A 56,637-nucleotide genomic window follows, 5' to 3' on the forward strand; every position below is an offset into this window, starting at 1 on the left:
GTTGTTCTGCTGCTGGTTCACGGTCGTCTCCTTGATGTCAGGCGGAATGCCTGCCGATCCAAGCTAAGGGCCTCGCGCTCCCGGCCACGTACAACTGCAGCGCGCAGGGGGGTAGGACGCGGCGCCGCGCGAACGCCGCGCCTCCACCGAGGAGTACAGTGGGCACGCAGCCTCCTTCGTGCCCTGGCTGTCGAGCCACCGTCGACGCACCCTCAGGAGTTGCGCGATGCAGTTCAAACCCCACCCCGCAGCGGCACCCAGTCATTGGGTGCATGCGCTGCTCGCCGCAGCGTGCATTCCCATCGTGCAGTCGCTCATGCGCTGGCGTCGCGCGCGCGCCGTACGACAGCAGCATTCCCGGGCCGATCTGGATAGTCCGCACATTGGCATCGCCTTGTCCGCAGCGCACACGGCGTTCTGGAGCAACAACCACGTGCAGCTGCCAGTCGCTCTGCAACACGGCGCCCCGGCTGCCGCCGGCCCGGCCGACGGGCGAGAGCCTGTGCAGCAAGCGATGGCACGGGCGGAGCACACGCCCTTGAAGTCGGTCTGATCCGGGGGCAGCAAGGCATGGCGGAATCGCTTCTTTTCACCACGGCCAGGGTCACCACCTTCGATGGGCCACGGCTGTTGACCGGCGCTACCGGTTTCTTCTTCACGCGCGCCGAGCGGCTCTTCCTCGTGACGAGCCGCCATGTCGTGCAGGACGCGCCCAGCGAGCACCGGCCCAACCGCATCGAAATCGAGTTCCATATCGATCCGGTCGACCTGCGGCGGACGGCGACACTGTCGGTCTGGCTGTTCAAGGATGGCGTCAGCCAATGGCGCCAGGGGGCCGATTCCGGAGGCGAGATCGACGTCGCCGTGCTCGAGATCGGCAAATCCAGCCTGCCGGCCGGCGCCCACTTCCGCTGCTTCACCACCGCCCATCTGCAGAGCGAACTGAGCGAGGTCGAGGTCGGCACGGGGCTCCTGGTGGTCGGCTTTCCGCTGGGCTTTCACGACACGATGTACCACCTGCCGGTGGTGCGGCACGCCATCATCGCCTCGGCCTTCGGCATCCGCTTCCAGGGCCAGGGCTACTTCCTCACAGATGCACGCACCCACCGGGGCACCAGCGGTGCCCCAGTGGTGCTGCGCGACCCGGCATCCGACGACCCGCTGCCATGGAAGCTGCTCGGTGTGCATTCGTCGCGCATCGACATGGGCACGCGCGACCGCCAACAGGACGAATCCCTGGGCCTGAACGCCGCCTGGTATGCGGCCATCCTGATGACGCTGACCACCTGAGGCCTGCGGACCCGCGGCCGCCTCACTCGGCGGCGCGCTGCTCCGCCGGAGCAAGCAGCTTCCCCCGCGCGTGTGCAGTCCGCGGCCCCAGCCGCTCGCCACCTGCGCGACAGCACGCGCCAGCGGCGCTGCCCAGAATGCGCCACTCCACCACCACGGTCTTCGCCATGCAAGCCCTGCGCGTCCACGCCTTCGACCAGCCACCGCGGCTGGACACCCTGCCCTCCCCCGAACCCGCGGCGGGCGAAGTCCGCGTGCGCGTGCAGGCCTGCGGCATCTCGTTCTTCGACCTGCTGATCGCGCGCGGCGCCTACCAGTGGAAGCCGCCGCTGCCGTTCACGGTGGGCAGCGAGTTCGCCGGCACCGTCGATGCGCTGGGGGCCGGCACCACGGGGTTCGCGATCGGCGAGCGCGTCTGCGGCTCGCTGTCGATCGGCGCCTGGGCCGACCAGATCTGCGTGCCGGCGGCCGGGCTGCAGCCGGTGGCGCCCGGTGCGGCGATCGACGAGGCCGCCGTGCTGCACACGCCTTACGGCACGGCGCTCTACGCGCTGCGCGAGCGCGGCGGCGTGCAGGCCGGCGAGACCGTGCTGGTGCTCGGCGCGACCGGCGGCATCGGCGATGCCGGCGTGCAGACCGCCAAGGCGCTGGGGGCGCGCGTGATCGCGGCCGTCTCCGGCCCGGCCAAGCAGACCGCGGCGACCCAGGCCGGCGCCGACGCGGTGGTCGACATGCAGTCCGCCAACTGGAAGGACGAGGTCAAGGCCCTGGCCGGCCCGCGCGGCGTGGACGTGGTGCTGGACCCGGTCGGCGGCGAGGCCATGGACACCGCCTTCCGCACGCTGGGCTGGGGCGGTCGGCACCTGGTGGTGGGCTTTGCCGGGGGCAGCATCGGCAGCCTCAAGGGCAACCTGTGCATCGTGAAGGGCGCCTCGCTGATCGGCGTGGACCTGCGCCAGTACCGCGAGCGCCAGCCCGAGGCCATGCACCGGCTGCTGGCCGACGTGACCGCGCTGCACGCCCAGGGACGCGTCCGCCCACGCATCGCGGCGCACTTCCCGCTGACGCAGGCCAGCGCGGCCTTTTCAATGGCCAGCGAGCGCGCCACCATGGGCCGGGTCATGCTCGATTTTTAGGCTGAGCGCCCCCCAGCGCAGCACAGCGCTGATGGGCAAGCGGCCACAGCCACGCCAAGACGCTCCAGGGGCGCTAAAGCCGCGCCAGGGAGGGCCGAGCATGGGCATTCGATACAACGCGCCGCACCAATGACCTGCAGCAAGCCATCCGGGCCTCGAACGCAGGCATCGGGATCGGCCTGGCCCAGCGTCATGCCTCGCCCTGCAATCGGTGCGCGCTGCGCAGGATCTCGGCCGCCCGCTCGGCGATCACCACGGTGGGCGCCATCGTGTTGCCCGTGGCGATGCTGGGCATGACGGACGCATCGGCCACGCGCAGGCCGTCGATGCCGAACACGCGCAGCTGGCCGTCGACCACGGCGTCGCGGTCGCTGGCGCGGCCCATCTTGGCGGTGCCGCTCTGGTGGAAGTACGTGCCGGCGGCGTTGCGCACGAAGTCCTGCAGCGCCGCACCTCGCAAGGGCCCGGGGAAGGCCTCGCGCCGGCGGAACGGCGTGCACACCGCGGCGTTGCCGATCTCGCGGCACAGCTCCACGCAGCGCACCATGGCCTGCAGGTCGCTCGGCTCGGCCAGGAAGTTGGCATGCACCAGCGGCGCGGCGAACGGGTCGGCGCTGGCCAGCAGCACCTGGCCGCGGCTGTCGGGCCGCGCCAGGCCGGGCGCCAGCGTCCAGGCCGAGGCGGCACCGCGCGGCACGTCGAACTGCTGCGCCACGGTCTCGCTGGCGAAGGGGGTTTCCTCCAGCACCGGCATCAGATCGGGCGTGCGCAGGCCGGCGCGGCTCTTGGCGTAGAACACGAACTCGGCCGCGTTGTTGCGCGGCGGCTCGGGCGTCACGTATTCCCAGCAGCAGCCGGCCAGCAGGATGTGGTCCTGGAAGTTGCGGCCCACGCCGGCCAGGTGCTGGCGCACGGCGATGCCGTGGCGCTGCAGCTGCGCCGCGTCGCCGATGCCCGACAGCATCAGCAGCTTGGGCGTGTTGATGGCGCCGAGCGAGAGCACCACCTCGCGGCCGGCCCGCACGGTGTGGTGCTTGCCGCGGCGCACGAAGGCGATGCCGCTGGCGCGCGTGCCCTCGAACAGGATTTCGGTGACCTCGGCGCACAGCAGCACGTCGAGGTTGGGCCGGCCCAGGTAGGGGTGAAGGTAGGTGGCGGACATCGAGACGCGCTGGTTGCCGTCCTGCACCAGCATGTTGGCCAGGCCGCAGCCGCCATCGCCCTCCATGGCCGCGCCGTTGATGTCGTCCACGGCCGGGATGCCCAGCGCGTCGGTGGCTTCGATCAGCGCCGGCACCAGCGGCACCGGGTCTTGTGGCTGCTGCACCGTGAGCAGGCCGCCGGTGCCGCGCCGGTGCGCATCGGCCGGGCCGCGCCAGTCCTCGATGCGGCGGTAGATGGCCAGCACCGATTCGTAGCCCCAGGCTGGGTCGCCGGCGGCCTCGGCCCAGTCTTCGTAGTCGTTGCGGTGGCCGCGCGCCCAGACCGAGCCGTTGATGCTGGAGCCGCCGCCCAGCACCTTGCCCATGGGCAGCAAGGGCGTGCGGCCGTTCAGCGCTGGGCTGGGCTGGGCCTTGTAGCCCCAGTCGCGCTCACTGCCGATGTTGGACATCCACAGCGTGGTGTCCAGCACGGCCGGCACGCGGTCGCTGCCGCCGGCCTCGACCAGCAGCACGCTGACCCGCGGGTCTTCGGCCAGCCGGCGCGCGATGACGCAGCCGGCCGCGCCGCCGCCGCAGACGATGAAGTCGTAGGCCGGGCGGACCTGCTCGGCCAGGTGTTCGTTGTCGCGCAGCATGGTCATGGGTTCACAGCTCCAGCGCGCCCAGGCGGCGTGCGATGTGGTCGGCCTGGCGCAGTGCCAGCGCCACGATGGTCAGCGTCGGGTTGGCGGCACCGCCGGAGGCGAACTGGCTGCCGTCGGCGATGTAGAGGTTGGGCAGCTCGTGCGCGCGGCCGAAGCCGTCGACGACCCCATCCTCCGGCCGCGCGCTCATGCGGTTGCTGCCCAGGTTGTGGGTGGCCGCGTAGGGCGGCGTCTCGATGCAGCGCGTGGCGCCGGCCGCGCGGTGGATCGCCGCCATGCACTGGTAGCCGTGGTTGCGCATGGCCTGGTCGTTCGGGTGCTCGTCGTAGTGCACGTTGGCCACGGGCACGCCGAAGCGGTCGGCCTCGTCGCTGCGCAGCGTGATGCGGTTGCCGCTCTGCGGCATGTCCTCGCCGCTCATGTACAGGCCAGCCATGTGGTCGTAGCGAGAGATCACCGAAGCGAAATCGCGCCCCCACCAACCCGGGTCGAGCAGCATCGCGGCGCTGGGCAGGCCCATGGCGTTGGTCTCGATGTAGTAGCCGCCCAGGAAGCCGCGCGCAGGGTCGTTCACGGCGAAGTCTTCCACCAGGCCGGCCATCACCTCGCCGCGGTGCATGTGCACGGGATGGTCGAACAGCGACCACAGCGTCTGCACCACATGGCGCAGGTAGTTGCGGCCGACCTGGCCCCAGCCGTTGGCCAGGCCCTGCGGGAAGCGGCCGCTGGCCGAGTGCAGCAACAGGCGCGAACTCTCCACGCTGTTGGCAGCCAGCACCACCACGCGCGCCGCCTGGCGCTGCCGCTGGCCGGCGGCGTCGGCATAGACCACGGCACAGGCGCGGCCAGCGGCGTCGTGCGCCACGTGCAGCGCGCGGCAGCCGCTGCGCAGGTCGAGCCGGCCGGTGGCCAGCGCGCGCGGGATCTCCACGGCCTGCGTGGACCAGCGCGACTGGTGCTTGTCGCCGGCGATCGTGAAGCCGTCCTGCACGGTGGCGGGCCGGCCGTCGTAGGGCTGGCTGTTGATGGCATGGCGGCCCGTGGACGCGCGCTTGAGGCCCAGCCGCGCCGCGCCGTGCAGCATCACCTTGCAGTTGTTGTTGGCCGGCAGCGGCGGCAGGCCGTTGGTGCCGGTCACGCCCATGCGGCGCTCGGCCGCGTCGTACCAGGGCGCCAGTTCGTCCAGGCCGAACGGCCAGTCGATCAGGCTGGTGCCGGGCACGGCGCCGAACGTGCTGCGCGCACGGAAGTCGTCGGCCAGCAGCCGGTAGGCGCAGCCGGACCAGTGCGCCGTGGTGCCGCCCACGGTCTCGCAGTGCCAGACCGGCGCCTCGGGATGGTCGCGCGCCACGCGCCAGTTGCCCGAGGCGGTGCGCTTGTCGAGCCACGACAGCATGTCGTAGGCCGCCCATTCGTCGTTGACGAAATCCTCGGCCGCGAACTGGCGGCCGGATTCGAGCAGCACCACCGGCACGCCGCGCTGGCACAGCGCGTTGGCCAGCGTGCCGCCGCCCGCGCCCGAGCCGATGACGACCACGGCGCTGTCGTCGTCCAGCGTCATGGCTTAGCTTGCGGCGCCACGGGCAGCTGCAGGTCGTCGAAGCCGCGCTGGACATAGCCGCCCAGGTGGTAGGCCGCACCCTCGTAGCCGAAGGCCTGCCACACCGCCAGGTCGTCGTACAGGAAGCGCACGGTCAGGCGCTGCAGCAGGCGAAAGCCCGGCAGGCCGGCCGCCTCGGCGTTGCGCAGGGCCGTGGTGCGGTAGCTCTCGCTGCAAGCCGCGAACGGGGCCGGCACCGCAGACGACAAGGCCGACAGCAGCGCCCGCAGGGGCGCGGCGAGCGCCGGCTGGCGCTGGCACAGCGCGTCGAGCGCGGCCACGGTGCGGCGGTAGACCGGGTCGGCCAACCCGTCGTGCGGGTACAGCGTGCGCATGGCGGCGAGCAGGTGCTGCGCTTCGCCCGCACCGAACACGCGCAGGCCCGCCACCCAAGCAACGGCGTCGTCGCACGACGCCGGCTGCGGCAGCCGCGGGTCCTTGTGGGCCTCGTGCATGGCGCCGCGGTCAGAAGGGATAAGCGCGCTGGCCCATCTGCAGCGTGATCCACTTCAGCTCGGTCATCTCCTCGATGGAGGCGCGCCCGCCCTCGCGCCCGAAGCCCGATTGCTTGACGCCACCGAAGGCGATGTGCGATTCGTCGGAGATGGTGGTGTCGTTGACGTGCACCATGCCCGACTCGGAACGCATGGCGAAATCCATGGCCTTCTGCAGGTCGTTGGTGACGATGGCCGACGACAGGCCATAGGCCGTGTCGTTGGCGATCTGCAACGCGTGCTCGGCGTCGCGCGCGCGGATCAGCGAGGTGACGGGGCCGAACGATTCCTCGTCGTAGATCGTCATCTCGGGCGTCACATCGGCCAGCACGGTGGGCTTGAAGAAGGCGCCCTCGTAGGTGCCGCCGGCCAGCAGCCGCGCGCCCTTGGCCACCGCGTCGTCGATCTGGCCGCGGATGAACTGGCACTGCTGCGGCCGGATCAGCGGGCCGACCACGGTGGCCGGATCGCGCGGATCGCCCACGCGGATGCCCTTGGCCTTCTCGGTGAAGGCCATGGCGAAGCGCTCGTACAGCGCGTCTTCCACGATGACCCGCGAACTGGCCATGCACACCTGGCCCTGGTGGAAGAAGATGCCGAACGCGGCCGAATCCACCGCGTACTGCAGGTCGGCGTCGGCCAGCACCACCAGCGGGTTCTTGCCGCCCAGTTCCAGCGTGTAGCGCTTCATCTGCGCGCCGCACTGCGCGGCCAGCAGCCGGCCCACGCGCGCCGAACCCGTGAAGGTGATCTTGCGCACGCGCAGGTCTGCCACCAGCGCCTTGCCCACCACCTCGGCCGGACCCGGCACCACGTTGAACACCCCGGGCGGCAGGCCGGCCTGCTCGAAGCATTCGGCCATGACCAGGCCCGACAGCGGTGTCATCTCCGAGGGCTTGAGCACGAAGGTGTTGCCCGCGGCCAGCGCGAAGGCCACCTTCTTCATGGTCAGCAGGAACGGCGAGTTGAACGGCGCGATGCCGCCGACCACGCCGAGCGGCTGGCGCACCGTCATCGACAGCTGGCCCGGCTGGCTGGCCGGGAAGGTGTCGCCACCCACGTGGTAGCACAGGCCGGCGGCCACGCGCAGGCATTCCACAGCGTAGCTCACCTCCCACGGCGCCTTGATGAAGACCGAGCCGTTCTCTTCGATGATGAGGTCGCGGATCGCGTCGGCGCGGCTGGCGATCACGTCGGCCGCCTTCAGCAGCAGCGTGGCGCGCTCGCCGGCCAGGAGCTTGCCCCAGCCCACGCGCGCGGCGTGGGCGCCGGCGATGGCGTCTTCCACATCGGCCGTGCTGGCCTGGGCCACGCGCGCGAACACCTGGCCCGTGGCCGGGTTCACATCCTCGGCCCAGGCGCCTTCGCTGCCCTGGCGCCATTGGCCGTTGATGTAGAGCGGGCGGATCGGCAGCGCTGCGGCCTCATGCGTTCCCATGTCGTCGGTTCCTGTCAAGAAGTGGAGAGAGAAGTAGAGAGCGAAGGCCGCTGCACCGCGGTCTTGGGCAGCATGCAGTGCACGCCCTTGTTGATGTCGACCATCTGCGTCACGCGCAGGTCGGCGGCGATGCTGCACAGCGTGTAGGCGTCGATGGCCGGCAGGCCGGACAGCTCGCCGATCCAGCGGATCATCTCGCGCAGGGCCTGGCGTGCGGCATCGTCCAGGTCTTCGTCGAAGCCCATCGCGATGTAGTGCGTGGCGGTCTCCGCGCGCGGCAGCGCCTGCTGCAGGTCCTTGCGCACAGTCAGGCGGAAGCTGCCGCGCAGGCTGGTCTCGATGGCGGTCAGGCAGACCTCGCCGTCGCCCTGCAGCGCATGGCCATCGCCGGCGGCGAACAGCGCGCCTGCGTTGAACACCGGGAAGTAGACGGTGCAGCCCTCGGTGAGCGCGCGGTTGTCCATGTTGCCGCCGTGCTCGCGCGGGATGATGGAGGTGATGCGCCCGTAGCCCGGCGGCGGGGCGACGCCGAAGTTGCCGAAGAAAGGGTCGAGCGGCAGCGTCAAGCCCCATGGCAGCTGCGCCGTGCGCGCGGCCATGTCGAGCGGGATGTGCAGCCGGCGCTCGACGGGGAAGTCCTCCGGCAGCGTGCCCAGCAGCGGCTTGATGATGTTCCAGCCCCAGGGCTGGCGCAGTTCGACCTTCAGCACCTCGACCTGCAGCACGTCGCCAGGCATGGCGCCTTCGACCCAGATCGGCCCCGTCAGCAGGTGCGGGCCCGAGCCGCGCGGGCCGGCGGCCAGCACGGCGCGGTGCTCGGGCAGCAGCAGGGCTTCGTCTTCGGGCAGGTCGTCGGGCTCGCCCGACAGCGTGTCGATGGTCACGGTGTCGCCGCTGGCGATGCGCAGCACGGGCGGGCGCGCTGCGTCCCAATAGCCCCAGGCGACGGTCTCGGAGGTGGCGTGCAGATGGTGGTGTGTCATCGATCAACCTTTCACGGCGCCCATCGTCAGGCCGCGCACGATCTGCTTTTGCAGCAGGCACACGGCCAGCAGCACGGGCAGCAGCGCCACCATGCCGACGACCGCCATCTCGCCCCAGCGCACGCCCTGCGCCGTGATCAGCAGCGGAATCGCCACCGGCAGTGTCTTGACGTTCTGCCCGCCCAGCATGAAGGCGAACAGGAACTCGTTCCACGCGAAGATGAAGCACAGCATGCCGGTGGAGACGATGCCCGAGCGCAGCAGCGGCAGCACCACGCGCAGGAACACGGCGAAGCGCGAATGGCCCTCGACCATCGCAGCCTCTTCGAGCTGCACCGGCAGGTCGCGGCAGAAGCTGCGCAGCACCCAGATGTAGAACGACAGGTTGAAGGTGAGGTAGGCCAGCGACAGCCCGACGAAGGAATCGAGCAGGCCGATCTGCGTGTAGATCAGGTAGAACGGGATGACCAGGCAGATCGGCGGCGCCATGCGCGTGGCCAGGATGAACAGGAACAGGTCGTCGCGCGCCTTGAGCTCGAAGCGCGCGAAGGCGTAGGCGGCCGGCGTGCCGACCAGCACCACCAGCGCGGTGCTGGCCAGGCCCAGCAGCACCGAGGTGCCCAGGTAGTTCAGGAAACCGGTCTCCAGCACATAGCGGAAGTGGTCCAGCGTGGGCGCGAAGGTCCAGGCCGTGGGCCGCGTGAACATCAGCGCATCGGGCTTGAAGGCCATCGCGGCCAGCCAGCCGACCGGGAACAGCAGCAGGCCGGCGAGCGCGATGGTCAAGAGGGTCCAGCCGATGGCGTAGCGGCGCGGGGTGTGCAGGGTGGTGGTGGTCATGTCAGAACGCCTTGAGCTTCTTCTTCGCCACCTGGTAGAAGATGTTGCAGACCACGAAGAAGCTCAGCCACACCAGCACGGCCAGCGCAGCCGATTCACCGATGCGCCACTGCTCGAAGGTCATCTTGTAGGCCAGCACGCTCGGCGATTCCGTCGACACGCCGGGGCCACCCGAGGTCAGGATGAAGATCGAATCGAAGATCTTGAACGCGTCGATGAAGCGCAGCATGCCGATCACCACCAGCAGCGGCGTCATGAGCGGCAGCGTGAGGTGGAAGAAGGTCTGGAACGCGTTGGCGCCATCCACCGCGGCGGCGCGGTACGGGCTCTCGGGCAGCGCCTGGCGGCCGGCGAAGAAGGCCAGCATCATGAACGGCGTCCACTGCCAGACATCGACCAGCGCCAGCGCGATCAGCGCATGGTCGACCGACGAGAACACCGAGGCGCCCTGCAGCCAGCCGAAGCGCTCGATCACGTTGTAAGACAGCAGGCCCCAGGAGCCGGCCAGCATGATCTTCCACAGCAGGCCGACCACGATGGGCGCCATCATGCTGGGGATGAACAGCAGCGGCAGCCAGACGCTGCGGCCCCAGATCTTCTGGTTCAGCACCAGCGCACCGCCCAGGCCCAGCACGAACTCCAGCGGCACGGCGATCGCCATGAAGATCGCCGCCACCTTGAGGCTGTTCCAGAACCGGTCGTTGCCCAGCAGCCGCGTGAAGTTGTCGAAGCCGTTCCAGTCGCCCACCTGGCCGTACTCCACCGCGTGCAGGCTCAGGTACACGGCATAGCAGAACGGCACCAGGCTCACGATCACGAGCACCAGCAGCGCCGGCGCCACCAGCGCATAGGGGTAGGCGGCGCCGTCGCTGAAGCGGCGCCGGTAGCTGCGCCCGGCGGCGGCCGGGGGCGCCGCGGGCAAGGTGCCCACGGCCGGGGGAATCGCGCTCACGGCTGCTGCCCCGGGTTCAGAGGAGACACTTCTTGCAGATGGCGAGCATCTTCTCCTGGCCCATCTTGGCGCCCTGCTCTGGCGTCAGGCGGCCCTGGCCGACCTGCTGCACGATGGGGCCCAGCGCGTCGTAGATCTCGAAGATCTTCGGCGCCTTGGGCTTGGCCAGCACGACCTCCATGTTGGTCTTCATGGCCGTGTAGAAGGGCGAATTGGCCAGCTCGGGCAGCGCGAAGCTCGACGTGCGCATCGGCACGCCGCCCTTGCCGGCCGTCATCAGCTTCTTCTGCGTGTCCTTCTCCACCACCCACTGCAGGAACAGGTAGGTGGCGGCCTTGTTCTTCGACGCCTTGTTGATGACGATGGTCGACGGCTCGCCGTCGGCGCTGCGCTTGACCTTGAGCTCGGGGTTGGTCGGGATCGGCGCATAGGTGAAGCGGCCGGCCATCGGCGAGGCGCCCGGCTTGTCGATGCCCAGCACGAAGTCGCTGAAGGCGATGGCCTGGGCCGCGATGCCGTTGCCCATCACGGTCGGCACGTCGACCAGCGAATACTCGGCCTGGCCGGGGGGCGCGTACTTCCACATGCGGGCCCAGGCCGCCAGCGCCGCCACCGACTGCGGCGTGTCGAAGGTGGGCGCGCCGTTGGCGTCGAACCAGTCGGCGCCGTAGTTCTTCATGACGTTGAACCAGACCGAGGGCAGCGTGGCGCCGCCCGTGATGCCCTCGTGCAGGATGCCGTAGAAGTCGGTCTTGAGCGGCTGGCCGGCCAGGGTGCTGCCGGCCTTGCGCGTGAAGAACTCGCCGATGTCCAAAAACTCCTTGAAGGTCTTGGCCGGGGCCAGCTCGTAGCCGTACTTGGCCTTGAACGCGGTCTTCTCGCCGGCGTCGGCCAGCAGGTCGCCGCGCAGCCAATAGATCATGTTGTAGTTCCAGTTCAGGAAGCCGTAGGTCTGGCCCTTGAACTTGGTCAGCGTGCTGGCGGCCGGCTCGATCATGTCGGCCGGATCCAGCGTGGGGCTCAGCAGCTTGGCGTCCTTCATGAAGCCGTCGATGGGCTCGATGGTGTTGGCCGCCAGCATCTGGCCCATCTGCACGCCGTGCAGCATCACGGCGTCGTAGTGCCCGCGGCGCGACAGCATGTCGGCCTGGCCCTTGTTGATCACCTCGAAGTGGTTCAGCAGCTCGTACTCGACCTTGATGCCGGTCTCGGCGGTGAACTGGCCGACCAGCGTCTTCATGGTCTCCTGCAGCGGCGTGATCTCGTCGAGCACGCGGATGCTGGTGCCCGCGAAGGGCTTGGCTGCCTCCTTGTAGGACCAGGCCTGGGCCAGCGCATGGCCGCCCAGGAGCGTCCCCGCGAGCAGGGGCAGCAGGGCGCGCACGGTGGCGCGCAGCACGGGGCGCACGGAAGAATGGTTCATGGCGATGCAGGTCCTCATGGGGTGGAACGGGAACGGGGATTCAGGTGCACAGCGCGCCGCTGTCGGCATCGAAGACCAGCAGGCGCTCACCGCGCAGCGCGATGCGCACGGGCTGCTGCGCACGCCAGTCGGCGCGGCCCGGTACCTTGACGCGCAGCCGCTGCGTGCCGACCTGCACGCTCACGATGCTGTGCTTGCCGAGCGGCTCGACGGCGTAGACGGTGGCGTCCAGGCAGTCCTCGCCGGCCAGCGGGCCGGTGCCTGGCGGGCGCAGTGCCAGCTCGGACGGACGCAGGCCCAGCAGCAGCCGGCCGCCGCGCGCATGCAGCGCCAGCCGCTCGCCCAGCGCCGTGGAGATGGGCTGCGGCAACGCGCCGTCGACCGTCAGCGCGCAAGGCTCGCCCAGCGACAGCGTGACCGGCAGCACGTTGGTGGCCGGGTCGCCGATCAGCCGCGCCACCTGCACGTTGGCGGGCCGCGCGAACACCTCGTCGGGCGTGCCGACCTGCTGGATGCGCCCGCCGATCAGCACCGCCATGCGGTCGGACACGGCCATGGCCTCCACGCCATCGGGCGTGAGCCACAGCGTGGGCTGGCGCAGCCGGTTCTGGCGGCGGCGGATCTCGCCGCGCAGCGTGTGGCGCAGCTTGGCGTCCAGGTGGCCGATGGGCTCGTCGAGCACGAAGACGGACGGGTCCTGCACCAGCGCGCGGCACAGCGCCACGCGCTGCTTCTGCCCGCCCGAGAGCTGCGAGGGCAGGCGCTCGCGCAGGTGCGCAATCTCGGCCAGTTCCAGCACCTCGTCGATGCGCTTTTTCTGCTGTGCGGCCGACCAGCGCCCGGCATGGCCCGGCGCCTCCAGCGGCGAGGCCACGTTGCGCGCCACACTCAGCGTGGGGTACAGCGCGTACGACTCGAACATGTGGGCCACGCGGCGCGCCTGCGGCGGCAGCGTGCCGAAGGGCCGGCCGCCGACCGTCAGCGTGCCGGAATCGGGCCGGTCGAGCCCGCTAATGAGCCGCGCGAGCGTGGACTTGCCCGCGCCCGAGGGGCCGGTGATGCCGAACACCTCGCCCTCCTGCACCGCCAGGTCCACGCCGTCGAGCGCCTGCAATGCGCCGAAGCGCTTGCCCAGCGCCTCGATGCGCAGCGCGCCAGCCTCGGCCATCTGTAGCGCGGGGCCGCGTTCGAGCAGCGCGCTCAGCATGCGGACCTCCGCGCGCCCAGCGACCGGCCCGAGGCCGTGTCGAAGGCATGCAGGCGCGACAGTGGCAGGCCGCAGGGCAGCACATCGCCGGGCCGTACCGCGCAGGGCGCGGGCTGCTCGATGTGGAAGACCACCTCGCCCGCGGCGACGCGCAGCACGTCGCGGTCGCCGCAGCATTCGCGGTCGAGCACGCGGACCTGCAGCGGCAAGGCGTCGGTGCCGGTGGCAGCGGCGCCGATCACGATGTCCTCGGGCCGAATGCCCAGCGTGATGTCCTGCGCGTGCGCCTGCAGGTCCAGCCGGTCGAGCGCCAGCGCGCAACCGGGCAGGTCGCGCAGCGCCAGCTGGCTGCCGGTGTGCACGGCGGCAAAGAAGTTCATGGGCGATTCGCCGATGAAGCCGGCCACGAACAGGTTGGCCGGCGCGTGGTACAGCGCCTCGGGCGAACCCACCTGCTGCAGCAGGCCCTGGCTCATGACGGCGATGCGGTCGGCCATGGCCATGGCCTCGGTCTGGTCGTGCGTGACCAGCACCGAGGTCAGGCCGGCGGTGGTCTGCAGGCGCCGGATCTCGGTGCGCAGCATCACCTTCTGGTCGGCGTCCAGGTGGCTCAGCGGCTCGTCGAACATCACCAGTGCCGGATCGCGCACCAGCGCCCGGCCGATCGACACGCGCTGCTGCGCCCCGCCGCTCAGCGAACGCACCGGCTCGGCCAGCAGATCGCCCAGGCCCAGCATGGCGACCACGCCGTCGACGCGCTTCTTCAGCTCATTATGTGGTGTACCACGTATGCGGAGCGGAAAAGCGATGTTGTCGTAGGTCGACATGTGGGGGTAGAGCGAGTAGTCCTCGAACACCATGGCCACATTGCGCGCCGCGCTGCCCTGCCGGCTGACATCCACCCCGTCGAACAGGATGGCGCCCGAGCTGATGGGCTCGATGCCGGCCACCATCTTGAGCGTGGACGACTTGCCGCAGCCCGACGGGCCCAGCAGCGCCAGCATCTCGCCCTGCGGGCAGTGCAGGTCGAGATCGCGCACGGCCATGGTCTTGCCGTCGTAGGACTTGCCGACCCGCTGGAGTTGAATTTCTGCCATCGCCCTCGACCGGTTGATCTGCAGCAATGTGTGCTGCGTTCGGTCGGTTGAGCAATTGACATGCCAGCCCTGAAGCCCCTCCGGGCGCCCGCTTCACCGCCGGAGCGCATCGATATGGCGCATTAGCAGGTACACCACCTAAGTGGGCGCACCAGAGGGATGCGGCGACCGGCCGCTCAGGTGCCGCCGACGTAGGGGTTGCTGCGCCGCTCGCGGCCGAAGCTGCTCTCCGGCCCGTGGCCGGGAATGAACACCGTCTCGTCGCCCATGGGCCACAGGCGCTGGACGATGCTGTCCAGCAGCTGCTGGTGGTTGCCCTGCGGGAAATCGGTGCGGCCGATGGAGCCGGCGAACAGCACGTCTCCAACGAAGGCGCGCTGGATCTGCGGCACGTGGAACACCACGTGGCCGGGCGTGTGGCCGGGACAGTGGCGCACGTTCAGGGTGTGCTCGCCCAGCGTGACGGTGTCGCCATCGTCCAGCCAGCGCGTGGGCGTGAAGGCCCGGGCCGGCGGGAAGCCGAACATCTGGCTCTGTTGCGGCAGGCCGTCGATCCAGAACTGGTCGCCCGGATGCGGGCCGACGATGGGCAGGGCCAGGCGTTCGGCCAGTTCGCCGGTGCCGCCGGCGTGGTCGATGTGGGCGTGGGTCAGCCAGATCTGCTGGAGCGCGAGGCCGCGCTCGGCCACGGCGGCGAGGATGCGGTCGAGATCACCGCCGGGGTCGATGACGGCGGCCTGCAAGCTCGCGTCGTCCCAGAGCAGGGAGCAGTTCTGCTGGAACGCGGTGACGGGAATGGTGAGGTAGCGGAGCATGCGTTGCGGCGGGCGAAGGGATCGGCCGATTGTCCTGGAGGCGCGCTCCCCGCCCACCGTGCCCGGCCATGCCGGCCCCGCGCGTGTGCCGCGCGCGTGCGCCCCGCGCGCGGGTGCGGGGCGGCATGCGCCGACGGCTTCAGCGCACGCGCACGAACTTCTGCGCCCGCTTGCCGGTGTCGACCTCGCCGGCGTACAGGTTGCCCTGGCTGTCGACCGCCAGGTCGTGCACCCAGTGCAGTTCTCCGGCATAGCGGCCTGGACGGCCGGTGCTGCCGACGACGGCGCCGGTCTCGCGCAGCAGGGTCAGGATCTGGTTGTTGCGGCCGTCGGCCATGTGAAGCCAGCGCTGCTGCGGATCGCGCGACAGCACCAGGTCCCACACCGAGCCGTTGCCCGCGGTGGCCGGCTCGACGTTGAACTCCTTGACGAAGCCGCCGTCCTTGCGGAAGACCTGCACACGGTTGTTCAGCCGGTCGCAGACATACACCAGTCCGTCGCGCGCCACGCGCACGCAGTGCACCGGGCTGCCGAAGGTCGCCAGCTGCGCGGCGGTGGGCGGCGCGGTGCGGCGGCCATCGGGCTGGGCGGGCACGGCAATGGGGGGCTTGCCGTAGGCGCCCCAATGGCGCTTGTAGGCGCCAGTGTCCGAATCGAACACGATCACGCGGTTGTTGTGGTAGCCATCGGCCACGTAGACCTCGCGGGCATCGATGTCGACCTCGACGCCCGCGGCCCGGCCCAGGCGCGTGGTGTCGGCGCTGCCGGTCTGCGGGCCGACCTTGCCGATCTGCAGCACGAATTTGCCGTCCGGCGTGAACTTGAGGATCTGCCCGTCGTTGTTGCCGTTGCCGGTGACCCAGACGAAGCCCTTGGCGTCCACGTACAGGCCGTGCTCGTTGCCGGGCCAGTCGTAGCCCGCCCCCGGGCCACCCCAGGAGCGCAGCAGGGTGCCGGCGGCATCGAATTCCAGCACTGGCGGCGCGGGCAGGCAACAGCTGGAGTGCGGCGGGTTCAGGGCGGCGCCGCGCTCGTCCTCGGTCAGGCTGCCTGGGCGCTGCAGAACCCAGACATGGTCTGCGCTGTCGGTGGCGATGCCGCTGACCTGCCCCAGGATCCAGCGGTTGGGCAGCGGCTTGGGCCAGTTGGCATCGACGCGAAAGGCCGGTGCCTCGGTGCCGCCGCCCGGGCCGGTGGCGCAGGCGCCCAGGGTGGCGAGCACGGCACCCGCCGCGAGCGCGTACAGCAGCCGGGCGAGCCGGCGTGGAATGGGATGCATGGGCGGTGTCTCCTGGTCTTGAATGGAGCCGCATCATCGGTGCCGCGCTGGCGACGCGCAAGCCGCAGCGGTGGCCGTCAAACCTCCGTCAGACTCCTGCCCGGCATGCCTCGCGCATCCGGGCCGCGCTGCCGGATGCGACCTGGGTGCGACCTGGGTGCGACCTGGGTGCGACCTGGGTGCGCCCGCATGTGCGCGAGATGGTGTCGCCGCCGGCCGATGGCCGGAGCATCAGACCGGGGTGTACATCCCGGCGCTGCAGCCCAAGGCCTGCACGGCCCGGTTGCGGCCCTGGGCCTTGGCCTGCAGCAAGGCCTGGTCGGCCCGGTCGAGCAACTGCTCCAGCGGCGGCGCCTTGTCCTCCATGCGGAAGATCACGAAGCCAACCGAGAAGCTGAACGGCAGGCTGCGGCCGTCGCGCAGGCTCAGCGGCTGCTCGGTCCGCAGCAGCACGCGCTGCAGGAAGCGCCCCGCGCGCTCGGCATCGCAGTCGTGCAGCAGCAGGCAGAACTCCTCGCCGCCGTAGCGGCCCGCCAGGTCGCCCAGCCGGACGCTGCCGTTCAGCAGCCGCGCCGCATGGGCGATGACCTTGTCGCCCACGAGATGGCCGTGGGTGTCGTTGATGCGCTTGAAGTGGTCCAGGTCGAGCATGACCACGGCGAAGACATCGCCCACGTTGGCCATCTGCAGTGCGGCCTGTGCCTTCTCGAAGAACACGCCGCGCGCGTACAGGCCGGTCAGGCTGTCGCGTTGGTAGGTCTGCTGGAGCGCGACGCGCTGGCGTTCGTGCAGCATGCAGAAGAAGGCCAGCGAGCAACTGCTCACGAACACCAGGCCCACCACGAGCATGGGGTGGGCGTACAAGGGTCCGTCCGGGCTCCAGACATCGGTGGCGGTGGACGCCGCGCGCACCACGAAGCTGGCGGCCGCCACCAGCAGCGAGGCCAGCACCCAGGCCTCCGGGCGCCCGCGCGGCCGCACGCGCAGCTGCGGCAGGAACAGCACCGCGCCGTGCAGCAGCAACAGGCCCAGGCCCAGGGCGCCGACCCCCGCCAGCACGGCATAGGGCGCGTGCCAGGCCTCGGCGCCCAGCAGCGCCGCCATGGTCAGCAGCACCAGGCACCAGCTCCAGCGCGCGCGGCGCAAGTGGCCGCCTTCCAGCACCGCAAAGCTGAGGCCCATGGTCGCCACGGCGCTCAGCATGGCCAGGTTGGGCACCACGTAGCTCAGCGGGCCTGGCAGCAGCGACCGTGCGAGGACGCCGGCCGCGGCCAGGGCGACGCAGAGCAGCGCCGCGGCCCACAGGCGCAGCGGGCGCTCGAATCCCGGCATGCCGCGCGATGCGTTGGCCGCGAACACGGCCGTGATCAGGGCGCACAGTCCCAGGCAGACGAACAGCGAACCCGGTGTCGGCCCGAAAGCGGGAAGAAGCGGCAAGGCAAGCCCCGTTCAAGAAATATTTGCTTGCATTCTCGGATGGACTGGCCGCCGGCCCGGTGAAAAGACCCGCCGGCTTTGCGCAGGGTCTCCATGCCGCAACGTTTGTGCGGCTTCAGCTGGCCCAGGGGGCCTGCGCGAAGGCGTGGGCGAGGTAGTCGGCGAGTGCCTGCACGCGCGCTGGCTTGGCGCGGCCCGGCGGCGTCACGATGTGCAGCGCGATGGGGTCGACCTGCCAGGCCGGCATGGCCTGTACGAGCCTGCCGGCCCGCAGGTCTTCCCAGGCCAGGAACTCGGGCTGCAGCGCCAGGCCCAGCCCCGCGCGCAAGGCCGGCACCAGCGCCTCGGCGTTGTTCACGCGCAGGGCCGAGGGCACGACCTGGGCGAACTCGCCGCTGCGCGCATGGCGGAAACGCCAGCCCTCGCCCACGCGCGAGTGCACATAGCGCAGCGCGCGGTGGCTGGCCAGCTCGCGCGGGTGGGCCGGCTGGCCGTGCTGCGCGAAATACGCCGGCGCGCCCACGAGCAGGATGCGCACCGCGCACAGGCGGCGCGCCAGCAGGCTGGAATCGGGCAGGCTGGAGATGCGCAGTGCAAGATCGAAGCCCTCGGCCACCACGTCGATCAGCGCGTCGCTGAAGTGCACGTCCAGCGTGACCTCCGGGTGCTGGGCCATGAAGCCCGGCAGCACCGGCCCCAGGTGCGTGACACCGAAGGACATGGGCGCTGCCACGCGGACCGTGCCGCGCAGGCTCTTGGACTGCTCGGTGACCTCGGCCTCCACGGCCTCGCCCTCGGCCAGGATGCGGGCGGCGCGCTCCAGCGCCAGTTCGCCGCTGGCGGTGAGCGACATCTTGCGCGAGGTGCGGTGGAACAGCACCACGCGCAGCCGCGCCTCCAGCCGCGTGATGGCCTTGGACACGGTGGGCTGCGAGACCACCAGGTCGGCCGCGGCACGCGCGAAGGAACCGGTCTCGGCCACCTTGGCGAAGATCGCCCAGGCTTCCAGATCAGGCAACCTGGACATGCAAGGATCGGAATAGATTGTTTTCCATCTTTTCTATTCTCTTATAGACCAGGGATTTCTACAGTCACTCCATCGCAACACGCACGGCACACGCCACAGGAGAAAACACCATGATCGAACGCCGCCCCTTCGCAGAACTCGGTGGAGAAAACCACGGCTGGCTCGACGCCAAGCACCACTTCTCGTTCGCCGGCTACCACGACCCGGCCCGCATGCACTGGGGTGCGCTGCGCGTGTGGAACGACGACACCATCGCCGCCAACACCGGCTTCCCACCGCACGGCCACGCCGACATGGAAATCATCACCTACGTGCGGGAAGGTGCCATCACCCACGAGGACAACCTGGGCAACAAGGGCCGCACCGAGGCCGGCGACGTGCAGGTGATGAGCGCAGGCAGCGGCATCCGCCATGCCGAGTACAACCGCGAGCCGGTCACCACGCGCATCTTCCAGATCTGGATCATGCCCAACGGCCGCGGCAAGCCGCCGGCCTGGGGCGCCAAGCCCTTCCCCAAGGCCGACCGCGCCGGCCAGTTCGTGGCCCTGGCCAGCGGCCTGCCGGGCGACGACGAGGCCCTGCCGATCCGCACCGATGCCCGCGTCTCCGGCGCCACGATCAAGGCCGGCCAAACCACGACCTACCAGCTGGGCGCGGGCCGCCGGGCCTACCTGGTGCCGGCCGAGGGCGCGGTCGAGGTGGACGGCGTGCGCATCGACACCCGCGATGGCGCGGCGATCAAGGACGTGGACAGCTTCAGCGTCACCGCGCTGTCCGACGCCGAGGTCGTGCTCGTCGATTCCGCGGCCTGAGCACAAGCGTTCCAGCCGCAGCACAACGCATCTAGTCCACCCCCGGGTCAGCACCTATGGTGCGCCCCATTCCCTGCCCTTCCCCCGTCCACAAGGAGTTCACCATGGCCATCACCGCAACCCCCACCCCCGGCGCCAAGCTGCTCACGCCCAACGACCACACGCTGGTCATGATCGACTTCCAGTCGCAGATGGCGTTCGCCACGCACTCGATCGATCCGGTGCAGCTGCGCTCCAACGCGGCGCTGGTGGCCAACGCGGCAGCCGGCTTCAAGGCCTCGACCATCCTGACCACGGTGGCGGAGAAGAGCTTCTCGGGCCCGATGTTCGAGGAAGTCACCGCGCCGTTCCCGGATCTGAAGCTGCTGGACCGCACTTCGATGAACACCTGGGAAGACGCCGCCGTCATCGACCGCATCAACGCCCTCGGCAAGAGCCGCATCGTGCTGGCCGGCCTGTGGACCAGCGTGTGCATCGTCGGCCCGGCCCTGTCGGCACTGGACCAGGGCTTCGAGGTCTACGTGATCGCCGACGCCTGCGGCGACATCTCCACCGAGGCCCACAACCGCGCCATGGACCGCATGGTGCAGGCCGGCGCGCAGCCCATCACGGCGTTGCAGTACCTGCTGGAAATGCAGCGCGACTGGGCCCGCACCGACACCTACGACATGACCACCGGCGTCGCGCGCAAGTTCGGCGGCGGCTACGGCATCGGCATCAACTACGCTCGCGCGATGTTCGGCGCCCACGAAGGCTAGGAACAGAACTACCCCTTTGCCTGGCTCACTGCGTGTAGCCAGTCCATCCCCCCCGAGGGGCGCACCCAGCGGCCTGGCAGAGCCAGTTCCGCGGGTGCCCCCCGCATGGCCTGCTCCGCGGCCTTCGGAGCAGCAGCATGCCAGCCTTGTTTTGTCCACCGGCGCGCAGCGCCACCATTGACCGGAGTCCACCATGAGCACCATCGTTACCGCAGACGGCACCGCGATCTTCTACAAGGATTGGGGCCCCAAGGACGCGCAGCCCATCATGTTCCACCACGGCTGGCCGCTGTCCTCGGACGACTGGGACACGCAGATGCTGTTCTTCGTGCAGCGCGGTTTCCGCGTCGTGGCGCACGACCGGCGCGGCCATGGCCGCTCGGCCCAGGTCAGCGAAGGCCATGACATGGACCACTACGCGGCCGACGCGTTCGCCGTGGCCGAGCACCTGGATCTGCGCAACGCGGTGCACGTGGGCCACTCCACGGGCGGTGGCGAGGTGGCGCGCTATGTCGCCAAGCACGGCCAGCCGGCCGGCCGCGTCGCCAAGGCGGTGCTGGTGTCTGCCGTGCCGCCGCTGATGCTCAAGACGGACAACAACCCCGAAGGCCTGCCGATGGAGGTGTTCGACGGCTTCCGCGCCGGTGTCGCCGGCAACCGCGCGCAGACCTTCCTGGGCGTGCCGACGGGCCCGTTCTACGGCTTCAACCGGCCCGGCGCGACCGTGCACGAAGGCGTGATCCGCAACTGGTGGCGCCAGGGCATGATGGGCAGCGCCAAGGCCCACTACGACGGCATCAAGGCCTTCTCGGAAACCGACCAGACGGACGATTTGAAGGCCATCACCGTGCCGACGCTGGTGCTGCACGGCGACGACGACCAGATCGTGCCCATCGCAGATGCGGCACTCAAGGCCATCAAGCTCTTGAAGAACGGCACGCTCAAGGTCTACCCGGGTTACTCGCACGGCATGCTGACGGTGAACGCCGACGTGCTGAACGCCGACATCCTGGCTTTCATCCAGGGCTGACCCCATGCGCGCCGGCCAAGACCTTGCCGATGTGGTGCTGCGCGGTGGCCGCTTCACCACGCTCAACCGCGCCAACCCCACGGCCACGGCCGTGGCCATCCGCGGTGGGCGCTTCGCCGCCGTGGGCAGCGACGCCGAGGCGATGGCGCTCGCCGGCCCGGCCACGCGGGTGATCGACCTGGCCGGCAAGAGCGTGCTGCCCGGCCTGATCGACAACCACCTGCACATCATCCGCGGCGGCCTCAACTTCAACCTGGAGTTGCGCTGGGACGGTGTGAAGAGCCTGGCCGACGCCATGGCCATGCTGCGCGCGCAGGTGGCGATCACGCCCGCGCCGCAGTGGGTGCGCGTGGTGGGCGGCTTCACCGAACACCAGTTCGCCGAGAAGCGCCTGCCCACCATCGCCGAGCTCAACGCCGTGGCGCCCGACACGCCCGTGTTCCTGCTGCACCTGTACGACCGCGCGCAGCTCAACGGCGCCGCGCTGCGCGCCGTGGGCTACACCCGCGACACGCCCGCGCCACCCGGCGGCGAGATCGTGCGCGACGCGGCCGGCAACCCCTCGGGCCTGCTGCTGGCCAAGCCCAACGCGAGCATCCTGTACGCCACGCTGGCCAAGGGCCCCAAGCTGCCCTACGACTACCAGCTCAACTCCACGCGGCACTTCATGCGCGAGCTGAACCGGCTGGGCGTGACGGGCGCCATCGACGCGGGTGGGGGCTTCCAGAACTACCCGGACGACTACCAGGTCATCCAGGAGCTGGCAGACAAGGACCAGCTGACCATCCGCCTGGCCTACAACCTCTTCACGCAAAAGCCCCAGCAGGAGAAGGCCGACTTCCTGAACTGGACCGCCACCTCGCAGTACAAGCAGGGCACGGACTACTTCCGCCACAACGGCGCGGGCGAGATGCTGGTGTTCTCGGCCGCCGATTTCGAGGACTTCCGCCAGCCGCGGCCCGACATGGCGCCCGAGATGGAAGGCGACCTCGAAGAAGTGGTGCGCATCCTGGCGCAGAACCGCTGGCCCTGGCGCATGCACGCCACCTACGACGAGACCATCAGCCGTTCGCTCGACGTGTTCGAGAAGGTCAACCGCGAGGTGCCGCTGGCGGGCCTGAACTGGTTCTTCGACCACTGCGAGACCATCTCGGAGAAGTCGATCGACCGCATCGCCGCGCTGGGCGGCGGCATCGCCGTGCAGCACCGCATGGCCTACCAGGGCGAGTACTTCGTCGAGCGCTACGGCGCCGGCGCGGCCGCGGCCACGCCGCCCGTCAAGCGCATGCTGGAGAAAGGTGCCAAGGTCTCGGCCGGCACCGACGCCACGCGCGTGGCCTCCTACAACCCGTGGGTGTCGCTGTCGTGGCTGGTCACGGGCAAGACGGTCGGCGGCCTGCAGCTGTACCCGCAGCGCAACTGCCTGGACCGCGAGACCGCGCTGCGCATGTGGACCGAGAACGTGACCTGGTTCAGCAACGAGGAAGGCAAGAAGGGCCGCATCGAAGTGGGCCAGCTCGCCGACCTGGTGGTACCCGACCGCGACTTCTTCGCCTGCCCCGAATCCGACATCGCCGACACCACGGCACTGCTGACCATGGTCGGCGGCAAGGTGGTCTACGCGGCCGGCCCCTTCGCCGCGATTGACGCGGGCGGGCCGCCGCCGGCCATGCCCGACTGGTCGCCCGTGCGCCGCTTCGGCGGCTATGGCAACTGGGGCGAACAGGGCGCGCCGCTGCAGGCGGGCATGCAAAGCCAGGCCATGCGCCAGGCCGCGGCCGCCTGTGCCTGCGCCAACGACTGCAACGTGCACGGCCACCAGCACGCCACGGCCTGGAGCAGCCAGCTGCCGATCAGCGACCTCAAGGGCTTCTGGGGCGCGCTGGGCTGCGCCTGCTGGGCGGTCTGATGGACATCGTGCGCAGCGCCTTCGCAGCGCCGTGGGTGCAGAGCCTGGCGCTGCTCTTGCTCTGCGGCGCCTACCTGCAAGGCGCGTTCGACAAGGCGCGCGACTTTCCTGCGGCGGTGGCCGAGATGCGGCAGTTCGGCCTGGCGCCGGCCGCGCCCCTGGCCGCGGCCACCATCGCGCTGGAGGCCATCGCCTCGGCCATGGTGGTCAGCGGCTGGGGCCGCTGGCTGGGCGCGCTGGCGCTGGCGGGCTTCACGCTGCTGGCCAACCTGCTGGCCGCGCGCTTCTGGACACTGCCCGCCGCCGAGCGCCGGCCCGTGGCCAACACCTTCTTCGAACACCTGGGCCTGGCGGGCGCGTTCCTGCTCGTCGCCTGGCATGACCTGGGCACCGCACCATGAGTACGCCACCCTCCTCCTCCGGCAGCTTTGCACCGCTGCGCCAACCCATCTTCGCGGTGCTGTGGGCCGCCACCGTGCTCGGCAACATCGGCAGCTTCATGCGCGACGTGGCCAGCGCCTGGATGGTGACCGAACTGTCGGCCAGCCCCACAGCTGTGGCGCTGATCCAGACCGCGGCCACGCTGCCGATCTTTTTGCTGGCGATCCCGGCGGGCGTGCTGTCCGACATCCTGGACCGGCGCCGCTTCCTGATCGGCATCCAGGTGCTGCTGGCGCTGGTCAGCGGCGGGCTGCTGGTGCTGGCCCACACCCAGACGCTGACCGTGGAATACCTCGTCGCGCTGACCTTCCTGGGCGGCGTGGGTGCGGCGCTGATGGGGCCGACCTGGCAATCCATCGTGCCCGAGCTGGTGCCGCGGCAGGACCTCAAGAACGCGGTGGCGCTGAACTCGCTGGGCATCAACATCGCCCGTGCGCTGGGCCCGGCCGTGGGCGGCCTGCTGCTGGCCAGCTTCGGCGCCGCGGCAGCCTACGGCGCCGACGTGTTGAGCTATGTGTTCGTCATCGCCGCACTGCTGTGGTGGAAGCGCCCACCGGCGGTGGACAGCGCGCTCTCGGAGCAGTTCTTCGGCGCCTTCCGGGCCGGGCTGCGCTACGCCCGCGCCAGCCGCGAACTGCACGTGGTGCTGCTGCGCGCCGCGGTGTTCTTCCTGTTCGCCAGCGCGGTGTGGGCACTGCTGCCGCTGGTCGCGCGCCAGATGCTGCAGGGCACGGCCGGCTTCTACGGCGTGATGCTGGGCGCCGTGGGCGCGGGCGCCATCGGCGGCGCGCTGCTGCTGCCGCGCCTGCGCCAGCGGCTGGACGCCGACGGCCTGGTGCTGCTGGCCGCGCTGCTGGCCGCCGCGGTGATGGCCGCGCTGTCCTTCGCGCCGCCCCAGTGGGTGGCCGTGCTGCTGATGCTGGTGCTGGGCCTGGGCTGGATCATCGCGCTGACCACGCTCAACGGCGTGGCCCAGGCGGTGCTGCCCAACTGGGTGCGCGGGCGTGGCCTGGCGATCTACCTGATGGTCTTCAACGGCGCCATGGCGGCCGGCAGCCTGGCCTGGGGCCTGGCCGCGCAGCAGATCGGCGTGCCCATGGCGCTGCTGGTGGGCGCGGTGGGCCTGGTCGTCATCGGCTTCGTGTTCCACCGCGTCAAGCTGCCCACCGGCGAGGCCGATTTGCAGCCCGCCAACCACTGGCCCGAGCCCATGCTGACGGCGCCCGTCGCGCACGACCGTGGCCCGGTCGTGGTGCAGGTGGAGTACCGCGTGCGCCGTGCCGACCGGCCCGGCTTCCTGCGCGCCATGCAGGCGGTGGAACGCGAGCGCCGGCGCGATGGCGCCTACGCCTGGGGCGTGGCCGAGCACACGGGCGAGCCCGAACGGGTGATCGAGTGGTTCATGGTGGAGTCCTGGGCCGAGCACCTGCGCCAGCACCACCGCGTGTCCAAGGCCGATGCCGACCTGCAGGCCCAGGCGCTGCGCTTCCACATCGGGCCGGAGCAACCGGTCGTGCACCACTTCCTGGCGCTGGACCCGCGCCAGCCCGACGCGGCGCCGGCCGACGCCGACGCCGCAGCCCACGGCCACGCGCACTGATGCGCCGGTAATGCGCCGGCCGCCGGCGCGCTGCCCCGCGGATTCGGGCGGCCGGCCGGCCGCTGCCACCACAATGGCGGCGTGTCCGCCGCCACCAGCCCCCTGCCCGCTCCTTCCGCCGACGCGCTCGGCTGCACCGCCGCCAAGCTGCATGCCAGCCAGGATCTGCATGCCGAGGGCCTGCAGATCTACCGGCGCCGATCGACGGACCGGCACATGGGCCAGGTGGTGACAGCCGCGAGCGGCCGGGGCCACCTGGTCGGCATCGCGCTGACAGGCGGCCATGCCAGGCGCCTGCTGCACGGCCGCCAGGGCGAGACCCACCACTTCGGCCCCGGTTCGGTCTACATCCGCAGCTTTGCCGACGACTACCGCGCCGACCTGCACTCGCCCTTCGACTTCGTGCTGCTGGAACTGCCGCCCACGCTGTTCGACCGCTCCAGCGCCGGCCACTGCGGCCGGCGCGTGGCCGGCCTGCGCACCAGCACCGCGGCGGACGATCCGGTGCTGGCGGCGCTGGGCCGGGCGCTGCTGCCGGCGCTGGCCCGGCCGCAGGAGGCTTCGCCCCTGTTTCTGGGCCAGATGGCCACGGTGATCCAGACCCACCTAATCGAACGCCACGGCGACGGCCTGGCCGACGCGCCGGCCATCGGCGGCCTGGCCCGGCGGCAGGAGCGCCTGGCCAAGGAGATGCTGGCCAGCCGGCTGGACGGTGGCCTGTCCATGGGCGAGATCGCGGAGGCCTGCGGCCTGTCGCGCAGCCACTTCGCGCGGGCCTTCCGTACCAGCACCGGGCATTCGCCGACACAGTGGCTGCAGTCGCAGCGCGTGGACGCGGCCTGCGCGCTGATGGCGCAGTCCAGCCGCACGCTGGCCGAGATCGCCGCGGCCTGCGGCTTTGCCGACCAAAGCCATTTCACGCGGGTGTTCCGCCAGTTGAAGGGGATGGCGCCGAACCGCTGGCGCCAGATGCGCTAGGCGCCGGGCTTCAGGCGGTGCCCAGGCCCTGGGCGTCGTCGTCCACCTCGGCGCCGTGCCGGTGCCACCAGCGCCAGGCGAAGAAGCCCGCCAGGCCCAGCGCAGCCAGGGCGGCCAGCGCCATGCCGGCCGCGGCCAGGCCGTCCAGCAGCGTGCCGAGCTGGCGGCTGAAGACGGCGCCCAGCGTGAGGTACAGCGCCGACCAGAGCGCGCTGGCCAGCGTGTCGTTGAGCAGGAAGCGGCGCGAAGACATGCCCGCCGCACCGGCCATGGGGGCGGCGACGACCGACACGCCCGGCACGAACTTCGCGGCCAGCAATGCGCCGCCGCCATGGCGTGCCATCAACGAGGCACCGCCCACCACGCAGGAGTCCGGCGACAGCGAGAAGCGGCACAGCAGGCCCATGATGCGCTGGCCGTAGCGCCGGCCCGCGAGGTACCAGAGCCCGTCTCCCAGCACGTTGGCCAGCGTGGCCACGGCCAGCGCCGGCAGCCACAGCGCCAGCAGGCCGCCCGGCGTGGCCATGGCCACGCCACCCGCCACCACCAGCAGCGGTGCGGCCGGCAGCGGCACCCCCGCCCGCGCCGCCAGCGTCACGGCGAAGACGAGCGTCAGCCCGTACTCGACCATCAGTGACGACAAGGCTTGCATGGCGGAAGACTCCTCGAAGGAAAAAGGAAAAAACGGGTATCAGGCGACCGGGCTGCCGGGCACGCAGGCGCATTCCAGCGGCGGATGGGCCGGCGGCGCGGGAATGGACGGCTGGCTGCCGGCCCAGGCGATGTTGGCGGCGGTTCCGAGGATGGCGAAGGTGAGGACGAGGGCGTTTTTCATGATGGAACGACTGTAGGCCGCCAAGGCCCGCAGATAAATCCCACGCAGAGCAACGCGCTGTTTCCAAAACAGCAAACAAGCCATTGCCTATCGGGATCGACCCGAATGCCCTGGCGCGCCGCTTGCAATATGGTTGCACCTTCCGATTTGACAAGGTGCAACCCGCGTTTCTGACGCGCATGCAGACGAAAGATGAGTTTGACGACATTGGGCATCAAGGTGGATGAACTGTTCCGCAGCCGGCTGAAAGCCGCGGCGGAGGCCGTGGGCCGCAGCCCGCACTGGTTCATCAAGCAGGCCGTTCTGAGCGCGATCGAGAAGGTCGAAGGCGGCGTCGTGCCCGGTCGGCTCGTCGGCGCGGGTGAACTGGGCACTGCCATGGACGGCCTCGCGCACCTCGAAGGTGCAACCGAAGTATTCAACCCCGCCACGATGGTGCAACCCTTTCTCGCTTTCGCCCAGGGGGTTGCACCGCAATCGGTGCGGCGCGCCGCCATCACCGCCGCCTACCGCCGCCCGGAAGCCGAATGCGTGCCCCTGCTGCTGGGCCAGGCCCGGCAGTCCGCCGCAGCCACTGCCAAGGCAGAGGCGCTGGCGCGCAAGCTCGTGACCGCCCTGCGCGCACGCGGCAGCGGCGGTGGTGTCGAGGGCCTGCTGCAGGAGTTTTCGCTGTCCAGCCAGGAGGGCGTGGCCCTTATGTGCATGGCCGAGGCACTGCTGCGCATCCCCGACCGCGCCACGCGGGACGCGCTGATCCGCGACAAGATCAGCCAGGGCGACTGGCATTCGCACGTGGGCCATTCGCCCTCGCTGTTCGTCAACGCCGCCACCTGGGGGCTGCTGCTGACCGGCAAGCTGGTCGCCACCAGCAGCGAGAAGTCGCTCTCCTCGGCGCTGTCGCGGCTGATCGGCAAGGGCGGCGAGCCGCTGATCCGCAAGGGCGTGGACACCGCCATGCGCGTGATGGGCGAGCAGTTCGTCACCGGCGAATCGATCTCCTCGGCCCTGGCCAATGCCCGCAAGCACGAGGCCAAGGGCTTTCGCTACTCCTACGACATGCTGGGGGAGGCCGCCACCACGGCAGAGGATGCAGCGCGCTACCTGGGGCTGTACGAGCAGGCCATCCATGCCATCGGCCGCGCCAGCGCCGGGCGCGGCATCTACGAAGGCCCGGGCATCTCGATCAAGCTGTCGGCGCTGCACCCGCGCTATGCCCGCGCCCAGCACGAGCGCGTGGTCGCCGAGCTGCTGCCGCGCGTGCGCGCGCTGGCGCTGCTGGCGCGCCGCTACGACATCGGCATGAACATCGACGCCGAGGAGGCCGACCGGCTCGAACTCTCGCTCGACCTGCTCGAGGCGCTGTGCTTCGACCCCGCGCTGCAGGGCTGGGACGGCATCGGCTTCGTGGTGCAGGCCTACCAGAAGCGCTGCCCCTTCGTGATCGACCACCTGGTCGAGCTGGCCCAGCGCAGCAGCCGGCGCCTGATGGTGCGGCTGGTCAAGGGCGCCTACTGGGACAGCGAGATCAAGCGCGCCCAGGTCGACGGGCTGGAGGACTACCCGGTGTTCACGCGCAAGCTGCACACCGACATCTCCTACCTGGCCTGCGCACGCAAGCTGCTGGCGCAGCCGCAGGCCATCTACCCCCAGTTCGCCACGCACAACGCCTACACGCTGGCCGCCATCTACCAGATGGCAGGCGCCAACTACTACCCTGGCCAGTACGAGTTCCAGTGCCTGCACGGCATGGGCGAGCCGCTGTACGAGGAGGTCGTGGGCACCGTGGCCGACGGCAAGCTCGCGCGGCCCTGCCGCATCTACGCGCCGGTCGGCACGCACGAGACGCTGCTGGCCTACCTGGTGCGCCGCCTGCTGGAGAACGGCGCCAACACCTCGTTCGTGAACCAGATCGCCGACCCGCGCGTGCCTGTCGATGCGCTGGTCGCCGACCCGATCGACGCGGCCGAACGCGCGCAGCCGCTGGGCGCGCCGCACGAGCGCATCCCGCTGCCGCGCGACCTGTACCGCGACGCCGACGGCGGCGGCCGCGACAACTCCGCCGGGCTGGACCTGTCCAACGAGCAACGACTGGCCTCGCTGGCCACCGCCTTGCTGGGCAGCACCGCGCGCCCGGGACCAGGTTGGCAGGCCGGCCCCACCGGCAGCGACTGGGATGCCGGCCGCGCCCAGCCCGTGCGCAACCCGGCCGACCGGCGCGACGTGGTGGGCCAGGTGGTCGAGGCCAGCGAAGCGCAGGTCGATGCCGCGCTGGCCGCCGCGGCCGACGCGGCGCCGATCTGGCAGTCCACCCCGCCGCCCGAGCGCGCGCGCTGCCTGGAGCGCGCCGCCGACGCACTGGAGGCGCAGATGCAGGCGCTGCTGGGCCTGATCGTGCGCGAGGCCGGCAAGACCCTGCCCAATGCCATTGCCGAGGTGCGCGAGGCGGTCGACTTCCTGCGCTACTACGCGGCCCAGGCCCGCACCGAGCTGGCCGCCGGCACGGAGTTGCCGCTGGGCCCGGTGCTGTGCATCAGCCCCTGGAACTTCCCGCTGGCGATCTTCACGGGCCAGCTGGCCGCGGCATTGGCCGCCGGCAACGTGGTGCTGGCCAAGCCGGCAGAGCAGACCCCGCTGATCGCCGCCTGCGCCGTGGACATCCTGCATGCCGCGGGCGTGCCGCACGGCGCGCTGCAGCTGCTGCCCGGCGCCGGCGAGACCGTGGGCGCACGCCTGGTGTCCGACGCCCGCGTGCGCGGCGTGATGTTCACCGGCTCCACCGACGTGGCGCGGCTGATCGCCCGCCAGCTGGCCGAGCGGCTGGACGACCAGGGCCGCACCATCCCGCTGATCGCCGAGACCGGCGGCCAGAACGCCATGGTGGTCGATTCCTCCGCGCTGCCCGAGCAGGTGGTGCTGGACGTGCTGCAGTCCGCCTATGACTCGGCCGGCCAGCGCTGCTCGGCGCTGCGCCTCCTGTGCCTGCAGGAAGACGTGGCCGACCGCATGCTGGCCATGCTGCGCGGCGCGCTGCACGAGCTGGCCGTGGGCAACCCCGACCGGCTGGAGACCGACGTGGGCCCGGTCATCGACGAGGCCGCGCGCGAGGCCATCGAGAAGCACGTGGCCGCCATGGCCGCAGCGGGCTGCAAGGTCGAACGGCTCCCCTTGCCACCGGCCTGCGCGGCCGGCAGCTTCGTCGCGCCCGCCTTGATCGAGATCGACAGCCCGGCGCAGCTCGAACGCGAGGTGTTCGGCCCCGTGCTGCACGTGCTGCGCTGGCGGCGCGAAGGCCTGCCCGCGCTGATCGACGCCATCAACGCAACCGGCTACGGCCTGACCTTCGGCCTGCACACGCGCATCGACGAGACCATCGCGCAGGTGACGGCGCGCATCCACGCCGGCAACGTGTACGTGAACCGCAACGTGGTCGGCGCCGTGGTCGGCGTGCAGCCCTTCGGCGGCGAAGGCCTGTCGGGCACCGGCCCCAAGGCCGGCGGCCCGCTCTACCTGCACCGCTTGCTGAGCGCAGGGCCGCGCCCCGCGCTGCGCCTGGGCGAGCCCACCGTGCTGCCCGGCCCGACGGGCGAGCGCAACCTCTACAGCCTGGCGCCGCGCGGCACCGTGCTGTGTGTGGCGGCCACGGCGGCCGGTGCCCGGGCCCAATGGGAAGCCGTGCGCGCCACCGGCAACCGCGCGCTGTGGACCGACACGCCGGCCGCCCAGGCCCACGTGGCGCAGCTGTCCGAGGCCGACCGCGGCCTGGCACGCGTGGCCGGCGAAGCGCAGGCCCTGGCCGGCGAAGTCCACGCCGCCCTGTTCGAAGGCGACCCCGACGCGCTGCGTGCGCTGAACCGTGAGCTGGCCGCGCGCAACGGCCCCATCGTCTCGGTGCAGGGCCTGGCCAGCGACGAGATCGCCAGCGGCCGCGGCCGCTACGCGCTGGAGCGCCTGGTCGTCGAGCGCGCCGTCAGCACCAACACCGCGGCGGCCGGCGGCAACGCCTCGCTCATGGCCATCGGCTGACCGCGCACGCGTTCAACCGCCCAGGTAGGCCGCCCGCACGCCCTCGTTGGCCAGCATCTCCGCGCCCGTGCCCTGGCTCACGATGCGGCCGTTGGTCAGCAGGTAGGCGCGGTTGCACATCTGCAGGGCCGCATAGGCGTTCTGCTCGACCATCAGCACCGTCGTGCCCTCGCGCCGCACCTCCTGCACCAGCGCGAAGATCATCTCGACGAAGTTGGGTGCCAGGCCCAGCGAGGGCTCGTCGAACATCACCAGGCGCGGGCGCGACATCAACGCGCGCGCGATGGCCAGCATCTGCTGCTCGCCGCCGGACAGCGTGCCGGCGGCCTGGCCGGCGCGTTCGCGCAGCCGCGGGAACTTGTCGAACATGCGCTCCATGTCCTGGCGCATGCGCTGGCGGTCGGTGCGGCGGTAGCCGCCCATCTCCAGGTTCTCGCGCACCGTCAACTGCGGGAACACACGGCGCCCCTCGGGGCAGTGGGCGATGCCGCGGTCGATGATCTGGGCCGGCATGGCGCCCGATATCCTGTGGCCGTCGAAGTGGATGCTGCCGCCGGCGAGCGGCTCCAGCCCGCTGATCGCGCGCAGCGTGGTCGACTTGCCGGCGCCGTTGGCGCCGATCAGCACCACCAGTTCGCCCTCCTGCACCTCCAGCGTGATGCGGTCCACACCCAGGGTGGCGCCGTAGCGCACGGAGACTTGTTCAAGCCTGAGCATGCTGCAGCCCCGATCCGAGGTAGGCGCGAATGACTTCCGGGTCCTGCTGGATGGCCTTGGGGCCGCCCGTGGCGATGAGCTTGCCGTGGTTCAGCACCACGATGTGGTCGGAGATCGACATCACCATGTGCATGTCGTGCTCCACCAGCAGCACGGTGACACCGCTGTCGCAGATGCGCCGCACCATCTGCTTGAAGGCTTCCGTCTCCGACGGGTTCAGGCCAGCGGCGGGCTCGTCCAGCAGCAGCACGCGCGGCTGCGCGGCCAATGCCAGGCCCACGCCCAGCAGCCGCTGGTCGCCGTACGAGAGGTTGCTGGCCAGCTCGTCGGCGCGCGGTTGCAGGCCGAGGAAGCCCAGCATGGCGTGCGCCTCTTCACGCAGCTTGGCCTCCTCGCGCTGGAAGCCCGCGCCGCGCAGCAGCGCCTGCAGCACGCCGCTCGATCCGCGCAGGTGCAGGCCGGTCAGGATGTTGTCGAACACCGTGCAGCCCGCAAACACGCTGGTGCGCTGGAAGCTGCGCACCAGCCCGCGCTGGGCGATGCGGTCGGGCGACTGGCCCGTGATGTCCTCGCCGAACAGGAAGACGCGGCCCGCGGCGGGCCGCATGTAGCCCGAGATGGCGTTGAAGGTGGTGGTCTTGCCGGCGCCGTTGGGGCCGATCAGGCTGACGATCTGGCCGGCCTCGACGGCGAAGCTGAGCTGGTCGACGGCGCGCAGGCCGGCGATCTGGATGGTGACGCCTTCCAGGCGCAGCACTTCGCTCACGTCGCCTCCCCTGCCACGGCCGCGCGCGGCGCCGTCGCCTTCGCCACCGGCCGCTTGCGCACCAGCGCGGCAAGCGACGGCACGATGCCGCGCGGCATGAAGATCAGGATCACCACCATCAGCGCGCCGTACAGCATCCACTGCACCTCGGGCCGCAGCGTGCCGCGCAGCAGTTCGGGCAGAAGACCGAACAGCAGCCCGCCCACCACCGGCCCGGCCAGCGTGCCCTTGCCGCCGACGATGACCATGATCACCATGGTGATGGTGAACATGAACATGAACACGTCGGGGTCGATGATGCGCACCGTGTGCGCGTACAGCCCCCCCGCGGCGCCGGCGATGGCAGCAGCGCCCACGGCCGCGATGCCCAGGTAGTGCGTGACCGGCACGCCGATGGAGCGCGCCAGCGTCTCGTTCTCGCGCAGCGCCACCATGGCACGGCCGGTGCGGCTGTGCACCAGCGCGGCCACGACCAGCCAGGCCAGCACGGCCACCGCCAGCACCAGCCAGTAGGTCTGCGCCTTGGTCACGAGATCCACCGTGCCGCCCGGCGTCCACAGCGTCAGCGGCGGGATGTTGTTGAGCGCCATCGGGCCCTCGGTCAGGTCGACCCAGTTGGTGGCGACCATGCGCATCACCTGCGCGAAGCTGATGGTCACGATCACGAAGTAGGCGCCGCGCACGCGGAAAGCCAGCTTGCCGACGAACCAGCCGAACAGGCCAGCGACCACGATGCCGGCCGTGAAGGCCAGCCACACCGGCTGGGGCGCCATGACCAGGGGATCGCTCAAGCCGGGCAGCGACACGTCGAAGCCCAGCGACAGCAGCGCGCTGGTGTACGCGCCGATGCCGAAGAAGGCCACGTGGCCCAGGCTCAGCTGGCCGGTGTAGCCCAACAACAGATTCAGGCTGATGGCCGCGACGATGAAGATGCCGGCCGAGCCGACGACCGACAGCACATAGGGATCGGGCCACCAGAGCGGCAGGCCGGCCAGCACCAGCACGCTGGCGAGGAACAGGATGGTGGAGGGTTTCATATCAACCCACTCTTTCTTTGAGGGTGAACAGGCCCTGCGGGCGGAACACCATCACCACCAGGATCACGAGGAAGCCGATCGCATCGCGGTAGGCGGTGGAGATGTAGCCGGCGCCGAACTCCTCGATCAGCGCCAGCGCGAAGCCGCCCAGCGCGGCGCCGGCCAGGTTGCCGAGGCCACCCAGGATCACGATGGCGAAGGCCTTCAGGCTGGCCAGGTCGCCCATGGTCGGGTTGACCACGAACACCGGCGCCAGCAGCGCACCGGCCACCGCCGCCAGGCACGAGCCCAGCGCGAAGGTCAGCGTGTAGATGCGCGAGACGTTGACGCCGACGATCTTGGCGGCGTCCTTGTCCTGGAAGGTGGCGCGCATCGACAGCCCCAGGCGCGAGCGTTCGATGAGCAGGTAGAACGACACCAGCAGCACCAGCGCCGTGGCCAGCACGAACAGGCGGATCGGCGAGACCGAGACCGCGCCGAACACCACCGGCTCCTGCGAGAACGGCGAGGGCACGGCCTTGGCCACGCCGCCCCAGGCCAGCAGCTCGGCGTTCTGCAGCACGATCATCACGCCGATCATGATCAGCATGACTTCGTCGATGGCGGCGAGGTTGCGCCGGCGCAGCAGCAGCCACTCGATGGCCGCGCCGGCCACCAGGCCGACCACGGCCGCCATCAGCACCGAGCCGAAGTAGTTCAGGCCCAGCAGCGAGACGAAACCGAAGGCCACGTAGGCGCCCAGCGTGTACAGCTCGCCGTGCGCCATGTTGACCACCTTCATGATGCCGAAGATCAGCGTCAGGCCGATCCCCAGCAGCGCATAGGTGGCCCCCAGCACGAGGCCGTTGAGCAAATGTTGGAGGAACTGGTCCACGGGGCGCCCTGTTGCTTACTTGACGGAGACCTGGCCGTCCTTGAGTTCCACCACGTAGATGGCGGGCTCGTTCTGGCCGCTCTCCTTGCCGGCCGGGCCTTCCTTGACGAAGCCGATGTCGCCGTTCACGCCCTTGGCCTTGACCTTCCACAGCGCATCGCGGATGGCGGTGGGTTCGGCCTTGCCGGCGATCTTGATGGCCTCGACGATGGTCAGGATGCCGTCATAGCCGCGAAAGCCTTCGGTCTGGCCGGCGAAGTCGAGCTTCTTGGCCTCCCAGGCATCGGCGAACTCCTTGGCCACCTCGGGGTACTGCGCGCGCTTGACTTCCCAGGGTGCGAAGAACAGCAGGTGCTGGCTGGCATAGCCCTTGGGGCCGGGCGTCTTGAGCAACGGTTCGGGGAAGGAGCCGCCCGTGGTGATGATGCGCTGCGGCAGGCGCTGCTCGCCGGCCTGGCGGATCGCCAGCGTGAGCTGCTCGATGCCGGAGGTGACGATCACCGTGTCAGAACCCGTGGCCTTCAGCGCGGCCAGCTGGGCCGACAGGTCGGTCGCGTCGGGCGCCATGGTCTCGGTGCGGCCCACGGCCACGCCCTTGGCCTCGAACATCTTCTTGAACTCGGCCGCGGCGCCCAGGCCCCAGTCGTTGTTGACGGAGAGGAAATCGACCTTCTTGATCGCTGGCGCGAACGAGTCGATCTTCTTGCCGAAGGCGCTGGCCTCCATCGCCGAGGTCGGGCTGATGCGGAAGATCCAGGGGTTGCCGGCCGTGGTGATCTTGCCCGACGAGGCGGTCTCCACCACCATGGGCACGCCGTACTCCATGAGCTTGGGCATCACCGCCAGCGTGAAGGTGGAGCTCCAGGCGCCCATGATCACGGGCACCTTGTCCTTGAGGATCAGCTTCTCGGCCGAGTTGACGGCTTCGCGCGGGTTGGACTTGTTGTCCTCGATGACGAGCTCGATGGGCTTGCCCAGCACGCCGCCCTTCTTGTTGATGACCTCGGCCGCGATGCGCGCGCCGTTGGTCACGTAGGTGCCGGAGGCCGCCACGGGGCCGGTCAGCGGCTGGGAGACGCCGATCTTGATGGTGTCCTGCGCCAGCGCAGGGACGGTGAGGGCCGCGAGGCTGGCCGCGGCCAGCGCGGTGCGCAAGATGTTGAGCGAGGTCATGGCGATGCTTCCTTGGGGACGTTGGGGAATCGGGGGAGATCAGCCGCGGCGTGCGAACAGACCACGGAACCAGAGCTTGAGCAGGCTCCAGAGGTCGATGGCGGCGTCCGGCGCCGGGGCGGCAGCACGCGGCTTGCTGGCGGGCGCGGCAGGCAGGGCGCCGGGGAAGACCGTGGGCGCGCAGCCCACCGAGGCCTCGGCCGCGAGCGACTCCGCGGTCTGCGGCGCGGCCTCCTGCGTCCCCGCCTGCGCCTGCGCCTGCTCCGGCACGTCTTGCGGCAGCCGCGCCTGCAGGTTGTCGGCGAACTGCTTGGTCAACTGCTCGGCCAGCGCACGCACGATGCCTTCGCGGCTGAACTGGGCGAGCGCGCCGGTGATCGCGAATTCCACGGTCAGCGTGACGCGCGTGCCGACCGGATCGGGCAGCAGCGCGAAGCGCGCCTGGCCCTTCACGCGGCTGTTGGTCTTGGCGTCGACGGCGCCACCGGCGAAGCTGCCGGCCTGGCTGCCTTCGTCCAGCGTCAGCTGCCCCTGGCCCGCGAAGCCGGCCGCGATCGGGCCGAGCTTGATCTTGAACAGCAGCGGGATTTCGGCACCTTCGGCGATCTCCGCACCGGGTTTGATCGACGCGCCGGGCAGGCACTCGACCAGCAGGCGCACGTCGTGGAAGGCCTGCCAGACGCGTGCGGGCGCGGCGGCCAGCGTGAAGGCTTGCTCAAGCTGCATGCGCAGTCTCCTCGGTGGTGGTGTCGGTGCGTTCGCGCAGCACGCGCTGGATCGCCTGCACGATGCCCTGGTAGCCCGTGCAGCGGCACAGGTTGCCGGCCAGCTCCTCGCGGATGCGCGCTTCGTCGGCCTGGGGCAGCCGCAGCACGATGTCGCGCGCCGTCATCAGCATGCCGGGCGTGCAGTAGCCGCACTGCAGCGCGTGCTCGGCCGAGAAGGCGGCGCGCAGCTGCGCCATCACGGCGTCGTCGTCGAAGGCCTCCAGCGTGCGGATCGGCCGGCCGACGAAGCGCACGGCCGACTGCAGGCAGCTGCGCTGCGGCGCGCCGTCCACCTCCACGGTGCAGGCGCCGCAGACGCCGTGCTCGCAGCCCAGGTGGGTGGCGGTCAGGCCGCAGTGCTCGCGCAACGCGTCGGCCAGGTGGGTGCGCGGCTCGAGTTCGAGCTGGTGCCGGCGGCCGTTCACGTCGAGCGCGAAGCGTTCGGTGGCCACCGGCGGGAAGTCGAGGAAGGGCGTGGTCATCGTGCGGTCTCCAGGTCACGCAGGGCCAGCCGCAGCATCTCGGCCAGCATGGATTGGCGGGTCTCGTCCAGGCCCAGGTCCTGCGCGGCGAGCCAGCGCGCGCGCTCGGTGTCGGTCGCCAGGCGCGCCAGCAGGCCCGCCTCTTCGACCACGTGCGGCGCGCCGTCCAGCGCGCCGAGCACCACGCGCTCGGTGCCGTCGGCGGGGTCGAGCAGGCAGGCGGCCAGCGCGTTGGCGAACTCGCCCGTCTTGCGGCAGAACTTGCGGTAGGCCCAGCGCGTGGCGGCCGAGCGGCGCGGCACCTGCACGGCGGTCAGCAATTCGCCCTCGCCCAGCGCGGTCTCGAAGGCCGAGGCCATGAAGCCGGCGGCGGGCACCTCGCGCGTGCCATCGGGGCCGGCGACAAGGCAGGTGGCGCCCAGCAGCGGCATGGCGTTGACCCAGTCGGCGGCCGGGTCGGCATGGCACAGGCTGCCGCCCAGCGTGCCGCGGTTGCGCACGGCACGGTAGGCGATGCCGCGCGCCACGAAGGGCATGAGGCCGCGCGTGGGGTCCGGCACGCGGCCGTCTTCGATCTGCGCGTGGGTGACCATGGCGCCGAAGCGCACTGCGTCAGCGGTTTCGTGCACTGCGCGCAGCTCGGCCAGTGCGTCAAGATCCAGCAAAGTCTCGGGCTGGGCCAGGCGCAGGTTCAGCATGGCGCCCAGCGACTGGCCGCCCGCGATGGGCTTGACGCCCCAGCCGCCATCGGCCAGGCGCGTGTTCAGGGCGGCCAGCGCGGCCGGCCGCTCCAGGGTGTAGGCCGCTGCTTTCATGCCTTCGCTCCCGCAGCGGCCAGCGCCGCCAGCACGCGCTCGGGGCTGGCCGGGCATTCGGTCAGCTCGGCACCCAGCGCGAACAGCGCGTCGTTGACCGCGTTGATGATCGCGGCCGGCGGCGCGATGGCCCCGCCCTCGCCGATGCCCTTCTGCCCGAACAGCGTGTGCGGGCTCGGCGTTTCCATGTGGCTGATCTTGAGCGGCGGCATCTCGCCGGCGCCGGGCAGGATGTAGTCGGCCAGCGTGGAAGCCAAGGGCTGGCCTTCGGCATCGAACGGCATCTCTTCATACAGCGCGGTGCCGATGCCCTGCGCCAGGCCGCCGATCAGCTGGCCCTCGACGATCAGCGGGTTCAGCAGCACGCCGCCGTCCTCGCAGATCGCGTAGTCGAGCAGGCGCACCTGGCCGGTGGCGGTGTCCACTTCCACCGCACAGGCGTGGCAGGCGTAGCTGAAGGTGCCGGTGTCGGGCTGGGTCTTGTAGCCCACCACGATCTCCAGGCCGCCGGGGTCGATGCCGGGCGGGATCTTCTGCGGCGCGCGGTACCAGGTGCGGGCGATCTCGGCCAGCGTCAACGCGCTGGCGCCGTCCGCGGTGTGGAAGCTGCCGCCCTCCAGGCGCAGCGTGTCTGCCGGCGCCTCCAGCAGCACTGCCGCCATGGCGCGCATGCGCTCGGCCAGCGCCTTGGCGGCCGTGCCCACGGCGCCGCCGGACATCACGGCGCAGCGCGAGCCCCAGGTGCCGGTGGAATACGGCGACTGCGCCGTGTCGCCATGCACGAGGCGCACCTGCGCGATGGGAATGCTCAGCACGGTGTGCGCGACCTGGGCCATCGAGGTCTCCATGCCCTGGCCGTGCGAGTGAGCGCCCAGGCGCAGTTCGAGCACGCCATCGGGCGTGAAGCGCGCGGCGCATTGCTCGTAGCCCGGCACCATGGGAATGCCCCAGCCGTGGTAGACCGAGGTGCCATGGGCGCCCTGCTCGCAGAACACCGCCAGGCCCAGACCGATGCGGCGGGTGGCAGGCCGGCCATCGGCCGTGCCGTGGGCGGCCTGCTGGCGCTGGCGCCAGCCGTCCCAGTCCAGCGCGGCCACGGCCCGGTCCATCGCCTGCTGGTAGTCGCCCGAATCGAACAGCTTGTTGGTGATGTTGGTGTACGGCATGGCCGCGGCGGGCACCAGGCTCCTGGCGCGCAGCGCATGCGGCTCGATGCCGAGGTCGCGCGCGGCGGCGTCGAGCATGAGTTCGAGCGCGAAGCACACGCCCGTGCGCGCCACGCCGCGGTACGGCAGGATCGGCGGCTTGTTGGTGGCGGCCGAACGCGTGCGGCAGCGGAACCAGTCCATCCGGTAGGGGCCGGGCAGGATGGAGCCGACCTGCGCGGCCTCCAGGCAGGCGCTGAAGGGGTAGGACGAATAGGCGCCGGAATCGACCACCGCGTCGCATTCGATGCCGACGAGCCGGCCATCCGCCTCGACGGTGACCGCGATGTCGTAGGCATGCTCGCGGCAGTTGGCGTTGGCGCTGAGCTGCTCGCGACGGTCTTCCAGCCAGCGCACCGGGCGGCCCAGGTGCCGAGCCAGCCAGGCGCAGCAGATCTCCTCGGGCAGCAGCAGGCCCTTGTAGCCGAAGCCTCCGCCCACGTCGGGCGAGATGACGCGCACCTGGCCCTGGTCCAGGCCCAGGCACTCCGCCAGGCCGGTGCGGTTGATGTGCGGCAGCTGCGCGGCCGAGTACATCACCAGCTGGTCCATGCGGTGGTCCCACCAGCACAGCACGGCGCGGCCTTCGAGCGGCATCATGCATTGGCGCGCCGTGCGCAGCTTGCGCCGCACGGTGTGGGTGGACTGGCTCGATTCGGCCACGCGCCGGTCCACGTTGGTTTCGGCGAACACGTTGTCGGCCCAGTCGTCGTGCAGGCGGGTCGGCGAGGCCATGGCGGCGTGCATGTCGGCCAGCACCGGCAGTTCGGCGTAGTCGACCTCGACCCCGGCGGCGATGTCTTCGGCGCGGGCACGCGTGGGCGCCACGCACGCGGCCACCAGTTCGCCCACGTGGCGCACCTTCTCATGCGCCAGCGGCCACTGCACCGAGCGCTTGAAGCCCGGCAGCGCCGAGGCCGCCAGGATCGGCTGCACGCCCACCAGGTCGGCCATGGTGTAGACCATGTTCTCGTAGCCGGCCGGCTTGGCGATGCCGTTGATGCGGGCATGCGCCAGCGGCGCGCGCACGAAGGCCACGTCCAGCATGTCGGGCATGCGGATGTCGCCGACGAACTGGCCGCGGCCGAGCAGCAGGCGCTGGTCTTCCTTGCGCTGCACGCGCTGGCCGACGCCTTGGCCGGCAGAGACAGCGGGCGGCTGCAGCAGATGGGGCGAAGTGGGTGCGTTCATCGTGTTAGGTGGTGTGCCACATATTTGGTCGTCAGACACGGGTCTGCTGGTACTTCTCGGTGCGGTAGTCGCCCGAGCGCACCGGCGGGTACTTGGCTTCGCCGGGCGGTGCCACGCACTCCACCAGCGCGTCGTAGTTCGGGTGGTGGAAGAACGCGATCGAGATGCGCTGCGCCGCAGGGCCCGCCTCGGCCGGCGGGTTGACGACGCGGTGCACGTTGGAAACCCAGCGGTCGTTGGTCCAGCGCATCAAGAGGTCGCCGATGTTGACGACGAAGGTGTCCGGCGCCGTCTCCACCGGCAGCCAGTCGCCCTGGCGCGTGCAGACCTGCAGGCCACCGGCGGTGTTCTCGCCGTTCAGGATGGTCAACAGGCCGTAGTCGGTGTGGGCCCCGGCGCGCAGCTGGCCCGGCTCGGGCGCCACGGTCTGCTCCGGGTAGAAGTTGATGCGCATCGCCGTGATGTGGCGGTCGATCTTGTCGTCGAAGAAGTCCTCGTCGATGCCCAGCGCCAGGGCGACCAGCGACATCATCTCGCCCGTCAGCCGCTCCATGTGCGCGTAGTAGGCGGCGGCGGCTTCGGCGAAGCCTGCAGGCGCGGCCGGCCAGCGGTTGGGGATGAAGTAGCGGCGGCCCTCCTCGCCCGTGAAGTAGGGCGCGTCGGGCCACTGCTCGCGGCCGAAGTGGTAGTACTCCTTGAGGTCGCCGGGCGCTGCGCCTGCCACGCCCACATTCGCGCGCGACAGCGCGTCGAAGCCCAGCGCACGGTAGCCCCGCGGCACGGCCGGGTCCGCCGGCGCGGCCTCGCGTTTGGTGGCCAGCGGCAGGTTGAAGAAGTGCCTGGCGTGGCTGCGCAGCGTGTCGATGGTCGCCAGCGGCACGCCGTGGCCGCGCACGGTGAAGAAGCCGATGTCGGTGCAGGCCGCTTCCATGGCGCGGGCGGCGCGCAGGCGCTCGTCGGCGCGGCCGTGCAGCGCGGCGGACAGGTCGATGACGGGGATGGCGCTGGTCGTCATGGCCGGCCTCAGTGGAAGTAGGCGCCGCCGTCCACCACCAGCGTCTGCCCGGTGATGAAGGCCGAGGGCGCGTCGGCGAAGAACTCGATGGCGCCGATCACGTCATCGGGCAGCATGTCGCGTGCCAGCACCCGGCCGCGCAGCGAGGGGCCCTTGACGCCCTCGACCAGCACCGGGTTGGCCAGCGCGCCGTCGCTGAGCGTGAAGCCCGGCGCCACGCTGTTGACCAGCACCTTGTGCACGCCCAGCTCGGTGGCCAGCGCCCGCGTGAGCGAGATCACCGCGCCCTTGCTGGCCACGTAGTGCGCCATGCCCGGGTTGCCCTTGAACGCCACGCCCGAGGAGATGTTGACGATGCGCCCGCCGCCCGCGCGCTGGAAGGCCGGCAGCACCGCCTTGCACGTGAGGAACACGCCAACCACGTTGACGTTCAGCACCTGCTGCCACTCCTGCACCGTGAGCTGCTCGAAGGGCTTGGGGGTCAGCGACGAATAGATGCCGGCGTTGTTGACCAGCACGTCGATGCGGCCGTACAGCGCCTCGGCCTGTGCGGCCATGGCCTCGACCTGCTCGGGGCTGGAGACGTCGACGGCGACACCCAGCGCATCGATGCCCTGGGCCTGCAGCTTCGCTGCGGCAGCCTCGGCGCCGTTGCGGTCGGCCACGACGACCTTGGCGCCGCGCGCACCGAAGCGCTGCGCGACGGCGTAGCCGATGCCCTGTGCTGCCCCTGTGACGATCGCCACCGACTGTTCGAGACCCATGTTCACCGTGCTCCTGTAGGTTGCACGACGACAGAGCAACTGCCATGCCACTAGTGCATCGGCGTCACACCGTCACTGATCCAGGTCATTGAAACAGAAGGGGAATTTCAGCCCATAACTACGTGGTGCACCACATATATAGGGGAAGACCAGCGCTGGATGCCGCACCATTGCGGAGCGCCGGCGGCGCGATCAAACCAAAACGGGGCACACCACCGGAGCGGCGGCGTCAGCGCAGTTTCCAGGGCACCACGCTGGTGTCGTTGTGCGACTCGACCAGCTGGATCAACTGCAGCATGAAGCGCTCGCGCTCGCTCTCGGGCAGGTAGGCGATGGTGCGGTCGTGCGCGCGCTGCGCCGCGCCGTCCATGCGCTTGGCGAGCGCACGGCCCTTGCGCGCGATGCGCACCAGCTTCACGCGCCGATCGGCATCCGATTGCCGGCGCTCGACCAGGCCACGCGCCTCCAGACGGGGCAGCACCTCGGCCACGCTGGTGCGCTCCAGGCCGACCTCATAGGCCAGCGTGTTCTGGTCCATCTCTCCGTGTTCGGCCAGCACCGTCAGCAGGCTGTACTGCACCGGCGTGACGTTGTACTGCTGGGTTTCCTCGGTGAACAGCCAGGTGTGGATCTGGTGCAGCCGCCGGATCAGGAATCCGGGCCGGGCAAACAGCGCAGAGCGCTCGCAGTAGTGGTCCAACTGCGCCCGCACGGGCTGGGGATGGTCTTCTTCTGTCATGCGCAAAGTCTAGCCGCGCCCGATCCCCAGGCTGCACCAGATCGGCGCCTTCCGGCTGGCACAAATTATGCGGTACACCACCTATCAGTTCTCACCACCGCACAGGAAGCAGGCAAGACAAATGACCAGCATGGTTCTGCAAGGGGGCCGGGTGATCGACCCCGGCGCCGGCCGCGACGGCCTATTCGACGTTCTCGTGACCGACGGCCGGATTGCCGCCATCGCCGACGACCTGGGCGCGGCCGTGCCGGCCGACGCCCAGCGCGTGGACTGCCGCGGCAAGCTGGTGCTGCCCGGCCTGATCGACACGCACGGCCATGTCTACCAGGGCGTGACCGGCCGCTTCGGCATGAACGCCGACCTGTGCGGCGTGCGCTCGGGCGTGACCACGCTGATCGACCAGGGCGGCCCCAGCTGCATCACGCTGCCGGGCTTTCGCCAGTACGTGGCCGAGCCCTCGCACACGCGCGTGCTGGCTTTCCTGTCGGCCTACCTGGCCGGCGGGCTGGAGGGCCACTACTACCCCGAGATGTACCGGCCCGATTGCCTGGACGTGGACGCCACCGTGAAATCCGCGCGCCAGAACCGCGACCTGGTGCGCGGCCTGAAGGCGCACGCCGAGATCGGCGGCTTCGCGCGCTGGGGCGTGGACGTGATGCGCCTGGCCTCGCGCATGGGCCGCGAGGCCGAGCTGCCGGTCTACATCCACTTCGGCCAGCTGTGGCCCAAGCCGGGCGACGGCGGCCTGCCCGTGAACCCCGATTCGATCTTCAACCAGGTAGTGGAGATGCTCAAGCCGGGCGACATCCTGGCGCACCCGTTCAGCCGCCACCCGGGCGGTTTCGTGGAAGAGAACGGCAAGCTGCACCCGCTGGTGCCCGAGGCGGTGGCGCGCGGGCTCAAGATCGACGTGGGCCACGGCTCGCACTTCAGCTACAAGACCGCGCGCATCGTGCTGGACGCCGGCATCGTGCCCGACACGCTGGGCGCCGACATGCACGGCTACAACACGGCCGTGCCCCAGCCGGCCGGCACCCCCGACAGCCACCCCGACGAAGAAGACCACATGTTCAAGGGCAAGACGCGCTTCGGCCTGGTGTCGGCCATGACCAGCATGCTGGCGCTGGGCCTGCCGCTCGCCCACGTGGTGGACATGGTCACGCGCAACGCGGCGCGCATGGCGCGCATGGAGGGCGAGCTGGGCACGCTGACCATCGGCGGCGTGGCCGACATCAGCGTGCTCAACGACGAGCGCGGGCGCTGGCGCATGACGGACAACGAGGGCACCGAGGTCTTCACCGAGCAGCTGCTGACGCCGGCGTTCTGCCTGCGCGCGGGCCGGCGCTTCGAGGCCGACGCGTCGATCCTGCCGGTGGCGCAGGAGGCCTGACGGTGTTGGCGCGCTGCTTGCTGCAGTCCGGCATCTCCGACTGAGGAACCCTTTCCCATGACACAGCCCGTACGAGGCCGCCGCGGCATGGCGGTCGCGCCCCACGCACTCGCCTCGCAATCGGCCCTGGCCGTGCTGCGCGAAGGCGGCAACGCGGTCGAGGCCATGGTGGCTGCGGCCGCCACCATCGCCGTGGCCTACCCGCACATGAACGGCATCGGCGGCGACAGCTTCTGGCTGGTCGGCATGCCGGGCGCCAGCGGCACCGAGGTGGTAGGCATCGACGCCTGCGGCGCCAGCGCCGCGGCCGTGCGCCGCGAGGACTACGCCGGCCGCCCCGCCATCCCGTTCCGCGGCGGCACGGCCGCGATCACCGTGGCCGGCACGCTGTCGGGCTGGGACCAGGCGCTGGCCCTGAGCCGCACGCGGCTGGGCGGCCGGATGCCGCTGGACCGGCTGCTGGCCGACGCCATCGATGGTGCGCGCCACGGCGTGCCCGTGACCGTGAGCCAGCACCGCAACAGCGCGGCCAAGCAGGCCGAGCTGCAGGCCATTCCCGGCTTTGCCGAGACCTTCCTGCCGGGCGGCGGGGCACCGGCGGTGGGCAGCCTGTTCCGCCAGCCGCGGCTGGCCGCCACCTTCGAGCACTTGGCCCGCGCCGGGCTCGACGACTTCTACCGCGGCGACCTGGCGCGCAGCCTGGCGCGCGACCTGCAGGCCGTGGGCAGCCCGCTGGCGCTGGACGACCTGGCCCAGCACCGCGCGCTGCTGCGCCAGCCGCTGCAGCTGGCGCACCGCGCCGGCACCGTCTACAACATGCCGCCGCCCACGCAGGGCCTGGTGTCGCTGATCATTTTGGGCCTGATGGACCGGCTGGGCGTGGAGCGCTTCGACCACCTGGGCGCCGACTACGTGCACGCAGCGGCCGAGTCGGTCAAGCAGGCCTTCAGCGTGCGCGACGGCCACATCACCGACCCCGGCTGCATGACGGTGGACCCGGCCAGCTTCCTGCAGCCGGCCGCGCTGGACGCCATGGCCGCGCGCATCGACATGGGCCGCGCGGCGGCCTGGGGGCAAGGCAAGGGCCCGGCCGACACCATCTGGATGGGCGTGGTCGACGGCCAGGGCAACGCGGTCTCGATGATCCAGAGCATCTACCACGAGTTCGGCTCGGGCGTGGTGCTGCAGGGCAGCGGCGTGAACTGGCAGAACCGCGGCGCGTCGTTCTCGCTCGACCCGGGCCACATCAACACGCTGGCACCGCGCAAGAAGCCCTTCCACACGCTGAACCCGGCGCTGGCGCTGCTGAACGACGGCCGCACCATGGTCTACGGCAACATGGGCGGCGACGGCCAGCCGCAAAGCCAGTCGGCCGTGTTCACGCGCTGCGTGGTGCACGGGCTCGATCCGCAGGCCGCCATCGCCGCGCCGCGCTGGCTGCTGGGCCGCACCTGGGGCCAGAGCAGCGACTCGCTGAAGCTCGAAAGCCGCTTTCCCGATGCCACGGTGCAGGAACTGCGCGCGCGTGGCCACGCCGTCGAAGTGCTGGGCGCCTTCGACGAGACCTTCGGCCATGCCGGCTGCATCCTGCGCGACGCGGCAGGCACCTGCACCGGCGGCTTCGACCCCCGCTCCGACGGCAGCGTTGCCGCGTATTGATGGACACACCGACCGACTTCTCCGCCTGGGCCGCGCCCTTCGCCGGCGCCGCCTGGCGCAACGTGGTGCGCCGCCGCGTGGCGCTGCCGCACCTGGGCCGCGACGTGCTGCTGCACGCCGGCCCGCCGTTCGACGGCCCGCCGCCCGCTCCGGTGCGCCAGGCGGCAGTCCAGGCCGTGCTGTTCGAGGGACTGGCCGACGACGTGGCCGGCGCCCAGGCGCTGCTGGCCACGGGCGCCGTGCGGTTGCTCCCCGCGCAGGACCATGGCGTGGCCACGCCGCTGGCGCAGGTGGTCTCGGCCGCGATGCCGCTGGCCGAGGTCGGCGATGGCGCCACGCAGGCCTGGGCGCCGCTGGTGGAGGGCCCGCCGCCCGCGCTGCGCTTCGGCACCAGCGACCCGGCCGCGCTGCCGCGCCTGCAGGCCATCACCGAGCTGGGTCTGCAGCGCCTGGCGCCGCTGCTGCAGGCCAGGCCGCTGGTGCTGGCACCCGTCATCGCCCAGGCGTTGGCCGAGGGCGACGAATGCCACGGGCGCACCGGCGCCGCCAACGCCGCGCTGCTGGCCCGGCTCGATGGCCTGGCGGACGACGACCGCGCGCTGCTGGCCGGCAGCCCCGGCTTCGTGCTGACCATCCTGATGGCCGCCGCTGCCTGGCGCCTGCGCCATGGCGGTGGGCGCATCGCGGCCGTGGGCGGCAACGGCCTGCGCTTCGGCCTGCGGCTGCGCGGCGATGCCGGCTGGCGCGCCATCGATGCCACACCGCCCACCGGCACGCGCTTTCCCCAGCATGCCGGCGCCACCGCGCTGGGGGCCATCGGCGACAGCGCCGTGCTCGATTTCTGCGGCCTGGGCGGCCAGGCCTTGCCGGCCGCGCCCGCGCTGTGCGATGAGTGGCAGGCCTCGCTGCCGACCGACCTGGCGCAGCGCCGCGCGCTGGTGAGCGACACCGTCTCGGGCCTGGTCGATCCCACGCGCGTGGCCGCCAGCGGCCTGCCGCCGCTGGTCAACCTGGCCGTGCTGGACGCCTCCGGCGAGGCCGGGCTCATCGGCCGCGGCTGGTATGCGCCCGACCCTGCCTTGTTCTTTCCCTCTGCATCCGAAAGGCCCACCCCATGAAGCTGCCTGCCCTCTCCCGCATCCGCACCGGCGCCCTGCTGGCATGGGCCGCGCTGGCCTGCGCCAGCCACGCCCAGCAGCCCACCAAGATCCGCTTCGCGCTCGATTGGGTGTTCCAGGGCCCGCAGGCGCCGTTCCTGGTGCCGCACGAGAACGGCTGCTACAAGAAGGCCGGCCTGGACGTGACGACGGACCGCGGCTTCGGCTCGGGCGACACGGTCATCAAGGTCGGCGCCGGCACCTACGACGTGGGCTTTGCCGACATCAACGCGATGGTTGAATACAACGCCAAGCAGGCCAAGCCCGAAGACCGGCTGATCGCCTTCTTCATGGTCTACGACGGCGCCTCGCTGTCCATCATCACGCGCAAGGACACCGGCGTGACCAAGCCCGCCGACCTGGTGGGCAAATCGATCGCCGCGCCGCCGGGCGACGCCTCGCGCCGGCTGTTCCCGATCCTGGCCAGGGCCAACGGCATCGACCCGGCCAGCGTGAACTGGATCAACGTGTCGCCCGAGATGCGCGAAACCATGCTGGCGCGCAAGCAGGCCGATGCGATCAGCGGCGCGGCCTTCACGGGCTACATGGGCGTGCGCGCGGTGGGCGTGCCGGCCGAGGACATCGTGGTCATGCGCTTTCCGCAGTACGGCGCCTCGCTGTACGGCAGCGCGCTGGTGGTCAAGCGCAGCTTCGCGCAGGCCCATGCCCAGGCCATCACGGCGCTCACGCAGTGCGTGGCCGACGGCATCGTCACCAGCATCCAGAAACCCGAGGTGGCCATCGAGGCACTCGCGCAGCGCGACGGCCTGGTCAACCGCAAAGTGGAGCAAGAGCGCATGCAGTTGTCGCTGGACTGGTCCATCGTGACGCCCTGGGTGCGCGAGAAGGGGCTGGGCCAGGTCGACCCCGCGCGCCTGCGCAAGTCGATGCAGGACGTGTCCGCGGCGCTGGGAATTGCGGCACCGGACATCGCCGATGTGTTCACGGCGCAGTATTTGCCGGCGGCTGACAGGCTGATGGTGCCGAAGTGAAGGGTTCCTGCTTCTGAAGTCGAAAGCGCCGCGCCGCAAGAAGAGCGGTGCGGCGCTTGGACTTCTTCCGCGAGGTGGACACCCGCGCGGACTTTGCCAATGTCTTGCGGCTGTGGGTTGTGTATTGGTTTGAACGGCAGCGACAAGAGTCGCTAGGGGCTGCCGGTCACGGGCTGCAGACGGCCATCAGCGGACTCACACGAATGTCCGGTTTGCGACGCCGAAAGTGCGCAACAGTGGGCGGCGAACGCCTCGGGAAAAATTCGCGTTGCCGTCACCGGCCGTAGCAATCGGCAGCCTCCTTCACCTTCACACCTGCGGCGACGCGAAGGCACTGTCGCGGACTGCCTTCATCGGGAGCGTCTCGCAGCACCATCGCACTGCGGTCATGCCGAGGGGAAGCATACGATGCCCCGGTGGGCAAAAGCTACGCCAACATTACGCACCAGGGCTGGATCCCGTCCCGCTTTTCGATTGCGCCAAACGGACCGCCTGTGGCGTCGATCCGGTCCACGTCTGGAAGGCTCGCACGAAGGAGTTGGGATCCTCGAAGCCGAGCAGAAACGAGATCTCCGTGCCGGACAACGAAGTGCTGTGCAGGTAATGGTGCGCCAGTGAATTGCGCACAGCGTCGAGCGTCTGCTGGAAGCTGCTCCCCTCTTCCTGCAGCCTGCGTTGCAGGGTGCGCGTGCTGACTCCGAGTCTTCTACACACCGCCGGCATCGACACTTCGCCAGCGGGCAGCGCCTCCACTAGCGCACTGCGCAAGCGTTCGACAGTGCTGGCGTTCTTCTCCAGATCGTCCAGGCGCTGACGCAAGGCCGGTTCGAAGACCTTCCACATGCCATGGTTCGCCGTGAGGAACGGGCGCTCAGCATCTTCGGCCGCGAAGACCACGGTGGGCAAAGGCATGTCTTCGACCGGAACGCCGAACCAGCTGGCGTAGGCGCGTGCATCGGAGGCCGAGAGGTCCGGCGAGGGCCAGCCGATGCGCAGTGGCTGCACCGGGCTGCGCGTGGCCAGGCGCGCGAGCTGCACGAAGAAGACCAGTTTGAACGCCATGAGCACCCGTGGGGGCGTCAGCGCGTCGTCAAGGAACTCCATGGCGGCCGTGGTGCCACGTGCACCGTGCTCGATCTTTAGCGCCATCGGCCCGCTCTTGTATTTGGCGAGGCGGGCCAGCGCACTGTTCATGTCTTCGCTGCACAAGGCGACGAACAGTTCCAGATTGAACCAGTCGACCGACATCTTCTTCGCAAAGCGCAACGGCGCGGGCCCTCCCGCTTTCCCGGCCTCCTCGTCGATGGCCTCCCAGAGCCGGAAGTAGGTCGCGGCATCGAGCCGCACACTGTCACGTGCGAACAGGTCGCCTGGCAGTTTCGCGCGGCGCAGCACGTTGGCGCGGTCCACCCCGGCGTCTTGCATCAGCACCTGCCAACCGGGCCAGACCCACAGGGAGCGGGAGTGGCTAGGGCGGTTGTCGGGAGCAGTCAGGTCGTCGATACGCTCATAAGGCATCCGCCAAGTCTAGTGCGCGCATCGCGCCAGCGCATCGGCGGATCGCGCCAACGAGGCAGAACCATGTTGGCGCGTTAGGCCGCCATTCTGGCGTCATCGGCTAGTGCGCGCAGCTTGCTCCGTCGAAACAATGACCCGGGGCATCGACAGCACAAGCGACATGGAGTCGGCCGTTGACAGAACGTCCGACACGATCGACGTCGAGCCTGAAACGCCTCTCCTCGAACGAGCGCAGCCTGTTTGCGGAGCTTCGTACCAACTCATCAAGATGGAGAAAAGCGAATGAAGACACATGTGCTTTCGCTCACTGTGAACGGGGAGGCGCGAACCCTGACGCTTCTGCCCACCGCCACGCTGCTCGATGTCCTGCGCGACGAGCTGCGGCTCACAGGCGTAAAGAAGGGCTGTGACCTGGGCGCCTGCGGGGCCTGCACGGTCTTGGCCGACGGTAAGCGCATCAAAGCGTGCCTGGCGCTGGCGCATTCGTACTACGGCCGGGCGATCACAACGATCGAGGGGCTGGCCTCGGGCGGCTTGCTACACCCCTTGCAGGACGCTTTCATCCGCCACGATGCGCTGCAATGCGGCTATTGCACACCGGGCCAGATCTTGTCCGCCGTGGCGCTGCTGCAGGAAGGCGTCGACAGTCGGGATGCGATCCGTGAGGGGCTGTCGGGCAATCTGTGCCGCTGCGGGGCCCAGCCCAACATCGTGGCCGCCGTCGCCGAGGTGGCGGGGTTATGAGCGGCGCCGTGTTCGACTACGCGCGGCCGGCCGACCTGGCTGAGGCGCTGGCCATGGGCGCTGAGACGGGGTCGATGTATTTGGCGGGTGGCACCGATCTGCTGCCGCTGTGGAAGGTTCGCGCCGAAGCGCTGGGCCGGGTCGTGGACATTTCGCGCCTGCCGCTGGCCGAGATCATGGCTGGGACCAGCTTGCAGCTGGGCGCCCTGTCAACGCTCAGCGAGGTTGCGACGGATCCGACCGTCAATGCCCGCTGGCCGCTGATCGCCGAGGCCATCAAGGCCAGCGCCTCGGGTCAGGTGCGAAACATGGCCACCGTTGGCGGCGCGCTGCTGCAGCGAACCCGCTGCGCCTATTTCCGCAACGACGCCCTGCCTTGCAACAAGCGCGAGCCCGGTTCGGGCTGCGGCGCGCGGACGGGCGAGAACCGTGGTCATGCCCTCTTTGGCGCCAGTGAGGCCTGCGTCGCCACCCACCCCTCGGACCTTGCCGTGGCGCTGACTGCTCTCGATGCCGAGGTCTTGGTTGCGCACTCTGGCGGCAAGCGCCGCGTGCCCGCCGTGGATCTGTACCGGTTGCCCGGCGAAACGCCCCAACTCGACACCGTACTGGAGCCGGGCGAGTTGATCGCCGCGGTCGAGGTCCCGGAGGGTGGCGGGGCGCGGTCGACCTACCTGAAGGTTCGCGACCGGGCCTCGTTCGAATTCGCAGTGGTTTCGGTGGCGGCCGTGCTGCGCGTCGAGGACGAACGGATCGCACATGTTCGGCTGGTCGCCGGCGGGGTCGCGTCCCGCCCCTGGCGACTGGCGCAATGCGAAGCGGCTCTGCTCGGGCAGCGACCGACGCAAGCAGTCTTCGAAGGCGCTGCGGCACTGGCAGTCGAGGGCGCTCAGCCGCTCGAACACAACGGCTTCAAGATCGAGCTCCTGCAGCGCGCCGTGCGCCGGGCGCTCGACACGGTGGGAGGCACAACGTGACAGTTCATCAAAGTCCTGTTCGCCTGGAGGCCGCGCTCAAAGTAACGGGCCGCGCCGTCTACGAGGCGGAGACGCCGATGGCGGGGATGCTGCATGCAGCGCTGATCCAATCGCCGATCGCCAAGGGCCGACTGCTCGGCCTCGATATGGAGCCGGTTCGCGGCATGCCCGGCTTCGCCGATGTCGTCTCCCACGCCGAAGCCCAGGCACTGGCGCCATCGCCGCCGCTCGCCCTCGTCCGCGAATCCGCGATCCACTTCGCAGGCCAGCCTTTGGGCCTGGTGGTTGCCGAGACGCTGCAGGAAGCCGAGGCCTGCGCCCGCGCCGTCCCGCTCGAGCTGTCCTCCGAGCCCGCAGTCACGGCCATGAGCCAGGCGCTGGACACCGCCTTCGCCCCGGACCTTGCGGGCCGCTATCCGCCCAGCTCGCAGCGCGGGGATGCAGCGGCGGCGCTCGCAGCCGCGCACCTGGTCGTGCGTAACCGCTACGACACCGCGGTCAACAATCACCATCCGATGGAGCCGCACTCGGTCGTCTGCGCGTGGGAAGGCGACCGTGTTGTGGTTCACACCGGCACCCAGGCGATCTTCCTCACGCGGCGGATCGTGGCCCACAGCTTTCAGATTCCCATGGAGCAAGTGAGGGTGGTCTCGCGCTTCATGGGTGGCGGCTTCGGTTGCAAAGGCCCCCTGTGGTTGCCTTGGCTGATGTGGGCGATCCTGGCGTCGCAGCGGACCGGCCGCCCGGTGCGCCTGGAACTCACCCGTGCCCAGCTGTTCAACCTGGTTGGCCGGCGGCAGGAGACGGTGCAGGACTTGGCCCTGGGCTTCGACGCCGACGGCCGGCTCACCGCCATCGACCACCAGGTGCTGGCCCAGACCGCCACACATGGTGACTACAGCGACGCCACCGCGACCACCGCGCGCTCGCTCTACGGCTGCGCAAACGTCACCACTGGACATCTTGTGGTGCGCACCAACGAGCCACTGCCCGCCCCGATGCGCGCACCCGGCGTGGCGCCCGGCACCTTCGCGCTGGAGTCGGCGATGGACGAGGCGGCTGAGGCACTGAGCATCGACCCCGTCGAGCTGCGGGTGCGCAACTATGCCGACCGCGACCTCGATGCAGACAAGCCGTGGAGCAGCAACGGCCTGCTGGCGTGCTACGCCACCGCCGCCGAGCAGTTCGGTTGGGCGGGGCGGCCGGCGCCGGGGAAAGCCAGCGACGGGCGCTGGCGGGTCGGGGTCGGCATGGCCTCATCCGTCTATCCGGTCCACCGGCAGCCCTGTCGGGTGAAGGTGCTCATCGACGCCGATGCGCGTTTGCTGGTCCAGTGCGGAACACAGGACTTCGGTCAGGGCCTTTACACAGCGATGGGCCAACTGGCCGCCGATGGACTGGGCATCGACATGGACCAGGTCCGGGTGGAATTGGGCGACACGGACCTGCCCGAGGGCCCCTTCACCGGTGGCTCGATGGTGACGGCGAGCTTTGCGCCAGCGGTCGAAGACGCTATGGCGGACCTGCGCGCGCGGCTGGCCGAACTGGCCGTAGCGGATGAGGCCTCGCCGCTGGCGGGCGCGGACGCCAGCGATCTGATCTTCGCTGGTGGGCTGGTCCGCAGCGGTAGCGGAAACGCCGCCGAGAGCTTGGCCGACCTGGTGGCCCGGTGTGCGCCGGAAGGCCTGGAGGCTGAGGGCGCCGCGACGCCGCCGGAAGCCCAGCCGTCCAGCGCCAATGGCTACGGTGCGGTCTTTGTGGAAGTGGGCGTCGATCCGGACCTCGGAGAAGTGCGCGTGCGTCGCTGTGTGGCCGCCTTCGCCGCCGGCCGCATCCTGAACGCCCGAATGGCCCACAGCCAGTACGTGGGTGGCCTGACCGGTGGTATCGGCATGGCCCTGCACGAGCACGTCGACACCGACAAGGCGACCGGTCGCATCGTGGGTGACAACCTCGCCGACTACCTGATCCCCACCCACGCCGACATGCCCGAGTTCGACATCACGATGCTGGACGAAGACGACCCGCTGCTTCCATCCGGCATCAAGGGCATCGGCATGTTGGGCAGCGCAGGCATCCAGGCCGCCATTGCCAATGCCGTTCACGACGCCGTCGGTAGGCGCGTGCGACGGCTGCCGATCCGAATCGAGGACGTACTCGGTCAATGAAAAACCCACTGGCTGATCGGCGGCACGATGCCTGTTGACACCGCCAAAAAGAAAGTAAATCGAGTGAACACGCAGACTACAAAGATGGCCCTGGCGAATACTGATGAAACCACCAGAACCGAACGCGCCAGAGCCAAGCAAGGCATCGACGCGCCCACCGCCGTTCTTGTTGGGGCGACCGGCGGACTGGGCCACGCCCTTGCCAGGCTCCTCGCGGCCGAGGGCTTCCGGATCGTGCTCGCGGCGCGGCGCGAGCAAAACGCCGCGGTGGTGACCGACCGGAGCGACGGTTCGGCGATTTACCTGCGCGCGGATGTCACCGATCCGGCAAGCCTCCAGGAGTTGGCAACTGCGGCTTTCGAGCACCTCGGCCGGATCGATGCGGTGGTGAACCTCGCAGGCATCTCGCCGCGCAAGCCCCTTGAGGACTACACGACGGCCGACGTCGACGCACTGATGGCGGTCAACGTGAAGGGGCCGATCTACTTGACCCAGGCATTCCTGCCGCGGCTGCTTAAGCAAAGCGGAGGTGCGGTGGTCGTCCACCTCGGTGGTGCCATGGACGGCCGGGTGGCGCTGCCGTTCATGAGCGCCTATGCGGCGACCCGCGGCGCGCTGGCGAGCTACGTTCAAGGCGCCAACCGCGAGCTGGCCGGAACCGACGTTGTGCTGTCCTTCTTCGGACCTGTGCCCTCCAACACCGAGTCGGAGTCTCCGTACTTCGACATGTGGCGCAAGATGGGCGTTGCTCTGTGCGAGCCCGACGTGGTCGCACGCGAGATTCTGGCCACCATCCGCCAGCGACGCCGCGCCCATGTCATGGGCGGCGGGCTACTCAAGATGCTCACACTTGCGAACGCCGTGTCGCCGTCCATTGCCGACGCAATCGGTCTACGGCGATTCGGCAAGCTCATCAAGGAGCACAGCCCTCGCTGATCTCCGCACGCGGTGCCTCGCGCACGCCACCGGCTGTATGCAAAGGGGCTGTCGCCCCTTCTCATCAGTCCGCCCCCGTGGTGTGGTTTGAACGAGGGCTTTGGTGCTGAAACGACGCCGATTGCGAACGACCGCTTCAGGGCACAGTTTTTCGTACTTTCTCGGTCAGCTACGGGCGCACTACTGTCATCGGTGGAGACCCGCTGTCGGCCAGGAGCGGACAACGGTCGCTCGCCCTGTCATTGCACACGTGCCCCTCAGCGCATGGGCAGGGGTGGCGCGGGGCCGGGAACGGCGCGTTGATGGCTTCCTTCTGGCGTGCCGGCTGACCACTGTCTGCATCCGGGGTGATTGCCGTTCTGCTCCCGCCCGATGAGCGCCAGGAGGCCCCTGTGCAAGGCGTTCGAGCGTCCCTGTAGACTGGCTTTCCCATGGAAATTGCAGAGCTCCAGACGGATGAGGTTCGCTGACCACGACCGCCCATGGCGAGGCTATGCGCTGGCGTTCGTGGCTGTGGCCGCAGGCCTGCTGCTGCGGTACATCCTGTCGCCCCTGCTCGGCCAACAAGGGCCGTACCTGATCCTCACACTCTCCATCGTCCTGGCCGGACTTTACGGCGGCTTTGGTCCTGCAATCTTGGCGACGGCGCTGGGGACCATGGTAGGCACGTACCTCTTCATCGGCACGAAGCCCGGCTGGGAGAGCGTGCTGGAGTTGCCGAACATCACGCGAACTCTGCTCTTCGTGGCGATCGGCGTCAGCATCAGCGTGATCAGTGGACGGCTGAAAGCGTCTCGACGCGCGTTGGCCGCGAGCGTCCTCGAATTGCGCAAGAGCAATCGCGCAAAAGACCAGGTCCTGGCCACCGTCGCACACGAAATCCGCAACCCGCTGTCCGCGTTGACCTCTGCGATCACCGTCCTGGAGCGCGCTGGCACCGATCCAACGAAGCTGGCGCGGGCCACTGGGATCGTCGGCCGGCAAGTGGCTCAGATCTCGCGCCTGTCCGATGACCTGACCGAGGCCTCCAGCGTCCTGCATGGCCGTCTCGACATCCAGGCGAGTGCCCTCGATTTGCGATTCGTCCTGCGGCAGGCGCTTGAGCAGAGCAGTGCACTCATGGTCAGCCGGCAGCATGAACTCACCAGCGAGATCCCCGGTGAGCCTGCACATGTGTGGGGCGATGCAGGCCGTCTCGTCCAGGTGTTCGCGAATCTGTTGAACAACGCTGTGAAGTACACCCCGCCTGGTGGGCGGATCACCCTGAAGCTATCGCGCGCCGGAAGTGAATGGGTGACCAGCATCACCGACAACGGCCAAGGCTTCGACAAGACAACGGAAGCCGAGATGTTCGAGCCGTTCGTTCAGGCACCTGCCGCGATCGGGAGCGAGAGCAGTGGCCTGGGGCTCGGCCTTGCCATCGTCAAGCGGATCGTGGAACTGCATGACGGACAGGTCTTCGCAAACAGCCGGGGGCCCGGACAGGGCGCGACCTTCACCGTGCTGCTGCCGTTCGCTTCTTCGGAAGCGCCTGGAAGCATCGGCGACAAGGGCCCGTTGCAACCTTAGCGGGCGCCAGGTCGACGGCCCGGCTGCGACCCCCGACGTCTGCTGTTGGGCGCATGCCTGCCCTTCCAGGCACCTTGCGCCAGCCCCGAGGGCCAGCAAGCCGGCTGGCACCGCGGCAGCCGCATCACCTACACGGGGCCGTGCGAGAGCGGCCTACAAAGCCAGCTGTCGCCGACCGGGAGCCCCACCATGCAGCCTGCCCTCGACCTTGCCGCTCTTGGCAAGACCCCCTTCCCGGGCGCCTCGCCCGCCTACGAAGACGCCCGACGCGCCCTCCTGGCCGAGGAGATCGAATTCCGACGCCGCATGACGCGGCTCGTGGCGCAGCGCCGCGCGCTGCCGCCCGGCCCGGTGATCCGCAAGGACTACCGGTTCGAGGACGCGCGGGGCTCCGACGTGGGCCTGCGCGACCTGTTCGGCGACCACACCACGCTGGTCACCTACTTCTGGATGTACGGCCCGCAGCGCGAGCGGCCCTGCCCCATGTGCACGAACTGGCTCGGCGCCGTGAACGGCAACGCGGCCGACATCCAGCAGCGCGTGGCGCTGAAGATCCTTGGCCGCTCGCCGGTGGAGCGCCAGCGCGCGTTCGCCCAGGAGCGCGGCTGGCGCGACCTGGACTTCGTGCAGACGCTGGGCGACGACTATGCGCGCGACCTCGGCGTGCTGATGGAGGACGGCAGCGAGTACCCGGCGCTGGTGGTCTACCGGCGCGACGGCGACACAGTCCGGCTGTTCTGGGCCAGCGAGATGACCAAGGCCATGGCCGAC

General features: G+C 70.2%; 51 protein-coding genes (2 of these 51 cut by a window edge). 21 read left to right on the forward strand and 30 right to left on the reverse strand.

The window, feature by feature from the left end; translation table 11 throughout:
- A protein-coding gene (locus tag DES41_RS38340; RefSeq protein WP_170168136.1) for a hypothetical protein crosses the window boundary here: on the reverse strand, positions 1–21 show its 5' portion. 156 nt of this gene lie to the left of the window's left edge; 21 of the gene's 177 nt are visible here — the first part of the coding sequence; the start codon lies at positions 19–21; its stop codon lies beyond the left edge, outside the window.
- Positions 22–226: 205 nt separating this feature from the next.
- On the opposite strand from DES41_RS38340, the gene DES41_RS38345 reads away from it, so the two are divergent.
- From DES41_RS38345 to DES41_RS10640, 3 genes are all read left to right on the forward strand, one after another.
- Positions 227–553: a hypothetical protein gene (locus DES41_RS38345; RefSeq protein WP_114467579.1), complete on the forward strand. Its 327-nt coding sequence runs from the start codon at positions 227–229 to the stop codon at positions 551–553.
- A 17-nt stretch (positions 554–570) separates the two neighbouring features.
- Entirely contained in the window at positions 571–1,290 is a 720-nt protein-coding gene (locus DES41_RS10635; protein ID WP_114467580.1) for a S1 family peptidase, read from the forward strand.
- Positions 1,291–1,457: 167 nt separating this feature from the next.
- A complete protein-coding gene (locus DES41_RS10640; RefSeq protein ID WP_114467837.1) occupies positions 1,458–2,426 on the forward strand; it encodes an NADPH:quinone oxidoreductase family protein in 969 nt (322 codons plus the stop codon).
- A 190-nt stretch (positions 2,427–2,616) separates the two neighbouring features.
- Here DES41_RS10640 and DES41_RS10645 read toward each other — a convergent pair whose 3' ends face one another.
- From DES41_RS10645 to DES41_RS10710, 14 genes are all read right to left on the reverse strand, one after another.
- A complete protein-coding gene (locus DES41_RS10645; RefSeq protein WP_114467581.1) occupies positions 2,617–4,230 on the reverse strand; it encodes a GMC family oxidoreductase in 1,614 nt (537 codons plus the stop codon).
- A 4-nt stretch (positions 4,231–4,234) separates the two neighbouring features.
- Positions 4,235–5,794, reverse strand: coding sequence for a GMC family oxidoreductase (locus tag DES41_RS10650; protein ID WP_114467582.1), 1,560 nt, complete (start codon positions 5,792–5,794; stop codon positions 4,235–4,237).
- Positions 5,791–6,288, reverse strand: coding sequence for a hypothetical protein (locus DES41_RS10655; protein ID WP_114467583.1), 498 nt, complete (start codon positions 6,286–6,288; stop codon positions 5,791–5,793). The genes DES41_RS10650 and DES41_RS10655 overlap by 4 nt, the downstream gene beginning before the upstream one ends.
- 10 nt (positions 6,289–6,298) lie before the next feature.
- Positions 6,299–7,765 (reverse strand): aldehyde dehydrogenase family protein, encoded by a 1,467-nt coding sequence (locus tag DES41_RS10660; protein ID WP_114467584.1) that lies wholly within the window; start codon positions 7,763–7,765, stop codon positions 6,299–6,301.
- Positions 7,766–7,779: 14 nt separating this feature from the next.
- Entirely contained in the window at positions 7,780–8,748 is a 969-nt protein-coding gene (locus DES41_RS10665; RefSeq protein WP_114467585.1) for an acetamidase/formamidase family protein, read from the reverse strand.
- 3 nt (positions 8,749–8,751) lie between these two features.
- Positions 8,752–9,588, reverse strand: a complete 837-nt coding sequence (locus DES41_RS10670; protein ID WP_114467586.1) for a carbohydrate ABC transporter permease — start codon at positions 9,586–9,588, stop codon at positions 8,752–8,754.
- A 1-nt stretch (position 9,589) separates the two neighbouring features.
- Positions 9,590–10,540, reverse strand: a complete 951-nt coding sequence (locus DES41_RS10675) for a carbohydrate ABC transporter permease (protein WP_211332944.1) — start codon at positions 10,538–10,540, stop codon at positions 9,590–9,592.
- Between the two features lie 16 nt (positions 10,541–10,556).
- Positions 10,557–11,963 carry an extracellular solute-binding protein gene (locus DES41_RS10680; protein ID WP_114467587.1) on the reverse strand — a complete coding sequence of 469 codons (1,407 nt, stop codon included), beginning with the start codon at positions 11,961–11,963 and terminating at the stop codon, positions 10,557–10,559.
- 40 nt (positions 11,964–12,003) lie between these two features.
- Positions 12,004–13,170, reverse strand: a complete 1,167-nt coding sequence (locus DES41_RS10685; protein WP_114467588.1) for an ABC transporter ATP-binding protein — start codon at positions 13,168–13,170, stop codon at positions 12,004–12,006.
- The gene (locus DES41_RS10690) at positions 13,164–14,267 is read right to left on the reverse strand and encodes an ABC transporter ATP-binding protein (protein WP_114467589.1); all 1,104 of its coding nucleotides are present in this window, start codon (positions 14,265–14,267) and stop codon (positions 13,164–13,166) included. The genes DES41_RS10685 and DES41_RS10690 overlap by 7 nt, the downstream gene beginning before the upstream one ends.
- A gap of 176 nt (positions 14,268–14,443) precedes the next feature.
- Entirely contained in the window at positions 14,444–15,082 is a 639-nt protein-coding gene (locus DES41_RS10695; RefSeq protein ID WP_114467590.1) for an MBL fold metallo-hydrolase, read from the reverse strand.
- Positions 15,083–15,221: 139 nt separating this feature from the next.
- Entirely contained in the window at positions 15,222–16,361 is a 1,140-nt protein-coding gene (locus DES41_RS10700; RefSeq protein WP_114467591.1) for an NHL repeat-containing protein, read from the reverse strand.
- A 231-nt stretch (positions 16,362–16,592) separates the two neighbouring features.
- Positions 16,593–17,798, reverse strand: coding sequence for a GGDEF domain-containing protein (locus DES41_RS10705; RefSeq protein WP_114467592.1), 1,206 nt, complete (start codon positions 17,796–17,798; stop codon positions 16,593–16,595).
- A 115-nt stretch (positions 17,799–17,913) separates the two neighbouring features.
- Positions 17,914–18,825: a LysR family transcriptional regulator gene (locus tag DES41_RS10710; protein ID WP_114467593.1), complete on the reverse strand. Its 912-nt coding sequence runs from the start codon at positions 18,823–18,825 to the stop codon at positions 17,914–17,916.
- Between the two features lie 110 nt (positions 18,826–18,935).
- On the opposite strand from DES41_RS10710, the gene DES41_RS10715 reads away from it, so the two are divergent.
- The 7 genes from DES41_RS10715 to DES41_RS10745 all read left to right on the forward strand — a co-directional run bounded on the left by DES41_RS10715 (position 18,936) and on the right by DES41_RS10745 (position 26,353).
- Positions 18,936–19,637, forward strand: a complete 702-nt coding sequence (locus tag DES41_RS10715; protein WP_114467594.1) for a pirin family protein — start codon at positions 18,936–18,938, stop codon at positions 19,635–19,637.
- Between the two features lie 104 nt (positions 19,638–19,741).
- Entirely contained in the window at positions 19,742–20,395 is a 654-nt protein-coding gene (locus tag DES41_RS10720; protein ID WP_114467595.1) for an isochorismatase family protein, read from the forward strand.
- A 193-nt stretch (positions 20,396–20,588) separates the two neighbouring features.
- On the forward strand, positions 20,589–21,425 hold the full coding sequence (locus DES41_RS10725) for an alpha/beta fold hydrolase (protein ID WP_114467596.1): 837 nt from the start codon (positions 20,589–20,591) through the stop codon (positions 21,423–21,425).
- Positions 21,426–21,429: 4 nt separating this feature from the next.
- A complete protein-coding gene (locus DES41_RS10730; RefSeq protein ID WP_114467597.1) occupies positions 21,430–23,334 on the forward strand; it encodes an amidohydrolase in 1,905 nt (634 codons plus the stop codon).
- On the forward strand, positions 23,334–23,735 hold the full coding sequence (locus DES41_RS10735; RefSeq protein ID WP_114467598.1) for a DoxX family protein: 402 nt from the start codon (positions 23,334–23,336) through the stop codon (positions 23,733–23,735). The genes DES41_RS10730 and DES41_RS10735 overlap by 1 nt, the downstream gene beginning before the upstream one ends.
- Positions 23,732–25,375 (forward strand): MFS transporter, encoded by a 1,644-nt coding sequence (locus DES41_RS10740; RefSeq protein ID WP_114467599.1) that lies wholly within the window; start codon positions 23,732–23,734, stop codon positions 25,373–25,375. Before DES41_RS10735 ends, DES41_RS10740 begins: the two co-directional genes overlap by 4 nt.
- Positions 25,376–25,456: 81 nt before the next feature.
- Positions 25,457–26,353, forward strand: a complete 897-nt coding sequence (locus tag DES41_RS10745) for a helix-turn-helix domain-containing protein (protein ID WP_114467600.1) — start codon at positions 25,457–25,459, stop codon at positions 26,351–26,353.
- Positions 26,354–26,363: 10 nt separating this feature from the next.
- Here the strand turns inward: DES41_RS10745 and DES41_RS10750 are convergent, their stop codons facing one another.
- Positions 26,364–27,005: a DedA family protein gene (locus DES41_RS10750; protein WP_114467601.1), complete on the reverse strand. Its 642-nt coding sequence runs from the start codon at positions 27,003–27,005 to the stop codon at positions 26,364–26,366.
- Between the two features lie 39 nt (positions 27,006–27,044).
- Complete coding sequence (locus DES41_RS38350; RefSeq protein ID WP_170168137.1) at positions 27,045–27,188, reverse strand: hypothetical protein; 144 nt, start codon at positions 27,186–27,188, stop codon at positions 27,045–27,047.
- 192 nt (positions 27,189–27,380) lie between these two features.
- On the opposite strand from DES41_RS38350, the gene putA reads away from it, so the two are divergent.
- On the forward strand, positions 27,381–31,211 hold the full coding sequence (putA, locus tag DES41_RS10755) for a trifunctional transcriptional regulator/proline dehydrogenase/L-glutamate gamma-semialdehyde dehydrogenase (RefSeq protein ID WP_114467602.1): 3,831 nt from the start codon (positions 27,381–27,383) through the stop codon (positions 31,209–31,211).
- A 12-nt stretch (positions 31,212–31,223) separates the two neighbouring features.
- On the opposite strand, the gene DES41_RS10760 is transcribed toward putA, so the two are convergent.
- The 12 genes from DES41_RS10760 to DES41_RS10815 all read right to left on the reverse strand — a co-directional run bounded on the left by DES41_RS10760 (position 31,224) and on the right by DES41_RS10815 (position 42,756).
- A complete protein-coding gene (locus tag DES41_RS10760) occupies positions 31,224–31,928 on the reverse strand; it encodes an ABC transporter ATP-binding protein (protein ID WP_114467603.1) in 705 nt (234 codons plus the stop codon).
- The gene (locus DES41_RS10765; RefSeq protein WP_114467604.1) at positions 31,915–32,694 is read right to left on the reverse strand and encodes an ABC transporter ATP-binding protein; all 780 of its coding nucleotides are present in this window, start codon (positions 32,692–32,694) and stop codon (positions 31,915–31,917) included. Before DES41_RS10765 ends, DES41_RS10760 begins: the two co-directional genes overlap by 14 nt.
- A complete protein-coding gene (locus DES41_RS10770) occupies positions 32,691–33,731 on the reverse strand; it encodes a branched-chain amino acid ABC transporter permease (RefSeq protein WP_114467605.1) in 1,041 nt (346 codons plus the stop codon). The genes DES41_RS10765 and DES41_RS10770 overlap by 4 nt, the downstream gene beginning before the upstream one ends.
- A 1-nt stretch (position 33,732) precedes the next feature.
- Positions 33,733–34,605 (reverse strand): branched-chain amino acid ABC transporter permease, encoded by an 873-nt coding sequence (locus DES41_RS10775; RefSeq protein ID WP_114467606.1) that lies wholly within the window; start codon positions 34,603–34,605, stop codon positions 33,733–33,735.
- Between the two features lie 15 nt (positions 34,606–34,620).
- Positions 34,621–35,778 (reverse strand): ABC transporter substrate-binding protein, encoded by a 1,158-nt coding sequence (locus DES41_RS10780; protein WP_114467607.1) that lies wholly within the window; start codon positions 35,776–35,778, stop codon positions 34,621–34,623.
- 39 nt (positions 35,779–35,817) lie between these two features.
- Positions 35,818–36,504, reverse strand: coding sequence for an SRPBCC family protein (locus tag DES41_RS10785; RefSeq protein WP_114467608.1), 687 nt, complete (start codon positions 36,502–36,504; stop codon positions 35,818–35,820).
- Complete coding sequence (locus DES41_RS10790; RefSeq protein ID WP_114467609.1) at positions 36,494–37,027, reverse strand: (2Fe-2S)-binding protein; 534 nt, start codon at positions 37,025–37,027, stop codon at positions 36,494–36,496. The genes DES41_RS10785 and DES41_RS10790 overlap by 11 nt, the downstream gene beginning before the upstream one ends.
- Positions 37,024–37,842, reverse strand: coding sequence for an FAD binding domain-containing protein (locus tag DES41_RS10795; protein ID WP_114467610.1), 819 nt, complete (start codon positions 37,840–37,842; stop codon positions 37,024–37,026). Before DES41_RS10795 ends, DES41_RS10790 begins: the two co-directional genes overlap by 4 nt.
- Entirely contained in the window at positions 37,839–40,238 is a 2,400-nt protein-coding gene (locus DES41_RS10800) for a xanthine dehydrogenase family protein molybdopterin-binding subunit (RefSeq protein WP_114467611.1), read from the reverse strand. Before DES41_RS10800 ends, DES41_RS10795 begins: the two co-directional genes overlap by 4 nt.
- A gap of 31 nt (positions 40,239–40,269) precedes the next feature.
- Positions 40,270–41,253, reverse strand: coding sequence for an isopenicillin N synthase family dioxygenase (locus tag DES41_RS10805; protein WP_114467612.1), 984 nt, complete (start codon positions 41,251–41,253; stop codon positions 40,270–40,272).
- Positions 41,254–41,261: 8 nt separating this feature from the next.
- A complete protein-coding gene (locus DES41_RS10810) occupies positions 41,262–42,017 on the reverse strand; it encodes an SDR family NAD(P)-dependent oxidoreductase (RefSeq protein WP_114467613.1) in 756 nt (251 codons plus the stop codon).
- Positions 42,018–42,246: 229 nt separating this feature from the next.
- The gene (locus tag DES41_RS10815; protein ID WP_114467614.1) at positions 42,247–42,756 is read right to left on the reverse strand and encodes a MarR family winged helix-turn-helix transcriptional regulator; all 510 of its coding nucleotides are present in this window, start codon (positions 42,754–42,756) and stop codon (positions 42,247–42,249) included.
- A 121-nt stretch (positions 42,757–42,877) separates the two neighbouring features.
- On the opposite strand from DES41_RS10815, the gene DES41_RS10820 reads away from it, so the two are divergent.
- From DES41_RS10820 to DES41_RS10835, 4 genes are read left to right on the forward strand one after another with little or no spacing between them, the layout of a single operon-like run.
- Entirely contained in the window at positions 42,878–44,146 is a 1,269-nt protein-coding gene (locus tag DES41_RS10820) for an amidohydrolase/deacetylase family metallohydrolase (protein ID WP_114467615.1), read from the forward strand.
- Between the two features lie 57 nt (positions 44,147–44,203).
- Complete coding sequence (locus tag DES41_RS10825; protein WP_245965650.1) at positions 44,204–45,805, forward strand: gamma-glutamyltransferase family protein; 1,602 nt, start codon at positions 44,204–44,206, stop codon at positions 45,803–45,805.
- Entirely contained in the window at positions 45,805–46,923 is a 1,119-nt protein-coding gene (locus DES41_RS10830) for an oxamate carbamoyltransferase subunit AllG family protein (RefSeq protein WP_114467617.1), read from the forward strand. Before DES41_RS10825 ends, DES41_RS10830 begins: the two co-directional genes overlap by 1 nt.
- A complete protein-coding gene (locus DES41_RS10835; RefSeq protein WP_114467618.1) occupies positions 46,920–47,954 on the forward strand; it encodes an ABC transporter substrate-binding protein in 1,035 nt (344 codons plus the stop codon). Before DES41_RS10830 ends, DES41_RS10835 begins: the two co-directional genes overlap by 4 nt.
- Positions 47,955–48,392: 438 nt before the next feature.
- Here DES41_RS10835 and DES41_RS10840 read toward each other — a convergent pair whose 3' ends face one another.
- Positions 48,393–49,379 carry a helix-turn-helix domain-containing protein gene (locus tag DES41_RS10840; RefSeq protein ID WP_114467619.1) on the reverse strand — a complete coding sequence of 329 codons (987 nt, stop codon included), beginning with the start codon at positions 49,377–49,379 and terminating at the stop codon, positions 48,393–48,395.
- Between the two features lie 375 nt (positions 49,380–49,754).
- Here DES41_RS10840 and DES41_RS10845 point away from each other — a divergent pair, with 375 nt between their 5' ends.
- The 6 genes from DES41_RS10845 to DES41_RS10870 form a co-directional block, all read left to right on the forward strand.
- Positions 49,755–50,216, forward strand: a complete 462-nt coding sequence (locus tag DES41_RS10845; protein ID WP_114467620.1) for a (2Fe-2S)-binding protein — start codon at positions 49,755–49,757, stop codon at positions 50,214–50,216.
- On the forward strand, positions 50,213–51,193 hold the full coding sequence (locus DES41_RS10850; RefSeq protein ID WP_114467621.1) for an FAD binding domain-containing protein: 981 nt from the start codon (positions 50,213–50,215) through the stop codon (positions 51,191–51,193). The genes DES41_RS10845 and DES41_RS10850 overlap by 4 nt, the downstream gene beginning before the upstream one ends.
- Positions 51,190–53,361, forward strand: a complete 2,172-nt coding sequence (locus tag DES41_RS10855) for a xanthine dehydrogenase family protein molybdopterin-binding subunit (RefSeq protein ID WP_147282829.1) — start codon at positions 51,190–51,192, stop codon at positions 53,359–53,361. The genes DES41_RS10850 and DES41_RS10855 overlap by 4 nt, the downstream gene beginning before the upstream one ends.
- An 84-nt stretch (positions 53,362–53,445) precedes the next feature.
- The gene (locus tag DES41_RS10860; protein ID WP_170168138.1) at positions 53,446–54,297 is read left to right on the forward strand and encodes an SDR family NAD(P)-dependent oxidoreductase; all 852 of its coding nucleotides are present in this window, start codon (positions 53,446–53,448) and stop codon (positions 54,295–54,297) included.
- Positions 54,298–54,753: 456 nt separating this feature from the next.
- Positions 54,754–55,866 (forward strand): sensor histidine kinase, encoded by a 1,113-nt coding sequence (locus DES41_RS10865; protein ID WP_170168139.1) that lies wholly within the window; start codon positions 54,754–54,756, stop codon positions 55,864–55,866.
- 189 nt (positions 55,867–56,055) lie between these two features.
- Positions 56,056–56,637, forward strand: partial view of a DUF899 family protein gene (locus DES41_RS10870; protein ID WP_114467839.1) — the 5' portion only. The gene runs 108 nt beyond the window's last position; the window shows 582 of its 690 coding nt (coding positions 1–582); its start codon is at positions 56,056–56,058; its stop codon lies beyond the right edge, outside the window.

This window comes from Pseudorhodoferax soli, assembly GCF_003337555.1.
Taxonomy (GTDB): domain Bacteria; phylum Pseudomonadota; class Gammaproteobacteria; order Burkholderiales; family Burkholderiaceae_C; genus Pseudorhodoferax; species Pseudorhodoferax soli.

Excerpts from the sequence above, each read along its gene's own strand:
- DES41_RS10810 (WP_114467613.1), bottom strand. The coding sequence starts at position 42,017 with ATGGGTCTCGAACAGTCGGTGGCGATCGTCACAGGGGCAGCACAGGGC.
- DES41_RS10785 (WP_114467608.1), bottom strand. The coding sequence starts at position 36,504 with ATGCAGCTTGAGCAAGCCTTCACGCTGGCCGCCGCGCCCGCACGCGTC.
- DES41_RS10735 (WP_114467598.1), top strand. The coding sequence starts at position 23,334 with ATGGACATCGTGCGCAGCGCCTTCGCAGCGCCGTGGGTGCAGAGCCTG.
- DES41_RS10805 (WP_114467612.1), bottom strand. The coding sequence starts at position 41,253 with ATGACGACCAGCGCCATCCCCGTCATCGACCTGTCCGCCGCGCTGCAC.
- DES41_RS10845 (WP_114467620.1), top strand. The coding sequence starts at position 49,755 with ATGAAGACACATGTGCTTTCGCTCACTGTGAACGGGGAGGCGCGAACC.
- DES41_RS10740 (WP_114467599.1), top strand. The coding sequence starts at position 23,732 with ATGAGTACGCCACCCTCCTCCTCCGGCAGCTTTGCACCGCTGCGCCAA.
- DES41_RS10770 (WP_114467605.1), bottom strand. The coding sequence starts at position 33,731 with ATGAAACCCTCCACCATCCTGTTCCTCGCCAGCGTGCTGGTGCTGGCC.
- DES41_RS10720 (WP_114467595.1), top strand. The coding sequence starts at position 19,742 with ATGGCCATCACCGCAACCCCCACCCCCGGCGCCAAGCTGCTCACGCCC.
- DES41_RS10725 (WP_114467596.1), top strand. The coding sequence starts at position 20,589 with ATGAGCACCATCGTTACCGCAGACGGCACCGCGATCTTCTACAAGGAT.
- DES41_RS10650 (WP_114467582.1), bottom strand. The coding sequence starts at position 5,794 with ATGACGCTGGACGACGACAGCGCCGTGGTCGTCATCGGCTCGGGCGCG.
- DES41_RS10700 (WP_114467591.1), bottom strand. The coding sequence starts at position 16,361 with ATGCATCCCATTCCACGCCGGCTCGCCCGGCTGCTGTACGCGCTCGCG.
- DES41_RS10665 (WP_114467585.1), bottom strand. The coding sequence starts at position 8,748 with ATGACACACCACCATCTGCACGCCACCTCCGAGACCGTCGCCTGGGGC.
- DES41_RS10820 (WP_114467615.1), top strand. The coding sequence starts at position 42,878 with ATGACCAGCATGGTTCTGCAAGGGGGCCGGGTGATCGACCCCGGCGCC.
- DES41_RS10825 (WP_245965650.1), top strand. The coding sequence starts at position 44,204 with ATGACACAGCCCGTACGAGGCCGCCGCGGCATGGCGGTCGCGCCCCAC.
- DES41_RS10760 (WP_114467603.1), bottom strand. The coding sequence starts at position 31,928 with ATGCTCAGGCTTGAACAAGTCTCCGTGCGCTACGGCGCCACCCTGGGT.
- DES41_RS10750 (WP_114467601.1), bottom strand. The coding sequence starts at position 27,005 with ATGCAAGCCTTGTCGTCACTGATGGTCGAGTACGGGCTGACGCTCGTC.
- DES41_RS10835 (WP_114467618.1), top strand. The coding sequence starts at position 46,920 with ATGAAGCTGCCTGCCCTCTCCCGCATCCGCACCGGCGCCCTGCTGGCA.
- DES41_RS10815 (WP_114467614.1), bottom strand. The coding sequence starts at position 42,756 with ATGACAGAAGAAGACCATCCCCAGCCCGTGCGGGCGCAGTTGGACCAC.
- DES41_RS10795 (WP_114467610.1), bottom strand. The coding sequence starts at position 37,842 with ATGAAAGCAGCGGCCTACACCCTGGAGCGGCCGGCCGCGCTGGCCGCC.
- DES41_RS10680 (WP_114467587.1), bottom strand. The coding sequence starts at position 11,963 with ATGAACCATTCTTCCGTGCGCCCCGTGCTGCGCGCCACCGTGCGCGCC.
- DES41_RS10635 (WP_114467580.1), top strand. The coding sequence starts at position 571 with ATGGCGGAATCGCTTCTTTTCACCACGGCCAGGGTCACCACCTTCGAT.
- DES41_RS10685 (WP_114467588.1), bottom strand. The coding sequence starts at position 13,170 with ATGCTGAGCGCGCTGCTCGAACGCGGCCCCGCGCTACAGATGGCCGAG.
- DES41_RS10840 (WP_114467619.1), bottom strand. The coding sequence starts at position 49,379 with ATGCAAGACGCCGGGGTGGACCGCGCCAACGTGCTGCGCCGCGCGAAA.
- DES41_RS10690 (WP_114467589.1), bottom strand. The coding sequence starts at position 14,267 with ATGGCAGAAATTCAACTCCAGCGGGTCGGCAAGTCCTACGACGGCAAG.
- DES41_RS38350 (WP_170168137.1), bottom strand. The coding sequence starts at position 27,188 with ATGAAAAACGCCCTCGTCCTCACCTTCGCCATCCTCGGAACCGCCGCC.
- DES41_RS10645 (WP_114467581.1), bottom strand. The coding sequence starts at position 4,230 with ATGACCATGCTGCGCGACAACGAACACCTGGCCGAGCAGGTCCGCCCG.
- DES41_RS10660 (WP_114467584.1), bottom strand. The coding sequence starts at position 7,765 with ATGGGAACGCATGAGGCCGCAGCGCTGCCGATCCGCCCGCTCTACATC.
- DES41_RS10640 (WP_114467837.1), top strand. The coding sequence starts at position 1,458 with ATGCAAGCCCTGCGCGTCCACGCCTTCGACCAGCCACCGCGGCTGGAC.
- DES41_RS10830 (WP_114467617.1), top strand. The coding sequence starts at position 45,805 with ATGGACACACCGACCGACTTCTCCGCCTGGGCCGCGCCCTTCGCCGGC.
- DES41_RS38345 (WP_114467579.1), top strand. The coding sequence starts at position 227 with ATGCAGTTCAAACCCCACCCCGCAGCGGCACCCAGTCATTGGGTGCAT.
- DES41_RS10715 (WP_114467594.1), top strand. The coding sequence starts at position 18,936 with ATGATCGAACGCCGCCCCTTCGCAGAACTCGGTGGAGAAAACCACGGC.
- DES41_RS10670 (WP_114467586.1), bottom strand. The coding sequence starts at position 9,588 with ATGACCACCACCACCCTGCACACCCCGCGCCGCTACGCCATCGGCTGG.
- DES41_RS10860 (WP_170168138.1), top strand. The coding sequence starts at position 53,446 with ATGGCCCTGGCGAATACTGATGAAACCACCAGAACCGAACGCGCCAGA.
- DES41_RS10695 (WP_114467590.1), bottom strand. The coding sequence starts at position 15,082 with ATGCTCCGCTACCTCACCATTCCCGTCACCGCGTTCCAGCAGAACTGC.
- DES41_RS10655 (WP_114467583.1), bottom strand. The coding sequence starts at position 6,288 with ATGCACGAGGCCCACAAGGACCCGCGGCTGCCGCAGCCGGCGTCGTGC.
- DES41_RS10730 (WP_114467597.1), top strand. The coding sequence starts at position 21,430 with ATGCGCGCCGGCCAAGACCTTGCCGATGTGGTGCTGCGCGGTGGCCGC.
- putA (WP_114467602.1), top strand. The coding sequence starts at position 27,381 with ATGAGTTTGACGACATTGGGCATCAAGGTGGATGAACTGTTCCGCAGC.
- DES41_RS10865 (WP_170168139.1), top strand. The coding sequence starts at position 54,754 with ATGAGGTTCGCTGACCACGACCGCCCATGGCGAGGCTATGCGCTGGCG.
- DES41_RS10780 (WP_114467607.1), bottom strand. The coding sequence starts at position 35,778 with ATGACCTCGCTCAACATCTTGCGCACCGCGCTGGCCGCGGCCAGCCTC.
- DES41_RS10790 (WP_114467609.1), bottom strand. The coding sequence starts at position 37,027 with ATGACCACGCCCTTCCTCGACTTCCCGCCGGTGGCCACCGAACGCTTC.
- DES41_RS10800 (WP_114467611.1), bottom strand. The coding sequence starts at position 40,238 with ATGAACGCACCCACTTCGCCCCATCTGCTGCAGCCGCCCGCTGTCTCT.
- DES41_RS10710 (WP_114467593.1), bottom strand. The coding sequence starts at position 18,825 with ATGTCCAGGTTGCCTGATCTGGAAGCCTGGGCGATCTTCGCCAAGGTG.
- DES41_RS10850 (WP_114467621.1), top strand. The coding sequence starts at position 50,213 with ATGAGCGGCGCCGTGTTCGACTACGCGCGGCCGGCCGACCTGGCTGAG.